Raw genomic sequence first — 56906 nt, 5'->3', positions numbered from 1 at the left:
GGTGCGCCACAGCTGGTACAGGTGCTTCGCGCCCGGACGCACGAAGCGGGCGAGCATCGTGACGAACGGCAGCGGGTCGTCACCCGCCAGCCAGGCCAGCTCGGTGCCGCTCGGCCGCGCCGGAGCGTGCGGCGTCGTGTAGCCGCTGCGGCGGTAGGCGAGGAGGGCGGGCAGGTCGATGTTCTCCACGACGTACCGGTGGCCGGCGCGCTGTTCCCCCTCCGGAACGCGGCGCCCGGTCAGGTCCAGGTGCATGGCGCGGACGACGTCCACCCCCGACTCGCTCTCGAAGAGCCGGAACTGGGCGCCCATGCGCGGGTTGAAGTCGAGCAGCTTGTAGCGGCCGTCGCGCCGGTCGAAGCGCAGGTCGAGGTCGATGACGCCGGTGAAGCCGATCTGTTTGATGAAACGCGCGGCGAGGTCGGCGAGTTCCGGGTTGTCGACGACGTAGGCGTTCGCGGTCATTCCGGCGTGCGGCGGCCAGGAGCGGACCTTGACGCCGGTGAACAGGGCGCGCGGGACGGAGTCGGCGTCGAAGTAGGCGTGCACGATCCAGTCCTCGGCCTCCTCCCTCGGCAGGTACTCCTGGAGGATGACACCCGGACGGGTGCCCCAGTCACGGGCGAGCGTGAGCAGTCCCTCCCGGGTGGCGATCCGCGTCGTGCCGTTGACGGCGGGTTGCGCGCGGCGGACGAACGCCTCGCGGTTCTTGGCCACGATCGGGAAGCGGGCCTTCTCCGCGAAGTCGACGATCTCGTCGTACGACTGCGGGAAGGCGGCTGTGGGGCTCGGGATGCCGTGTTCCACGCACAGTTCGTGCAGGCCCTGCTTGCTCGCCAGGCGGCGGGGCAGCGCGGGGTCCACGCGCGGGAAGAGGAAACGGTCGCCGAGCGCGTCCTGGTTCTCGGCGATGAGGACGGCGGCCTCCTCGTCGGTGGGGATCAGCACGGTCGGCCGTCCGATGCGGCGGCCTATCCGCAGCAGTCCCTCGACGAGACGCTCCGGTTCCTCGGCACCTGTCGTCGGCCACACGAACGCCCGTCTGAGATAACGGGACGAGGCCGCCGGTGTGTACGGATCCTCCGTGATCGCGTACATGGGCACGCCGAGGCGCCCCAGGCTGCGAATGGCGCCGACCCCGCCGTGATGCAGCGGATAGTCGCCGAACTTGACGATCAGGCCGGGCACGTCGCGGTCCGCCTCGAACGGCACGCCGACGGTGTTCCTGGCCACGGGTCCCCCCACGTGTCCCCCTCTACGGACCGGATCCACCCCGTCCGTGTCCCCCAAAGGACGCTAAGCCGGAATTGCCCCCTCCGACAAGGGCTATTAGGACATTGCGAACTCTTTAGACACTGCCACGACAGTCGACTCACCCGTAACGTGTGGCGCGACCACCTGGAATGCCGCGCGACGCCGGAGTGACGTCGTCACATCGGACGACCCCGCGCGGCCGGATGAGAGCGAGGCAGTCACCCCATGCCCCCCTTGCCCCCCTTCGAGGTCCCCGAGGGCGACCCCTTCGGCCCGAACAACCTTCCGTATGGCGTGTTCTCGACCCCCGAGGGCACGGAACGGAGGGTCGGCGTCCGCCTCGGTGACCACGTACTCGACGCCGGCGCCGCGGCCCTCGCGCTCGGCTCCCCGTACGGCTCCCTGCTCGCCCGGCCCACCCTCAACCCGCTGCTGGCCGCGGGCCGCACCACCTGGTCGGACGTACGGCGGGCGCTGACCGCCTGGGTGACCGTGCCCGCGCACCGCGAGGTGCTCGAACCCCTCTTCCACCCGCTGTCCGAGGTGGCCCTGCACCTGCCCTTCGAGGTCGCCGACTACGTCGACTTCTACGCCTCCGAGAACCACGCCCGCAACGCCGGCCGCATCTTCCGCCCCGACGCCGCCGAGCCCCTCACCCCCAACTGGAAGCACCTGCCGATCGGTTACCACGGCCGCGCGGGCACGGTGGTGGTGTCGGGGACGGACGTCGTACGGCCGTCGGGGCAGCGGAAGTCCCCCGCGGACCAGGCGCCGGTGTTCGGACCGTCGGTGCGCCTGGACATCGAGGCCGAGGTCGGCTTCGTCGTCGGCGCCCCGTCCGAGCAGGGAAGGCCCGTGGCCCTGGACGACTTCAGGGACCACGTGTTCGGCCTCTGCCTGCTGAACGACTGGTCCGCGCGGGACATCCAGGCCTGGGAGTACGCCCCGCTCGGCCCGTTCCTCGGCAAGTCGTTCGCCACCTCGGTCTCGGCGTGGATCACCCCGCTGGAGGCGCTCGACGAGGCCCGGGTCGCGCCGCCCCGGCGGACGCATCCGCTGCTGCCGTACCTCGACGACTCCACGGAGGAGCCCGCGGGGTACGACCTGCGGATCTCGATCGCGGTCAACGGGCAGGTGGTGTCCGAGCCGCCGTTCTCCACCATGTACTGGACGGCCGCCCAGCAGCTCGCCCACCTGACCGTCAACGGCGCCTCGCTGCGCACCGGCGACCTGTACGGCTCCGGAACGGTGAGCGGGCCGGAGCCCGGGCAGCTCGGCTCGCTGCTGGAGCTGACGTGGAACGGACGCGATCCGCTCGAACTCGCCGACGGCAAGCGGACGTACCTGGAGGACGGTGACACGGTGACGCTGTCCGCGTGGGCCCCGGGACCGGGCGGCGGCCGGGTGGGGCTCGGGGAGGTCAGCGGGCGGATCGTGGCGGGGTGAGAGGCGGCCGGCGGGACGGCAGGGAGCGGGGGCGGACGCGCCGTACCCGGTGGGCAGGACCGGCGCCCGGATCGCCGCCGGGACCTGCCTCACGGCGTCCGGCACCGTCATACTGGCGTCACACGTACTGTGCGATGCGCCCGCGCGCGCCATGCCGGGCAACGGCGCACGCACTGTGCGGTGCGCCGGCACGAGCGCTTCGTCGCGCACCGGCGCACCGCCTCGCACCACCCGCCCCCGCACGCCTCTCCGATCGGGAAAGGGAGCCCCGGCATGACCGTCTGCCTGCTCCTGCTGAGCGTCGTCGCCCTGACGGCCGCGGTGCCCGTGCCGCGCGCGCTGGTGCGGGCCCTGTGGCCCGAGCGGGAACCGGTGGTCGCGCTGTGGGTGTGGCAGTGCCTGGTCGCCACCGTGCTGCTGTGCTGTCTGGCCGCGCTGACCCTGGGCGCGGCGGCGGTCTTCCACACCGTGCGCGACCGGGTGTTCGCACCCGCCCCGCCGGCGGTCACGGCGGCGTACGACCTCTCCGTCGCGCCCCTGTGGGCGGTCGCCCTCACGGTGCTGCTGGCGTGCGGGGCCGCATGGACGACGGCGATGCTCGCCCGGGAGCTGGTCGAGGCCCGGCGCCGCCGCGACCGCACCCGGGCACACCTGCAGGAGCGGGCGCCGGATCTCCCGGCGGGGCTGCCGGCGGCGCGCGGGCCGATGCTGGTGCTGGAGGACGAGTACCCGGACGCCTGGTGGATGCCGGGCCATCCGCCCCAGCTGGTCGTGACGACGGGCGCGCTGCACCGCCTCACCGACCACCAGCTCGACGCGGTGCTCACCCACGAACGGGGCCATGCCCGCGCCCACCACGACTGGCTGCTCCACCTGTCCACCGCGCTCGCCACGGGCTTCCCGCGTGTGCCGCTCTTCTCCCACTTCTGCGACCAGACCCACCGGCTCGTCGAGCTCGCCGCGGACGACACGGCGTCCCGTCGCTGCGGCCACCTCACGACCGCGCTGGCCCTGATCGAACTGAACCAGCACCGCGGGGTCCTGTCCTGCGCGTCCAGCCGACGCCTCCTGGGCGAGCGGGTCGACCGGCTGCTGGAACCGCCCCCACGACTGCTGCGCAGCCAGCGGGCACTGACGACGACGGCCGCCGCGCTGGTCCCCCTGCTGCCCCTGCTGATCACGTTCGCGCCGGGACTGACGGCGCTCGGCTAGCCGGGTCACCGAGCGGATCCACGGTCCGCGCCCCGGTGGCAGATCTCTCCCCCTCACAGGGCGAAAGCGCAGTTCAAGGGTGTGCGCGGGGGAATCCGAGGTGGCGCAACAATCCCGCAACACCCCATTCCCTACCCCGTGGGTAGGGTTCGAGCCATGCCAGCCACCGACCGCATCCGAGACCACCCCGGTCAGGGAGCCGCCGCCACGGTCGCCGCCCACCGGACGCGTCGCCGGCTGCGCGCGGACCAGGCCCGGCAGCTCGCCGACCTCCTGCGCCACCAGATCCTCGCCGACGCATTCCCGGACGGCGCCCTGCCCCACGAGACCACCCTCGCCACCGACTACGCCGCCACCCGCAACACCGTCCGCCAGGCCCTGGACCTGCTGCGGGCGGAACGGCTGGTGGACCGCCTCCCCGGCGTGGGCACCGTGGTCGTCGCCCGGAAGTACCCCCACGGGCTCGACCGTCTGATGGGCCTCGCGGAAACCCTCCGCGAACACGGCCAGGTCACCAACGAGGTCCGCACCATGGGCCCGGCGGCAGCCCCCGCACCCGTCGCCGAACGGCTCCGTGTCGCGGCCGGCGCCGACGTCCTCTACATCGAACGCCTGCGCCGCCTGAGCGGCCTCCCCCTCTCCCTCGACCTCACCTACGTCCCGCTCGACATCGGCACCGCCCTCCTCGGCGCCGACCTGGAGAACAACGACGTCTTCAGGCTCCTGGAGTCGATCACCGGACAGCCCCTGGGCCATGCCGAGATCACCCTGGAGGCGGTGAACGCGGACGCCCACTCCGCAGCCGTGCTCCAGGCCCCGCGCGGCGCGGCCGTCCTGATGCTGGAACGGCTCACCCACCTCGCCGACGGCCGCCCCGTCGACCTGGAGTTCATCCGCTTCCGCGGCGACCGCATCACCATGAGCGGCCTCCTGCACCGCTCCCGCTAAGCCCCTCCCAGCCCTGTTCCCCGGAGACAGCCATGCCCTTGGCGCCCCAGCGGGCCGACGTGCCCGTGACCATCGACGAGTCGAAGTGCATCGACGGCTGCACGCTCTGCGTGGACATGTGCCCGCTGGACTCCCTCGCCATCGACGAGAGCAACGGCAAGGCCTACATGCACGTCGACGAGTGCTGGTACTGCGGCCCGTGCGCGGCCCGCTGTCCCACCGGAGCCGTCACGGTCAACATGCCCTATCTGCTCCGGTGAGAGGCCCACGACTGCCATGAAACGCACCGCGACCGCCGCGTCCGCGGCCCTCCTCCTGCTGTCCCTGACCGCCTGCGGCGGCACCGCCGAGGCGGGCGACGGCAAAACGGTCACCGTCACCATCGGCTACCAGTCCAAGACCATCAACACGGTGACGGCGGGCACCCTGCTCCGTTCCCTCGGCTACTTCGAGCAGCAGCTCAACGCCCTGCACGACGGCCACACCTACAAGGTCGACTGGCAGGACTACGCCACGGGTGCCCCGATCACCGCCCAGATGACCGCCGGGAAGATCGACATCGGCTCCATGGGCGACTTCCCGCTGCTGCTCAACGCGGCCCGCGGCAAACAGCTGGGCCGGCTCACCCACCTGGTCTCCGTCACCGGCTACAATCTCCGCGGCGGCCTCAACACCGTGGTAACGAGTCCCGATTCCAAGCTCACCTCCTTGACCGACCTGAAGGGCAGGAAGGTCTCGACGAGCATCGGCTCCGCCGCGGACGGCACCCTCGTCCGCGCGCTCCAGCGCGCCGGCATCGACCCGGACAAGGGCATCTCCAAACTCAACCAGCAGCCCGCGGTGGGTGCTTCGGCCCTGTCGGCTGGCAGTGTGGACGCGCTGTCGCAGTTCGTGGCCTGGCCGGGGCTGCTGGCCTACCAGGGCAAGGCGAAGGCGCTGTACGACGGTGCCCAGCTGGATCTCCCCACGTTCCACGGCGTCACCGCCGGCGAAGACTTCGCCAAGCGGCGGCCCGCCGTGCTGGGAGCCTTCCTCAAGGCCCAGGCCGAGGCCACCGACTACCTCAACGCCCACCCGGTGGCTGCCGCCGAGAAGGTCGCCAAGGCGACCGGGCTGCCCGCCGAGGTCGTCTACCTCTACAACGGCGCCCACGGCATCGCCACCTTCGACCCTGCCGTCAAGCCCGCGCTGGTGTCGGCGCTGAAAGAGGACGTGTCAGTCCTGAAGGCCGCCAAGCTGACCGGCGACGTGGACGTGGACTCGTTCGTCGACGACCAGTACGTGAAGAAGGCCCTGGGCAGGTCCGACTACGCCAAGCGGCTCGCCGCCGCCCCGCCGGCCTCGGCGAGCGAGGTGTGGCCCAAGGGCAGCGAGAAGACAGAGGCCTTCGGCTCCCCTGGGGAACTCCTCGCGTATGTCGCCGCGCACAGCGACGGCATCCGCGCCGCCTACGTCCCCGACGCCACCACCGGCACACTCTGGTTCGCCGACAAGGCCGTGTGGGTGGCCGACAGCGAGCGGCTGCTGCCGTTCGTGACCCCGGCGACCGCGCAGTCGTATGTCGACGCCCACGCCGGCGCGCAGGTCGTCAGCTACGCCGACGCGCTGCGGCGGGCGGCGTCGTGAGCCGGCATGTCCTACGGGTGGTGTCGCTGGCCACCGCCCTCGGGGTGTGGCAGCTGCTCACCGGCCTGAAGGTCGACCTCTGGCTGCGTTTCTCGCAGTTCCCCACGGTCACCGACATCGCCCGCACCTTCGCCGAGCGGGTCTCCGGCGCCGACTACTGGACGGATCTGGCCGACAGCCTCACCCGCATCCTCACCGGTTTCGCGCTGGCGGCCGTCCTGGGTGTGGCGACCGGTGTGCTCATCGCGCGCTCTCGTCTCGCCGAGGACCTGCTCGGCCCGGTCCTGGAGGTGGTCCGGCCGATCCCGGCGATCGCTCTCGTGCCCGTCGCGATCCTGCTGTTCCCCTCCAACGAGCAGGGCATCGTCTTCATCACCTGCACCGCCGCCTTCTTCCCCGTACTGGTCTCCACCCGGCACGCCGTACGCGCCCTCACCCCCGTGTGGGAGGAGGCGGTGCGGACCATGGGCGGCGGGCGTTGGCGGGTGCTCGGGTCGGTCGTGCTGCCGGGTGCGCTGCCGGGCATCTTCGGCGGTCTTTCGGTGGGGATCGGGGTGTCGTGGATCTGTGTGATCTCCGCCGAGATGATCTCCGGTCAGTACGGCGTCGGTTACCGCACCTGGCAGGACTACACGGTCGTCGACTACCCGGGGGTGTTCGTCGGGATGGTGACGATCGGGATGCTCGGCTGGGTCACCTCCACGGCCGTCGAGTGGGTCGGCCGGTGGCTGACCCGCTGGCTGCCCCGGACGTCGTACGTCCCCGGCGGACGGCCCCGCACCGCGGTGACCGCCGTCGCCGCCCCGGTCGCTGTGGTGACCGACGGCGAGTCCCAGAAGCAGTCCGATGCCCAGCAGCAGGGCGGCGGCGAGTCCGGTCAGGAGGCGCGCGATGAGCACTTCGTCTGAGGTGGCCGTCCCGGCGGTCGTTCCGGCACCGGGCTCCGGGGCGGTGCGCGGGGCCCGGCTGGTCCTCGGTGCGGCCGTACTGGGCCGGCCGGACGTGCCGGTGCTGCACGAGGTGTCGCTGGAGGTCCGGCCGGGCGAGGTGCTGACGGTCGTCGGCCCGTCGGGCTGCGGCAAGTCGACGCTGCTGAGGACGTTCGCGGGGTTGCTGGCACCGCTGGCCGGGACGGTGGAGCAGGACGGGAGCCCCGTGGCGGGACCGTCGGCCGACAGGGCGCTGGTCTTCCAGGAGGACGCGCTGCTGCCCTGGCGCACGCTGCGCGGCAACGTCGAGCTGCCGCTCGCCATCAAGGGCATAGGACGATCCGAGCGGCGGGCCCAGGCAGAGTCCTGGCTGACCCGGGTCGGACTGGCCGCGCAGGCGGGGCAGTTGCCGCACCGGGTGTCCGGCGGGCAGCGCCAGCGGGCGCAGTTGGCCCGGGCGCTGGCCGGCTCGCCACGGGCCGTGCTGATGGACGAGCCGTTCGGCGCGCTCGACGCCCAGACCCGTTCCGGCATGCAGGACCTACTGGTGGAGGTGTTGCGCGGCTCGGGAGCGACCGTCGTCTTCGTCACCCATGACGTGAACGAGGCACTCTTCCTCGGCGAACGGGTCGCCCTGCTCGCGTCCGGCCGGGTGGCTTCCGTGCGGGACATGCCGCGTCCGCGTGACCGCGGAGCCCTCGACGACCCCGCCCGCGTGGCCCTGCGCCGCACCGTCCTCTCCTCGCTCGGCATCTGAAAGGCAGCCCGGTGACCAGCCCCGCGAACGCCCTCGTCCAGGCCCCTCTGGAGATTCCCGCCGTCATCGACGCCGAGGAGCTGAGCTGCGACGTCCTTGTCGTCGGCGGCGGCACCGCCGGCACGATGGCCGCCCTGACCGCCGCCGAGCGCGGTGCGAACGTGCTGCTCCTGGAGAAGGCCCACGTCCGTCACTCCGGCGCGCTCGCCATGGGTATGGACGGCGTCAACAACGCGGTCGTCCCGGGCCGCGCCGAGCCCGACGACTACGTCGCCGAGATCACCCGCGCCAACGACGGGATCGTCGACCAGTCCACGGTCCGGCAGACGGCGACGCGCGGCTTCGCCATGGTCCAGCGCCTGGAGTCGTACGGGGTCAAGTTCGAGAAGGACGAGCATGGCGCGTACGCGGTCCGCCAGGTGCATCGCTCCGGTTCGTACGTACTGCCGATGCCGGAAGGAAAGGATGTCAAGAAGGTCCTTTACCGGCAGTTGCGGCGTCGTGAGATGCGGGAGCGGATCCGGATCGAGAACCGGGTGATGCCGGTGCGGGTGCTGACGGCGGGCGGACGCGCGGTGGGTGCGGCGGGGTTCAACACCCGCACGGGGGCCTTCGTCGTCGTCCGCGCGGGTGCGGTGGTGCTCGCGACCGGTGCGGCGGGGCGGCTGGGGCTGCCCGCCTCCGGGTACCTGTACGGGACGTACGAGAACCCGACCAACGCCGGTGACGGTTACGCCATGGCCTACCACGCGGGCGCGGAGCTGACGGGGATCGAGTGCTTCCAGATCAACCCCCTGATCAAGGACTACAACGGGCCCGCGTGCGCGTACGTCGCCAACCCGTTCGGGGGTTACCAGGTCAACCGGCACGGTGAGCGGTTCGTCGACTCCGACTACTGGTCCGGGCAGATGATGGCCGAGTTCGCGGCCGAGGTGGCGTCCGACCGCGGCCCCGTCTACCTGAAGCTGAGCCACCTTCCCGAGGAGTCGGTCTCCGCTCTGGAGTCGATCCTGCACTCCACCGAGCGGCCCACCCGCGGCACCTTCCACTCCGGGCGCGGGCACGACTACCGGACCCATGACGTCGAGATGCACATCTCCGAGATCGGCCTGTGCGGCGGGCACTCCGCGTCCGGGGTCAGGGTCGACGACCACGCCCGTACGACCGTCCCCCGGCTGTACGCCGCCGGTGACCTGGCCTGCGTCCCGCACAACTACATGATCGGCGCGTTCGTCTTCGGCGATCTCGCGGGCGCGGACGCCGCCCAGTACACGGCGTACGAAGGGGAGTTGCCGGCCGACCAGGTGCGTGAGGCGCACGAGCTGGTCTACCGTCCGCTGCGCAACCCGGACGGCCCGCCGCAGCCCCAGGTCGAGTACAAGCTGCGCCGCTTCGTGAACGACTACGTGGCGCCGCCCAAGTCCGGGGCGCGGCTCTCCCTCGCCCTGGAGTCCTTCGAGCGGATGCGGGACGACATCGCCGCCATGGGCGCCCGCACCCCGCACGAGCTGATGCGCTGCGCCGAGGTGGGCTTCATCCGCGACTGCGCGGAGATGGCCGCTCGTGCCTCCCTGGCTCGTACGGAGTCCCGCTGGGGTCTCTACCACGACCGGCTCGACCACCCCGAGCGTGACGACGCCGCCTGGTTCCACCATCTCGATCTGCACAAGTCCCCCTCTGGTGCGATGGAGTTCACGGCTCGTCCCGTGGCTCCGTATCTGGTGCCGGTCGAGGAGTTCACCCCGGTCGGCGGTCCGTCCCGGCTGATCGGCGAGGTCCGTCCCCTGGACGTGGCCACGGCGGGCGCCCGTGACGTGCCGCCGGTCGCCAACGGGCCGGTGGCCGCCTCCCCTGCCGTACGTCCCGCCGAGTACGGCCGGGCCGAACCCGCTTCCTCGCGGCTGCTGGAGCTCCTCGCCCTCGCCGAGGAGGAGCCCGGACTCGCCGCCCTTCGGGCCTACTTGACCGACTCCGACCCCTCGGTGCGCCGTACCGCCGTGTCGGTCCTCACGGAGACGGCCCCGGCGGGCACCGGGCAGGTGCTGGCCGGTGCGCTGGCCGATCCCGACGCCGGGGTCCGTGCGGCGGCCGCGGCCTCGCTGCGTGAGCTGGTCGAGACGCTCCCGCCGGAGCCGGCGCTGCGGGACGCCCTGGTGGACGCGCTCGATGTGACCGACCCCGTCGTCCGGGCGGCCGCGCTCGATGTGCTGCGGGCGCTGCGTCTCGGCGACGCCCGGGTTTTCGCGGCCTCCTTGTCCGACACCGATCCGGCGGTACGGATCGAGGCGGTGCGGGCGCTGGTCTCGGTGGACGCCGCCGACGCCCTGGCCGGCGCTGTCGCCGACCCGTCCCGGGAGGTGCGGGTGACGGTGGCGAGGGCACTCGGGACGGTGGGTGCCGCCGGGGCCGGCCGTCTTGAGGCGGAAGGCGTCCTGGGCGCGCTCGCCGTGCTCGTCGGGGACGCCGACGTGCTGGTCCGGGGCGCGGCCTACGAATCCCTCGCCGGGGTCGGCTGTCCGCCGCCGCTCGCGGACCGTGCCGTGGCCGCCTTGGCCGACCCGGCCTGGCAGGTGCGCGTCGGCGCGGCCAGGGCGCTGGGCGCGGTCGCCCCCGCCGTGGCGGTTCCTGCCCTGGCCGGGTCCCTTGCCGACCCGAACGCCGATGTCCGCAAGGCGGCCGTCCTCGCCCTGACCCGGCACTCCGGTGTCGAGGAGGCCCGCGCGGCCCTGGCCACGGCAACGGCGGACCCGGACGCGGACGTGCGGGCGTACGCGGCGAGGGGCCTGTGAGCCGGCCCCTCGCCGACGCCGGCAGGCCTTATATCCAGTCCTCCGGCTCCGGCTCCTCGTCCATCTCGGGCCAGTGGTCGTCGTACCCGGTCCCCGCCGCGGGGGAAGCCGGGGCGGGAGCGTGGGCCGGAGCCTGGGCGGGGGGCTGCGCGGCGGGCTGGGGCGGCGTCCGGGCCGGGGCCTCCAGGCCGGCCAGCACTTCGAGCACGCCCTCGCCGTACGTCATCAGCTTCTTCTCGCCGACGCCGCCGACCGTGCCCAGTTCGGCGATCGACCCGGGCCGGCGGGCGACGATCTCCCGCAGGGTGGCGTCGTGGAAGATGACGTACGCCGGGACACCCTGTTCGCGGGCCTGCTCGGCGCGCCAGGCGCGCAGTGCCTCGAACGCGGGGAGCAGGTCCTCGGGCAGCTCCGCCACTGCCGCCTTGGCCTTGCCCGCGCCCTTCGCCGAGGTGCCGGAGGTCCGTGCGGCCGCCGGCTTCTTCGGTTCCTTGCGGAGGGGTACCTCGCGCTCCCGTCGCAGTACCGCCCCGCTGGCCTCGGTGAGCGTGAGCGTGCCGTACTCGCCCTCGACCGCGAGCAGCCCCTGGGCCAGCAGCTGCCGTACGACGCCGCGCCACTCGCCCTCTTCGAGGTCGGCGCCGATACCGAAGACGGACAGCTGGTCGTGGTCGAACTGGATGACCTTGCCGGTGCGCTTGCCGAGCAGGATGTCGACGATCTGGACGGCGCCGAACTTCTGGCCGCGTTCGCGCTGGAGCCGCACCACCGTGGACAGGACCTTCTGGGCGGCGACGGTGCCGTCCCAGGTCTCGGGCGGGGTGAGGCAGGTGTCGCAGTTGCCGCAGCCCGCCGCGTCGGGGTCCTGGCCGAAGTAGTTCAGCAGCTGTCCGCGCCGGCACCGGGCGGTCTCGCACAGGGCGAGCATCGAGTCGAGGTGGGACTGGGCGCGGCGGCGGAAGGCCTCGTCGCCCTCGCCGGACTGGATGAGCTTGCGCTGCTGTATGACGTCGTTGAGGCCGTAGGCCATCCAGGCGGTGGAGGGCAGTCCGTCGCGGCCGGCGCGGCCGGTCTCCTGGTAGTAGCCCTCGACGGACTTGGGCAGGTCGAGGTGGGCGACGAAGCGGACGTCGGGTTTGTCGATGCCCATGCCGAAGGCGATGGTGGCGACGACGACCAGGCCGTCCTCGCGCAGGAAGCGGGACTGGTGGTCCGCGCGGATGCCCGCGTCGAGACCCGCGTGGTAGGGCACGGCCGTGACGCCGTTGCGGGACAGGAATTCGGCCGTGGACTCGACGGACTTGCGGGAGAGGCAGTAGACGATGCCCGCGTCGCCCTCGTGCTCCTGGCGGAGGAAGGCGAGCAGCTGCTTCTTCGGGTCGGCCTTGGGGATGATCCGGTACTGGATGTTGGGCCGGTCGAAGCTGGCCACGAAGTGCCGGGCCGTCGGCATGTGCAGCCGCTGGACGATCTCCTGGTGGGTCGCGTGGGTGGCGGTGGCGGTGAGCGCGATGCGCGGGACGTCCGGCCAGCGCTCGCCGAGGAGGGAGAGCGCCAGGTAGTCGGGGCGGAAGTCGTGGCCCCACTGGGAGACGCAGTGTGCCTCGTCGATCGCGAAGACGGAGATCTTGCCCCGGGTGAGCAGGTCCAGGGTGGAGTCCAGGCGGAGCCGCTCGGGGGCCAGGTAGAGCAGGTCCAGCTCGCCGGACAGGAACTGCGCCTCGACCACGCGCCGCTCGTCGAAGTCCTGGGTGGAGTTGATGAAGCCCGCGTTGACGCCGAGGGCGCGCAGGGCGTCCACCTGGTCCTGCATGAGGGCGATGAGGGGTGAGACCACGATGCCCGTACCTGGTCTGACCAGGGCGGGGATCTGGTAGCAGAGTGATTTTCCGCCGCCGGTGGGCATGAGCACGACGGCGTCGCCGCCCGCCACCACGTGCTCGATGATCGCTTCCTGTTCGCCCCGGAAGGCGTCGTACCCGAAGACCCGGTGCAGCGTGGCCAGCGCCTCGCTGTCCGCCGGTCCGTGCGCCTGTGGCGCCCCGGGTGTCTCGGTCGTCCCTGGCATCTCGTCGGTCCCGCCCGTCCCGCCCATCGTCGTGCCCCCCGTACGTCGTCCCTCGACCACTGTCACCACGATAGGGGTCCGGACCGACAGCGTCGGAGTTATCCACAGGCTCAGTCCTTCGGCGGTCTCCGCGTGGCGGGGCGGAACCGGCGGGGGCCATGCTGCACAGGCGGGACCGGGGAGGCCCGCTCTGTGCCGAGGCGCCGTCCGTGTGCCTCTTCCGCCCCGAGGAGCACCAGCATGTCTCTCAGGTCCCGCACCGCCGGTGTCGCTCTGGCGCTGGCCGTGCCGGCCGCTCTGGCCGTGGTTCCCGCCGACGCCGCTCCCGTCCCGGACGCCGAGCCGTTCGTCTGGACGGATCTGACCCCGGCGTACACGGCGACGGCGGACTACCGGTACGAGCCGTTCGCGGTCACGGACGGGTACACGCCCACCGGCGCCTGCGACGCCCGGGCCGGCCGGGGAGGCGCGGGCCGTCACTACGTGCGGTCCGCCGCCCTCGGCAGTCTCGACCCGGCGGAGCCCGCCGGTCTCCTCTACGAGACCGCCGGCGGCGGCCGTGCCCTGGTCGCGGCGGAGTGGATCGTGCCCGCCGTCAGCGGCACCGCCGCGCCGACGCTGTTCGGGCAGGAGTTCCAGGGGCCGACGACGCTGCCCGGGGTCACGGGGCCGGTGTACACGCTGCGCGCCTGGATCTGGAAGGACAATCCGAGCGGTCTGTTCGCGCCGTGGAACCCCGCGGTGGCCTGTCCGCGGTCCTGAGCCGCACGCGCGCGTGGGCCCCGGTTCCTCCCTGGGGAGGAACCGGGGCCCACGGCCGTAAGGGAGGGCTCAGCGCACGAAGAGCCCGGCCTGGCCGGCCAGGTCCAGGAAGTACTGCGGTGCCACGCCGAGGACCAGGGTGACAGCCACGCCGAAGCCGATGGCCGCCATGGTCAGCGGTGAGGGCACGGCGACCGTGGGGCCGTCGGGCCTCGGCTCGCTGAAGAACATGAGCACGATCACGCGGATGTAGAAGAACGCGGCGATCGCCGACGAGATCACACCGATCACGACCAGCGGGGCCGCCCCGCCCTCGGCCGCCGCCTTGAAGACGGCGAACTTCCCGGCGAACCCGGAGGTCAGCGGGATGCCCGCGAAGGCGAGCAGGAAGACGGCGAAGACGGCCGCGACCAGCGGCGACCGGCGGCCGAGTCCGGCCCACTTCGACAGGTGGGTGGCCTCGCCGCCCGCGTCGCGCACCAGGGTGACCACGGCGAAGGCGCCGATGGTCACGAAGGAGTACGCGGCCAGGTAGAAGAGGACGGAGGACACGCCGTCCTTCGACGTGGCGATGACACCCGCGAGGATGAATCCGGCGTGCGCGATCGACGAGTAGGCGAGCAGCCGCTTGATGTCGGTCTGGGTGATCGCGACGATCGCGCCGCCCAGCATGGTGATGATCGCGACGCCCCACATGACCGGCCGCCAGTCCCAGCGCAGGCCGGGCAGGACGACGTACAGGACGCGCAGCAGCGCGCCGAAGGCGGCGACCTTGGTGGCGGCGGCCATGAAGCCGGTGACCGGGGTCGGGGCTCCCTGGTAGACGTCGGGGGTCCACATGTGGAAGGGCACCGCGCCGACCTTGAAGAGCAGGCCCATGACGAGGAGCGCGGTGCCGAGCAGCAGCAGCGCGTCGTTGCCCATGGTGCCCGCGAGGGCGGGGTCGACGTTGGTGACGGTGCCGTCGACGACCTGGGCGATGGTGGCGTACGACACCGAGCCGGCGTAGCCGTACAGGAGGGCGATGCCGAACAGGGTGAACGCGGAGGCGAAGGCGCCGAGCAGGAAGTACTTGACGGCGGCTTCCTGCGACATGAGGCGCTTGCGGCGGGCCAGGGCGCACATCAGGTAGAGCGGGAGGGAGAAGACCTCCAGGGCCACGAAGAGCGTCAGCAGGTCGTTGGCCGAGGGGAACACCAGCATTCCGGCGACGGCGAAGAGCAGCAGCGGGAAGACCTCGGTGGTGGTGAACCCGGCCTTGACGGCGGCCTTCTCGGTGTCGCTGCCGGGGACCGCGGCGGCCTGGGCGGCGAAGGAGTCGACGCGGTTGCCGTGGGCTGCGGGGTCGAGGCGGCGTTCGGCGAAGGTGAACAGGCCGACGAGGCCGGCCAGCAGGATCGTGCCCTGGAGGAACAGGGAGGGGCCGTCGACGGCGATCGCGCCCATGGCGGCGATGTGCGCCTTCGTGGTGCCGTATCCGTCCGCGGCGAGCGCGACGACCGCCGCGAAGGCCGCGCACAGGGCGACGGCGGAGACGAAGACCTGCGCGAGGTAGCGGGACCTGCGCGGGACGAACGCCTCGATGAGGACTCCGACGATCGCCGCGCCGACGACGATCAGGGTGGGCGACAATTGCCCGTATTCGATCTTCGGCGCGTCGATCTTCGAGATCGGGTCGGCCGCGGTTGTCCACAGGCTATGGACGGCTGCTGCGCTCATCGGGCGGCCTCCACCTCGGGCTTGGGGTCGGTCTTGTGTACGTCCGACATGGTCTGCTTGACCGCCGGGTTGACGATGTCCGTGACGGGCTTCGGGTAGACGCCCAGGAAGACCAGCAGGACGATCAGCGGGGCGACCACGACGAGTTCGCGTGCCTTCAGGTCGGGCATCGCGGAGACCTCCGGCTTCACCGGGCCCGTCATCGTCCGCTGGTAGAGGACGAGGGTGTAGAGCGCGGCGAGGACGATGCCGAAGGTGGCGATGATCCCGATGACCGGGTAGCGCGTGAAGGTGCCGACCAGGACGAGGAACTCGCTCACGAAGGGCGCGAGACCCGGCAGGGAGAGCGTCGCCAGGCCGCCGATCAGGAAGGTGCCGGCGAGCACCGGGGCGACCTTCTGCACACCGCCGTAGTCGGCGATGAGGCGCGAGCCGCGCCGGGAGATCAGGAAGCCGGCGACCAGCATCAGCGCGGCGGTGGAGATGCCGTGGTTGACCATGTAGAGGGTGGCGCCGGACTGGCCCTGGCTGGTCATCGCGAAGATGCCCAGGACGATGAAGCCGAAGTGCGAGATCGACGCGTAGGCGACCAGGCGCTTGATGTCGCGCTGTCCCACGGCGAGCAGTGCGCCGTAGATGATGCTGATCAGGGCGAGGACCAGGATGACCGGGGTCGCCCACTTGCTCGCCTCCGGGAAGAGCTGGAGGCAGAAGCGGAGCATCGCGAACGTGCCCACCTTGTCGACGACCGCCGTGATGAGGACGGCGACGGGGGCGGTGGACTCCTGCATGGCGTTGGGCAGCCAGGTGTGCAGCGGCCACAGCGGCGCCTTCACCGCGAAGGCGAAGAAGAAGCCGAGGAAGAGCCAGCGTTCGGTGCTGGTCGCCATGTGCAGGGAGCCGTTGGCGCGGGCCTGCGCGATCTCGGCGAGGGAGAAGTTCCCGGCGACCACGTAGAGGCCGATCACGGCGGCCAGCATGATCAGGCCGCCGACCAGGTTGTAGAGGAGGAACTTCACGGCGGCGTACGACCGTTGCGTGGACGCCGCCTCCTCGCCGTGCTCGTGGGCGCGGTCGCCGAAGCCGCCGATGAGGAAGTACATCGGGATGAGCATGGCTTCGAAGAAGATGTAGAAGAGGAAGACGTCGGTGGCCTCGAAGGAGATGATCACCATCGCCTCGACGGCCAGGATCAGGGCGAAGAAGCCCTGGGTGGGCCGCCACCGCTTGCTGCCGGTCTCCAGCGGGTCGGCGTCGTGCCAGCCCGCCAGGACGATGAACGGGATCAGCAGGGCGGTGAGCGCGAGCAGGACGACCGCGATGCCGTCGACGCCGAGTTCGTACCTGACCCCGAAGTCCGCGATCCACGGGTGGGATTCGGTGAGCTGGTAGCGGGCGCCGTCCGGGTCGAAGCGGACCAGGACGACGATCGCCAGCACCAGGGTGGCGAGCGAGACCAGCAGGGCCAGCCATTTGGCCGCGGTGCGCCGCGCGGCCGGTACGGCGGCCGTGGCGATCGCACCGACGGCCGGGAGCGCCGCCGTCGCTGTCAGCAGAGGAAAGGACATCGGTATCAGACCGCCCTCATCAGCAGGGTCGCGGCGACCAGGAGGGCAGCGCCGCCGAACATCGAGACCGCGTACGAGCGCGCGTAGCCGTTCTGGAGCTTGCGCAGCCGGCCGGAGAGTCCGCCGACGCCCGCCGCCGTGCCGTTGACGACGCCGTCGACCAGGGTGTGGTCGACGTACACCAGGGAGCGGGTGAGGTGTTCGCCGCCGCGGACCAGGACGACGTGGTTGAAGTCGTCCTGGAGGAGGTCGCGGCGGGCCGCGCGGGTGAGCAGCGAACCGCGCGGGGCGACGGCCGGGACGGGTCGGCGGCCGTACTGGAGGTAGGCGATGCCGACTCCGACGACCAGGCAGACCATGGTGGCGCCGGTGACGGTGGTCGCGCTGAGCGGGGAGTCGCCCTCGCTGTGGCCGGTGACCGGCTCCAGCCAGTGCAGGAAGCGGTCGCCGATGCTGAAGTACGCGCCGCCGAAGACCGAGCCGATCGCCAGGACGATCATCGGGATGGTCATGACCTTCGGGGACTCGTGCGGGTGCGGCTCGTGGCCGTGCTCGTCCGGGTGCCAGCGCTTCTCGCCGAAGAAGGTCATGAGCATCACGCGCGTCATGTAGAAGGCGGTGATGGCCGCGCCGACCAGGGCGCAGGTGCCGAGGATCCAGCCCTCGGTGCCGCCCTTGGCGAACGCCGCCTCGATGATCTTGTCCTTGGAGAAGAAGCCGGACAGGCCCGGGAAGCCGATGATGGCGAGGTAGCCGAGGCCGAAGGTGACGAAGGTGACCGGCATGTACTTACGGAGGCCGCCGTACCTGCGCATGTCGACCTCGTCGTTCATGCCGTGCATGACGGAGCCGGCGCCGAGGAAGAGACCGGCCTTGAAGAAGCCGTGCGTCACCAGGTGCATGATCGCGAAGACGTAGCCGATCGGGCCGAGGCCGGCGGCAAGGACCATGTAGCCGATCTGCGACATGGTCGAGCCGGCCAGCGCCTTCTTGATGTCGTCCTTGGCGCAACCGACGACCGCACCGAACAGGAGGGTGACGGCGCCGACGACGGTGACGACGAGCTGTGCGTCCGGGGCCGCGTTGAAGATCGCTCCGGAGCGGACGATGAGGTACACGCCCGCGGTCACCATGGTCGCCGCGTGGATGAGGGCCGAGACCGGGGTCGGGCCCTCCATGGCGTCCCCGAGCCAGGACTGCAGCGGCACCTGGGCGGACTTGCCGCAGGCGGCGAGCAGCAGCATCAGGCCGATCGCGGTGAGCTTGCCCTCGGAGGCCTCGGTGGCGTGGCTGAGGACCGGGCCGAAGGCGAACGTGCCGAACGTCGTGAACATCAGCATGATCGCGATCGACAGGCCCATGTCGCCGACGCGGTTGACCAGGAAGGCCTTCTTGGCCGCCGTGGCCGCGCTGGGCTTGTGCTGCCAGAAGCCGATCAGCAGGTAGGAGGCGAGGCCGACGCCTTCCCAGCCGACGTACAGCAGCAGGTAGTTGTCGGCGAGGACGAGCAGCAGCATCGCCGCGAGGAACAGGTTCAGGTAGCCGAAGAAGCGGCGGCGGCGCTCGTCGTGCTCCATGTACCCGACCGAGTACAGGTGGATGAGCGAGCCGACGCCGGTGATCAGCAGGACGAACGTCATGGACAGCTGGTCCAGGCGGAAGGTGACGTCCGCCTGGAAGCTGCCGACGGAGATCCACGTCCACAGGTGCTGGGTGAGCGTGCGGTGTTCGGCGTTCCGGCCCAGCAGGTCGGCGAAGAGGGCCACGCCGATCACGAAGGAGGCCGTCGACAGGAGTGTGCCGACCCAGTGGCCGACGGCGTCCAGCCGGCGGCCGCCGACCAGGAGGACGGCCGCTCCGAGCAGGGGCGCCGCGATCAGCAGCGCAATCAGGTTCTCCACGATTCAGCGACCCCCTACAGCTTCATCAGGCTGGCGTCGTCGACCGAGGCCGAGTGGCGGGTACGGAACAGCGACACGATGATCGCGAGCCCGACCACGACCTCCGCGGCGGCGACGACCATCGTGAAGAAGGCGATGATCTGGCCGTCGAGATTGCCGTGCATGCGGGAGAAGACGACGAACGCGAGGTTGCAGGCATTCAGCATCAGCTCGATGCACATGAAGACGACGATCGCGTTCCGTCTGATGAGCACACCGGTGGCGCCGATGGTGAACAACAGGGCGGCGAGATAGAGGTAGTAGACCGGGTTCACTTGGACGCCTCCTCGGACCGCTTGAGGTTCGCCGGCTCGATCGGGGTCCGCTCCAGCCGGTCCTCGGCGCGCTGTTCCAGGGCCCGCAGGTCGCTCAGCGCTTCCGCGGAGACGTCGCGGATCTGGCCTCGGTCGCGCAGCGTCCTGCTGACCGTGAGCTCGGACGGGGTGCCGTCGGGCAGCAGACCGGCGATGTCCACGGCGTTGTGCCGGGCGTAGACGCCGGGGGCGGGCAGCGGCGGCACGTGCTTGCCTTCGCGGACGCGCTGCTCGGACAGCTCGCGCTGGGTCATGGCGCGCTCGGTGCGCTCGCGGTGGGTGAGCACCATGGCGCCGACGGCGGCCGTGATGAGCAGGGCGCCGGTGATCTCGAAGGCGAAGACGTACTTGGTGAAGATGAGGGCGGCGAGGCCCTCCACGTTGCCGTTGGCGTTGGCCTGGCCGATGCCGTCGAAGTCCTTGAGTGAGGCGTTGGCGATGCCCGCGAGGAGCAGGACGCCGAAGCCGGCCCCGCAGAGAAGGGCCAGCCAGCGCTGGCCCTTGATGGTCTCCTTCAGGGAGTCGGCGGCGGTCACGCCGACCAGCATCACCACGAAGAGGAACAGCATCATGATCGCGCCGGTGTAGACGACGATCTGCACGACACCGAGGAAATAAGCGCCGTTGGCGAGGTAGAACACCGCCAGGACGATCATGGTCCCGGCGAGGCAGAGCGCGCTGTGCACGGCCTTGCGCATGAAGACGGTGCACAGGGCGCCGATCACCGCGACGGTGCCGAGGACCCAGAACTGGAAGGCCTCGCCGGTGGAGGTGGTGTAGGCGGCGAGTTGCGGGCTCATGCCTGCACCTCCTGGTCTTCCGCCGCGCCCGAAGGCTCTGCCGACGGCTGCGGCTCCCCCTTGGAGACGGCGGTCTGCCGTACGGTGCCGGGCGCGGCCTCGGTCACCAGGCCGCGGTAGTAGTCCTGTTCGTCGGTTCCCGGGAAGATCGCGTGCGGGGTGTCGACCATGCCCTCGTCGAGGCCGGCGAGCAGTTGTTCCTTGGTGTAGATGAGGTTGGCGCGGCTGCTGTCGGCCAGTTCGAACTCGTTGGTCATCGTCAGCGCGCGCGTGGGACACGCTTCGATGCACAGGCCGCACAGGATGCAGCGGGCGTAGTTGATCTGGTAGACGCGGCCGTACCGCTCGCCCGGCGAGTAGCGCTCCTCGTCGGTGTTGTCGGCGCCCTCGACGTAGATGGCGTCGGCGGGGCAGGCCCAGGCGCACAGTTCGCAGCCGACGCACTTCTCCAGGCCGTCCGGATGGCGGTTGAGCTGGTGCCGTCCGTGGAACCGCGGGGCCGTGGTCTTCTTCTGCTCCGGGTACTGCTCGGTCAGCCGCTTCTTGAACATGGCCTTGAAGGTCACGCCGAAGCCGGCCACGGGGTTCTGGAAACCGGGTTGGGTCTCCTTGGGCTCCTCAGCCATCGGACGCCTCCTTTCCATCCGTAGATCCGTCACTGACAGTGTCCGGCCCGCCACTGACAATCAGCTCCCGCTCCCGGCGCGAGCCGCGCCTGGGCACCGGCGGCAGTTCCTGTCCGGGCAGCGGTGGTACGGGGAACCCGCCCGCCATGGGGTCGAACCCGGCCGGTTCGGCGGCGGACTGCGCGGCTTCCTTGCCCTTGTCGCGGAAGATGTCGGCGACGAAGGACAGGAGCAGCAGCGCGAGGACTCCGCCGCCGACGTAGAGGGCGATGTCGGCGAAGTCGTAGTTCTCGTTGCGGAGGGTCCTCACGGTCGCGACCAGCATCAGCCAGACGACGGAGACCGGGATGAGGACCTTCCAGCCGAGTTTCATCAGCTGGTCGTAGCGCACGCGCGGGAGCGTGCCGCGCAGCCAGATGAAGAAGAACAGCAGCAACTGGACCTTGATGACGAACCAGAGCAGCGGCCACCAGCCGTGGTTGGCGCCCTCCCAGAAGGCGCTGATCGGCCAGGGGGCGCGCCAGCCGCCCAGGAACAGGGTGGTCGACACGGCGGAGACGGTGACCATGTTGACGTACTCGGCGAGCATGAACATCGCGAACTTGATCGACGAGTACTCGGTGTTGAAGCCGCCGACCAGGTCGCCCTCGGACTCCGGCATGTCGAACGGGGCGCGGTTGGTCTCGCCGACCATGGTGACGACGTAGATGATGAAGGAGACCGGCAGCAGCAGGATGTACCAGCGGCCCTGCTGCTGTTCGACGATCGTCGACGTCGACATGGAGCCGGAGTAGACGAAGACGGAGGCGAACGCGGCGCCCATGGCGATCTCGTAGGAGATCATCTGCGCGCAGGAGCGCAGGCCGCCGAGGAGCGGGTACGTCGATCCCGAGCTCCAGCCCGCGAGGACGATGCCGTAGATGCCGACGGAGGCGACGGCGAGGATGTAGAGCATCGCGATCGGCAGGTCGGTGAGCTGCATCGCGGTGCGGGTGCCGAAGATCGAGACCTCGTTGTCGGCGGGCCCGAACGGGATCACCGCGATCGCCATGAAGGCCGGGATGGCCGCGACGATCGGCGCGAGGACGTAGACGGCCTTGTCCGCGCGTTTGACGATGACGTCTTCCTTGAGCATCAGCTTGATGCCGTCGGCGAGCGACTGGAGCATGCCCCAGGGGCCGTGCCGGTTGGGGCCGATGCGCAGCTGCATCCAGGCGACGACCTTGCGCTCCCAGACGATGGAGAAGAGCACGGTCACCATCAGGAAGGCGAAGCAGAACACCGCCTTGACGACGACCAGCCACCAGGGGTCGCGGCCGAACATGGAGAGGTCTTCAGCGGCGAGGTACGGGGTCATGCCTCCACCTCCTTGGGTGCCTCACCGGCGGTGGCCGCCGGGCCGATGCGGACGAGGGAGCCGGGGGACGTCCCGGTGTCGGAGGCGACACCGCCGCCGACGGAGTTCAGCGGGAGCCAGACCACGCGGTCGGGCATCTCGGTGATCCGGAGCGGGAGTTCGACGGTGCCGGAGGCTCCGGTGACGGCGAGCAGGCCGCCGTTCCCGACGCCCGCCTCGGCGGCCGTCGCGGCCGACACGCGCGCGTGGGCGGCGTGCCGGGTGCCGGCGAGGGCCTCGTCGCCGTCCTGGAGGAGACCCTGGTCGAGGAGGAGCCGGTGTCCGGCGAGCACGGCCTCACCGGCCGCGGGCCTGGGCAGCGACACCGAGCTCTCCATGGGCTCGGACGCCCTCGGACCGCTCCAGGCGCCGAGCCGGTCCAGCTCCGCGCGGGCGGTGCGCAGGTCCGGCAGGCCCAGGTGGACGTCCATGGCGTCGGCGAGCATCTGGAGCACGCGCGCGTCGGTGGGCGGGAGCCTGCGGGTCATCTGGTCGGGCTTGAGGGCGGCCTCGAAGAGGCGTGCCCTGCCCTCCCAGTTGAGGAAGGTGCCGGCCTTCTCGGGAACGGCGGCGACCGGGAGGACGACGTCGGCGTGCTCGGTGACCTCGCTGGGCCGCAGCTCCAGCGAGACCAGGAAGCCGACGCCTTCGAGGGCCGCACGCGCGCGTGCCGGGTCGGGCAGGTCGGCGACCTCGACGCCGGCGACCACCAGGGCGGACAGTTCGCCCCGGGCGGCGGCCTCGACGATCTGGCCGGTGTCGCGGCCGTAGCGGAGCGGGAGTTCGGCCACCCCCCAGACGGCGGCGACCTCCTCACGCGCGCGCGGGTCGGTGGCCGGGCGGCCGCCCGGCAGCAGCGACGGCAGCGCGCCCGCCTCGATCGCGCCGCGCTCGCCGGCCCGCCGCGGGATCCACACCAGCTGGGCTCCGGTGGCGGTGGCGGCCCGTACGGCGGCGGTGAACCCGCCCGCGGCGGACGCCAGCCGCTCTCCGACGACGATCACCGCTCCGTCGGCGCGCAGCGCCTCGGCGGCCAGGGTGCCCGGCTCTTCGAGGCCGACGCCGCTCGCGAGGGCGTCCAGCCACTCGGTCTCGGTGCCGGGGGCGGCCGGCAGCAGGACGCCGCCCGTCTTCTCCAGGCCGCGCGTGGCGTGGGTGGCGAGCGAGAACACCTTCTGCTTGCGCTTGCGCCAGGCCTTGCGCAGCCTCAGGAAGACGCCGGGCGCCTCCTCCTCCGACTCGAACCCGACCAGGAGGACGGCGGGCGCCTTCTCCAGGGCGGTGTAGGTGACGCCCGTACCGTCGAGGTCACGGCCGCGGCCGGCGACCCGGGCGGCGAGGAAGTCGGCCTCCTCGCTGCCGTGCACGCGCGCGCGGAAGTCGATGTCGTTGGTGTCGAGCGCCACGCGCGCGAACTTGCTGTACGCATAGGCGTCCTCGACGGTGAGCCGGCCGCCGGTCAGGACGCCGGCCCGGGAGCGGGCGGCGGCCAGGCCCCGGGCGGCGGCGTCCAGCGCCTCCGGCCAGGAGGCGGGTTCGAGGACGCCCTGGGCGTTTCGGACCAGCGGGGTCTCCAGGCGGTCCTTCTGCTGCGCGTACCGGAACGCGAAGCGCCCCTTGTCGCAGATCCACTCCTCGTTGACCTCGGGGTCGTTGGCGGCGAGCCGCCGCATGACCTTGCCGCGCCGGTGGTCGGTGCGGGTGGCGCAGCCGCCGGAGCAGTGCTCGCACACGGACGGCGAGGAGATCAGGTCGAAGGGCCGGGAGCGGAAGCGGTACGCCGCCGAGGTCAGCGCGCCCACCGGGCAGATCTGGATGGTGTTCCCGGAGAAGTACGACTCGAACGGGTCGCCCTCGCCGGTGCCGACCTGCTGGAGCGCGCCGCGCTCGATCAGCTCGATCATCGGGTCGCCGGCGACCTGGTTGGAGAACCGGGTGCAGCGGGCGCAGAGCACGCACCGCTCGCGGTCGAGGAGTACCTGGGTGGAGATCGGGACGGGCTTGGCGTAGGTGCGCTTCTTGCCGTCGAAGCGGGACTCGGCGTTGCCGTGCGACATCGCCTGGTTCTGCAGTGGGCACTCACCGCCCTTGTCGCAGACCGGGCAGTCCAGCGGGTGGTTGATGAGCAGCAGCTCCATCACCCCGTGCTGGGCCTTCTCGGCGACCGGGGAGGTGAGGTGGGTCTTGACCACCATGCCGTCGGTGCAGGTGATGGTGCAGGACGCCATGGGCTTGCGCTGGCCCTCGACCTCGACGATGCACTGGCGGCAGGCGCCGGCCGGGTCGAGCAGGGGGTGGTCGCAGAACCGGGGGATCTCGATGCCGAGTTCCTCGGCGGCGCGGATGACCAGGGTACCCTTGGGCACGCTGATCTCGGCGCCGTCGATCGTCAGCGTGACGAGGTCCTCCGGCGGGACCGCCGCCGTTCCCCCGGAGGAGGGGGAACTCGTGGTCACGGTCATGCGTTCACCTCCGGGCGGTCCGCCCAGGCCGTCGACTTGGCCGGGTCGAAGGGGCAGCCCCGGCCCGTGATGTGCTGCTCGTACTCCTCGCGGAAGTACTTCAGCGAGGAGAAGATCGGGGATGCCGCGCCGTCGCCGAGGGCGCAGAAGGACTTGCCGTTGATGTTGTCGGCGATGTCGTTCAGCTTGTCGAGGTCGGACATGACGCCCTTGCCGGCCTCGATGTCGCGCAGCAACTGCACGAGCCAGTAGGTGCCCTCGCGGCAGGGAGTGCACTTGCCGCAGGACTCGTGGGCGTAGAACTCGGTCCAGCGGGTGACGGCGCGCACCACGCAGGTGGTCTCGTCGAAGCACTGGAGCGCCTTGGTGCCCAGCATGGAGCCGGCGGCGCCCACGCCCTCGTAGTCGAGGGGGACGTCGAGGTGCTCGTCCGTGAACATCGGTGTCGAGGAGCCGCCGGGCGTCCAGAACTTGAGGCGGTGGCCGGGCCGCATCCCGCCGCTCATGTCGAGGAGCTGGCGCAGGGTGATGCCGAGCGGTGCCTCGTACTGGCCGGGACTGGCGACGTGGCCGCTGAGCGAGTAGAGCGTGAAGCCGGGTGACTTCTCGCTCCCCATCGACCTGAACCATTCCTTGCCGTTGTTGAGGATGGCGGGAACCGAGGCGATGGACTCGACGTTGTTCACAACAGTCGGGCAGGCGTAGAGCCCTTCGACAGCAGGGAAGGGAGGACGGAGCCGCGGTTGACCGCGGCGGCCCTCGAGCGAGTCGAGCAGCGCGGTCTCCTCACCGCAGATGTACGCGCCGGCGCCGGCGTGCACGGTGAGCTGGAGATCGAGTCCGCTGCCCAGGATGTTCTCGCCGAGGTATCCGGCCGCGTGGGCCTCGCGCACGGCCTCGTGCAACCGCCGCAGGACGGGGACGACCTCACCACGCAGATAGATGAAGGCATGCGACGACCGGATGGCGTAGCACGCGATCACGATGCCCTCGATGAGGCTGTGCGGGTTCGCGAAGAGGAGCGGGATGTCCTTGCAGGTCCCGGGCTCCGATTCGTCGGCGTTGACAACCAGATAGTGGGGCTTGCCGTCTCCCTGCGGGATGAACTGCCACTTCATCCCGGTGGGGAATCCCGCGCCGCCGCGGCCGCGCAGTCCGGAGTCCTTCACATAGGCGATCAGGTCGTCCGGCGACATGGCGAGCGCCTTGCGGAGCCCCTCGTACCCCTCGTGCCTCCGGTAGACGTCGAGCGTCCAGGACCGGTCCTCGTCCCAGAAGGCCGACAGCACGGGTGCGAGCAGCTTCTCGGGACTGGTGTCCTTGAGGTCGGGTACCACCGTCATCACTCCCCCTCCTCTGCGGACGGTGCTTCTTGCGGTCCCTGGGCGCGCGGATGGACCACGCGCGGAGGTGCGGTCTCTCCCCTGGCCAGGCGCAGGCCGACCAGTGAGGCGGGTCCGGCGCTGCCGCTCTCCTCGACGGCTCCGGGCCGTTCGTCGGGGAAGCCGGCGAGGATACGCGCGGTCTCCTTGAAGGTGCACACGCGGGCCCCGCGGGTGGGCTCGACGTCCCGGCCGGCCCGCAGGTCGTCGACCAGGCGCTTGGCGCTCGCGGGGCTCTGGTTGTCGAAGAACTCCCAGTTGACCATCACGACGGGGGCGAAGTCGCAGGCCGCGTTGCACTCGATGTGCTCCAGGGTGACCTTGCCGTCGTCGGTGGTGCCGCCGTTGCCGACGCCCAGGTGCTCCTGGAGGGTCTCGAAGATCGCGTCGCCGCCCATCACCGCGCACAGCGTGTTGGTGCAGACGCCCACCTGGTAGTCGCCGGAGGGCCTGCGCCGGTACATGGTGTAGAAGGTGGCGACGGCGGTGACCTCGGCCGTGGTCAGCTTCAGCACGTCCGCGCAGAACTGCATCCCGGTGCGGGTGACGTGGCCATCCTCCGCCTGCACGAGGTGCAGCAGCGGCAGCAGGGCGGACCGGGAGTCGGGGTAGCGGGCGATGATGTCGCGCGCGTCCGTCTCCAGGCGGGCCCGGACGTCGTCGGGATACGCGGGCGCGGGCAGTTCGGGCATGCCCAGGCTGATTCCGCGCTCCGAGGAAGAGGTGGTCACCGGTCGACGCCTCCCATCACGGGGTCGATGGACGCGACGGCGACGATGACGTCGGCGACCTGGCCGCCCTCGCACATCGCCGCCATGGCCTGAAGGTTGGTGAAGGACGGGTCGCGGAAGTGGACCCGGAAGGGGCGGGTGCCGCCGTCGGACACGGCGTGCACGCCGAGTTCGCCCTTGGGGGACTCGACGGCCGCGTAGGCCTGGCCGGGCGGGACCCGGAAGCCCTCGGTGACCAGCTTGAAGTGGTGGATCAGGGCCTCCATGGAGGTGCCCATGATCTTCTTGATGTGGTCGAGGGAGTTGCCGAGACCGTCGGGGCCCAGGGCGAGCTGGGCGGGCCAGGCGATCTTCTTGTCGGCGACCATGACCGGGCCGGGCTGCAGCCGGTCCAGGCACTGCTCGACGATCCTGAGCGACTGGCGCATCTCCTCCAGGCGGATCAGGAAGCGGCCGTAGGAGTCGCAGGTGTCGGCGACGGCGACCTCGAAGTCGTAGGTCTCGTAGTCGCAGTAGGGCTGGGCCTTGCGCAGGTCGTGCGGGAGGCCGGTGGAGCGCAGGATCGGGCCCGTCGCGCCGAGGGCCATGCAGCCGGCCAGGTCGAGGTAGCCGACGTCCTGCATGCGGGCCTTGAAGATGGGGTTCCCGGTGGCGAGCTTGTCGTACTCCGGGAGGTTCTTCCGCATCTTCTTCACGAACTCGCGGATCTGGTCCACCGCGCCGGGCGGCAGGTCCTGGGCGAGTCCGCCGGGCCGGATGTACGCGTGGTTCATGCGCAGGCCCGTGATGAGCTCGTAGAGATCGAGAATCATTTCACGATCGCGGAACCCGTAGATCATGATCGTGGTGGCGCCGAGTTCCATGCCGCCGGTGGCGATGCAGACCAGGTGGGAGGAGAGTCGGTTCAGCTCCATCAGGAGCACCCTGATGATCTTGGCGCGCTCGGTGATCTGGTCCTCGATGCCGAGGAGCTTCTCGACGGCGAGACAGTAGGCGGTCTCGTTGAAGAAGGACGTCAGGTAGTCCATGCGCGTCACGAACGTGGTGCCCTGGGTCCACGTGCGGAACTCGAGGTTCTTCTCGATGCCGGTGTGGAGGTAGCCGATGCCGCAGCGGGCCTCGGTGACCGTCTCGCCGTCGATCTCCAGGATGAGGCGGAGCACTCCGTGGGTGGACGGGTGCTGGGGCCCCATGTTGACGACGATGCGTTCGTCGTCGGCGCGGGCCGCGGACTGGACGATCTCGTCCCAGTCCCCGCCGGTGACCGTGTATACGGTGCCCTCGGTGGTTTCGCGGGCCGAGGCGGCCGCGGCTGCTGACTGTGTACTCACGAGTACGACCTCCGCTGGTCCGGAGCCGGGATCTGGGCGCCCTTGTACTCGACGGCGATGCCGCCGAGGGGGTAGTCCTTGCGCTGCGGGTGGCCCTGCCAGTCGTCCGGCATCATGATCCGCGTGAGGGCCGGGTGGCCGTCGAAGACGATCCCGAAGAAGTCGTAGGTCTCCCGCTCGTGCCAGTCGTTGGTCGGGTAGACCGCGACCAGGGACGGGATGTGCGGGTCGGCGTCCGGGGCGCTGACCTCCAGGCGGATCAGCCTGTTGTGGGTGATGGAGCGCAGGTGGTAGACGGCGTGCAGCTCGCGGCCCTTGTCGTGGAGGTAGTGGACGCCGCTGACGCCGGTGCACAGCTCGAAGCGGAGCGCCGGGTCGTCGCGCAGGGTGCGGGCGACGCGCGGCAGGTGCTCGCGTTCGATGTGGAAGGTCAGCTCGCCGCGGTCGACGACCGTCTTCTCGATCGCGTTGTCCGGGAGGAGTCCTTGTTCCTCCAGTGCGCCCTCCAGCTCGTCGGCGACCTCGTCGAACCAGCCGCCGTAGGGGCGGGTCGCCGGTCCCGGGAGCCTGACCGAGCGGACCAGGCCGCCGTAGCCGGAGGTGTCCCCGCCGTTGTCGGCACCGAACATGCCGCGCTGGACGCGGATCTCCTCGCCGCCCTGGCCGCGCTGGCCCGGGAGGTTGTCGGCGGCGAGGTCCTTCTCGGGGTTGACCCCGTTGTGGCCGTTCGCGTCGCTCACCGCAGCAGCCCCTTCATCTCGATCGTGGGCAGGGCCTTGAGCGCCGCCTCCTCCGCCTCGCGGGCCGCTTCCGCGGCGTTGACGCCGAGCTTGGAGGACTGGATCTTCTGGTGGAGCTTGAGGATCGCGTCCAACAGCATCTCGGGGCGCGGCGGGCAGCCGGGCAGATAGATGTCCACGGGAACGACGTGGTCGACGCCCTGGACGATCGCGTAGTTGTTGAACATGCCGCCCGAGGAGGCGCAGACGCCCATGGAGATCACCCACTTGGGATTGGGCATCTGGTCGTAGACCTGTCGCAGGACGGGCGCCATCTTCTGGCTGACCCGGCCGGCGACGATCATGAGATCCGCCTGGCGGGGTGAGCCGCGGAAGACCTCCATGCCGAAGCGTGCCAGGTCGTAGCGGCCGGCCCCGGTCGTCATCATCTCGATGGCGCAGCAGGCGAGGCCGAAGGTGGCGGGGAAGACGGACGCCTTGCGCACCCAGCCCGCGGCCTGCTCGACGGTGGTCAGCAGGAATCCGCTCGGCAGCTTTTCTTCGAGTCCCATGTCCAAAGACCCCTCAGTCCCATTCCAGGCCGCCGCGCCGCCATACGTACGCGTACGCGACGAAGACGGTGAGCACGAAGAGCAGCATCTCCACGAGCCCGAAAACACCCAGGGCGTCGAAGGTGACGGCCCAGGGGTAGAGGAAGACGATCTCGATGTCGAAGACGATGAAGAGCATCGCCGTCAGGTAGTACTTGATCGGGAAACGCCCGCCGCCGGCCGGCGTGGGGGTCGGCTCGATACCGCACTCGTAGGCTTCGAGTTTGGCGCGGTTGTACCGCTTCGGACCGATCAGCGTGGCCATGACCACGGAGAAGATCGCAAAGCCTGCCCCGAGGGCTCCCAGTACGAGGATGGGCGCATACGCGTTCACCGCTCCTCGCTCCTCTCAGTCGGCACTGACTGGTGGCGGTTCGGTCGGGCCACACCCGCCTCGTCAGTCACACGAACCCCGCGCGTCCCGGGCGAAGATCGCGAACATGTGAAGCAGGTCACAAGCCCAACTGCCTCGCATCTTATGCCCGCCGCTCTGTGATCTGCGACACGGGGTATTACACAAGCTTTGTGATCTCCACCACCTGACGATCGATCATGAAGTCGGATGAGTAGTGATCTTCACACCCGAAGCGTTCAGCTGATCACGAGAAGTGACATTTTTGATTATCACCGCAGGTCGGAGGGGATTTCGAGCGAGCGTCTCTATATCAAGAGGGTTCCCCTGCATGCAAATTGGTGATGGACGGGACGCCCTGATAGTGCGCCGCGTTCACACCCCGGAGGGAGGTGCGGGGCGCGATGTGGACGCGTGCACGCGTTCACGAGCCCGGCCGGACTCGATCTCCGTCCCGGCTTCGCGCGAGACGCCCCGCCCCCGGTGACCGTTCCGTGACCTCCGCCACATTGATGAGAGACCTCTGAGAACCGGGCTTGGCCAACCATCTCAACCGATGGTAGGCGGGGGGCAATTAGGACTTAATAGCGAAAGAGCGTGATCACGGGCGTGATCACCGGCGTCCGCAATGTCCGTTACGGCGTCAATAAGGAAAGACGCGCGCGGGATTCACCGACCGGATTGAGCAACTGTGGCGCAGCACACGTTTCTTGTAGATATGAAGGAGCCCCTGATACCGGTTGTTCCCATGTCCCACACCGCTCACATACGCAGCCACCGGAAGCCCCGCCGCAGCGCGACGACAAACATCGCCGTGCGTGCCGGAGTTGCCAGTGGCGTCCTCGGCATGGCAGCGGCGGGCGCGGCCTCGGCGAGTGCCGCCGAACCCGTGACGCAGACGCTCGAACTGCCCATCCTGACGGCCGACTTGGCCACCCAGGTGGCCCAGTCCGCCGACGCCACGCAGCAGGCCGCGGCGAACTACTCGCTCCAGGCCGAGCGCGACGCGGCCGCCACGAAGGCCGCGAAGCAGGCCAAGGCGGACCTCGCCGACGCGAAGGCCACGGCCAAGAAGAAGGCCGAGGAAGCCCGCAAGGCGGCCGCGGAGCGTGCCTCGCGCAACGCCGAGCGTTCGACCCTCACCGCCACCTCCGCGAGCTCCAGCAGCTCCACGAGCACGTCCACGGCGACCGGTTCCGCGGCCGCGGTGGTCGCCTTCGTGAAGGCGCAGATCGGCGACGCCTACGTCTCCGGCGGCACGGGCCCCAACTCGTGGGACTGCTCGGGTCTGGTCCAGGCCGCCTTCAAGTCGGTCGGCGTCAGCCTGCCGCGCGTCTCCCAGGACCAGTCGACGCAGGGCACCCAGGTCTCGCTGAGCAACCTCCAGCCGGGCGACATCCTGTACTGGGGCAGCGCCGGCAGCGCCTACCACGTGGCGGTGTACGTCGGCGACGGCATGTTCGTCGGCGCCCAGAACCCGTCCAGCGGCGTCGGTGAGCACCCCCTGTCCTACGACCCGCCGACCGGCGCGGTCCGCGTGCTCTGACCAAGGGGCGACGCACCAGCACGGAAGGGCCGCAGCCGCTCGGGGGCAGCGGCCCTTCCGGCTGCCCGCGCACGTTCTCCACAGGCCGTCGCGCGCCTTCTCCACAGGCCGTCGCATACGTCCTCCACAGGCCGTCACGCGCGTTCTCCACAGACGGTCGCGCACGTTTTCCACAGGCCCCGCGCCCACCCGGTGACTCCTGGGATGCTCGACACGGGCCGCTCGCACGGAGCGGCCCCGGATCCGAGAAGGAGACACCGCGATGCCACGCGTCTTCGTCCAGGGAAACCCCGTGGACCACTACCCCCGGCACGCCCCCGAGTCCCTGCGCGGCTCGGTGCGCCGGATCGCCGAGACCGGCGAAGAGGTCCTGCACAGGCCGTGCCGGGACGTCACGGAGTTCGGGCCCGACCTCGCCGCGCTCATCGACGACATGTTCCTCACGATGTACATCGCCGACGGAGCCGGCCTCGCGGCCAACCAAGTGGGGGTCGGTCTGAGCCTGTTCGTGTACGACTGCCCCGACGACGAAGGTGTCCGACATGTCGGACACATCGTCAACCCCGTACTGGAGGAACAGGACCCGGCCGGGCGACGGCTGCTCGACGACGGCGAGGGCTGCCTGTCGGTACCGGGTGCCACGATGGAGGTACCGCGGCCGGACCGGGCGGTCGTGCGCGGGCAGGACAAGGACGGCAATCCGCTCACCGTCGAGGGAACGGGGTATTTCGCCCGCTGTCTGGCGCACGAGACCGACCATGTGAACGGACGCGTGTATCTCGACCGGCTGTCCAAGCGGGAGCGACGGGAAGCGCTGCGGCAGGTGGCGGAGCGGCGGGTGTCCGTCCACGCCCGCCGCTCCGCCAACATCGAGGCCCTCACCTCGTAGCTCACCTCGTAGCTCACCTCATAGCGACGCCGACCTCGTAACGCCGCTCACCGCACTACGCCGCTCACGCCTTCGGGGCCACCTTGCTCAGGCCGTTGATGATGCGGTCCATCGCGTCGCCGCCGGTCGGGTCGGTGAGGTTCGCCAGGAGCTTGAGGGTGAACTTCATCAGCAGCGGGTGGGTCAGGCCGCGCTGGGCCGCGATCTGCATGACCTTCGGGTTGCCGATGAGCTTCACGAAGGCGCGGCCCAGCGTGTAGTAGCCGCCGTAGGTGTCCTTGAGGATGCGCGGGTAGCGCTGGAGGGCCATTTCCCGCCCGCTGGGCGTGGCCCGCGCGTGCGCCTGGACGATGACCTCGGCGGCGGTCGCGCCGGACTCCATGGCGTAGGCGATGCCCTCGCCGTTGAAGGGGTTCACCAGGCCGCCGGCGTCACCGACGAGGAGCAGGCCGCGCGTGTAGTGGGGCTGGCGGTTGAAGGCCATGGGGAGGGCGGCGCCGCGGATGGGGCCGGTCATGTTCTCGGGGGTGTAGCCCCACTCCTCGGGCATGGAGGCACACCAGGCCTTGAGGACCTCGCGCCAGTCCAGTTCCTTGAAGGAGTCGGAGGTGTTCAGGACGCCGAGGCCGACGTTGGAGGTGCCGTCGCCCATGCCGAAGATCCAGCCGTAGCCGGGCAGCAGGCGGTCCTGGGCGCCGCGGCGGTCCCAGAGTTCCAGCCAGGACTCCAGGTAGTCGTCCTCGTGACGGGGGGAGGTGAAGTAGGTCCGGACGGCGACGCCCATCGGGCGGTCCTCGCGGCGGTGCAGGCCCATCGCGAGGGAGAGCCGGGTGGAGTTGCCGTCGGCGGCCACCACGAGGGGCGCGTGGAAGGTGACTTCGCGCTTCTCCTCGCCGAGCTTGGCGTGCACGCCGGTGATCCGGCCGGTGCGGTCGTCGACGATCGGGGCGCCGACGTTGCAGCGCTCGAAGAGGCGGGCGCCGGCCTTCTGGGCCTGGCGGGCGAGCTGTTCGTCGAAGTCGTCCCGTTTGCGGACGAGGCCGTAGTCGGGGAAGGAGGCGAGATCCGGCCAGTCCAGCTGGAGACGGGTGCCGCCGCCGATGATGCGCAGGCCCTTGTTGCGCAGCCAGCCGGCCTCCTCGGAGATGTCGACGCCCATCGCGACCAGCTGTTTCACGGCGCGCGGGGTGAGGCCGTCACCGCACACCTTCTCGCGCGGGAACTCGGTCTTCTCCAGCAGGAGGACGTCGAGGCCGGACTTGGCGAGGTGGTACGCCGTCGTGGAGCCGGCTGGCCCCGCGCCGACGACGATGACATCGGCGGTGTTTTCGGAGAGGGGCTCGGTCACGGCAGGGTCTCCCCAAGGCTCGAAATCTGCGTGCCGACCGGCACTGGACATGGGCAGTCTATTCAGCGGTACTGATCACCCGGCTGAAGGGCTGCCCCTGTGAACCGAGCTCTCCCCGCGGTACGGCTGCGTGTGCCCACGCACGAGGACGCGTTCGCCTGGCACCGGATCTTCGACGACCCGGACGTCATGGAGTTTCACGGCGGCCGGGCCGCGGAGCTGTCCGTCTACGAGGAGCTCACCGCCCGGCAGCGCCGGCACGACGCGGAACTCGGCTTCTGCCTGTGGACGATGACGGAGGAGTCCGGGCGCGTCATCGGCTTCACCGGCGCCCAGCCGTGGCCGCGGGACTGGGGACCCACGGGCGAGATAGAGATCGGCTGGCGGCTCGCCCGGGAGTACTGGGGCCAGGGCTACGCGACGGCGGCGGCGCTGATGACGCTGGAACGGCTGCGGGCGGCGGGCGTGCCGGAGGTGGTGGCGATGGTGCGGCCGGGGAACGAGCGGTCCGTCGCGGTGACCCGGCGCCTCGGGATGCGGCCGGCCGGGAGCTTCCCGCACCCGAGCCTTCCGGAGGACGCCCTCTGCTTCCGGCTCGACCTGCGGCACACCGGGACCGACTACACAGAGTAACGATCTGTTACAGAAAGACACTTGACGCTTCCGGCGGCCGTGTTCCGGGGGTTACCCTTCCAGTACCGCTGGGGGTGACATCTGTGTCCATAACACCCAAAACACCCGACATTCGTGTGCCACGGCTGGTCGGCCTGATGGCCGTGGACGCGCGCGAGACAGCACGGGCGCGGGGTCTGTTCCTGAACGCGCCGGACCGGCCGGACTTCCATCTCACGGTCGTCGATTACGTCGTACGCCAGTTCCCGCAGCCCGGGGCCGAGGTGCCACGGGACTCGATGGTCTACGTGTGGTTCGACTTCGGTGACGGCGAGGGCGGTGGCGGCGTGCGCGAGCCGCGCGTCCCACGGCCGCCCTCGGGCGGGCTGCAACGGGAGCTGGACCGGCCCGGGGACGCCTTCGAGGTGAGCAGCCTGTGAGGCCGCGGCCGCGGCCCCGGCCGGGACCCCTCCCGGGGTTCAGGCCGCCTTGAAGCCGCGGTGCAGGGCGACGACCCCGCCGGTGAGGTTGCGCCAGGCCACCTTGGACCAGCCCGCCTCGCGCAGCCGTCCGGCCAGCGCGGGCTGGTCGGGCCAGGCGCGGATGGACTCGGCGAGATAGACGTAGGCGTCCGGGTTGGAGGAGACCGCGCGGGCCACCGGGGGCAGGGCGCGCATCAGGTACTCGGTGTAGACGGTCCGGAAGGGCGCCCAGGTCGGGTGCGAGAACTCGCAGATCACGACCCGGCCGCCGGGCCGCGTCACCCGGTACATCTCGCGCAGGGCGGCGTCGGTGTCCTGGACGTTGCGCAGCCCGAAGGAGATCGTCACGGCGTCGAAGGTGTCGTCCTTGAACGGCAGCTTGGTGGCGTCGCCGGCGGTGAAGGGCATCCAGGAGGTGCGGCGCTTGCCGACCTGGAGCATCCCGAGGGAGAAGTCGCAGGGCACGACGAAGGCGCCGGCCCGGGCGAACGGCTGGGAGGAGGTGCCCGTGCCGGCCGCCAGGTCCAGGATCTTCTGCGCGGGGCGCGCGTCGACCGCCCTGGCGACCTCCTTCCGCCACTGCCGGTCCTGGCCCAGCGACAGCACGTCGTTGGTCAGGTCGTACCGTTCCGCCACGTCGTCGAACATCGAGGCGACTTCGTGCGGCTGCTTGTTCAGGGAGGCGCGGGTCACGCCAGCCATTCTTGCAGCACCTCCTCAGGGAAGAAGCCTGGGCTTCTTCTTCCCGGCCACGTCCTCCACCCAGCCGCACAGCAGGACGAAGAGCGCGATCAGGATCCAGCCGACGCCGAACATGAACCACTGGCTCTCCAGCGGGAGCCACTTCTCGAAGGCGGGCACGTTCCACATCTGGTCGATCAGCGGGACCGCGAGGACCAGCGCGATCTCGTGCCAGAGGTAGATCGTCACGGCGCGGGCGTTGAAGACCGTGACGGTCCGGTCGAGCCGCCGGAAGCGGGTCAGCCAGGCGAAGTCGATCTTGAAATAGGCCTTCGCCCACATCAGCAGCATCACGAACCCGGCCGACCAGAAGGCCTGTGCGAGGGGGTTCTCGTCCAGGTCGTAGGTGCCGAAGTCGGCCTGGTGCGAGAGGGCGTACCAGCCGCCGTAGCCGAGCGCGGCGAGCGAGGCGACGACCACCAGGGCCGGCTTCATCCGCTGGAGCACGCCGTCGCGGTGGGCGAAGCCGAGGATCCAGCAGAAGAGGTACGTCGACAGGTCCCACAGGGCGCTGCCGAAGCGGTTGTCCGGGCCCGACCAGACGAAGTTCAGCACCAGGATCGGGGCCAGGGACGCCAGCAGCACCGGGACCGGGGCCTTGCGGAAGATCCACAGCAGGCCCGGGGAGAGCAGCACGAACCAGAGGTAGGTCCGCAGGTACCAGAGGATCTCCCAGGCCTGCTCGCCCCAGGCGTTGCCCGGCGGGTCGCCGAGCGGCACGACCCAGTAGACGATCTCCCAGCCGGGCATCCAGTCGTGGATCAGCATCGCCAGGACCACGAAGAAGCCCCAGAACCAGAACGGCGGCAGGAGCCGCCGCATGCGGCTCCTGACCACCTTCAGCGCGGGCCGCTCCAGGGACTTCGCCATCAGCGTGCCGGCCAGGCCGAACATGATGCCCATGGAGGGGAAGACCAGGCCGCACCAGGCCCACCCGAAGGTGTGGTAGGTCACGACCCGGACCAGGGCGACCGCGCGGAGGGTGTCGAAGTAGCGGTCCCGGCCGGTGCCCCCGGGCCGCTGGGCGGCGGCCGGCCCGGACCGGGGCTCCTCGGCGACGGGCGCCGGCTCCGGTACGGGCTCGGGTGCGGGTGCGGGCCCCGATGCCGGCCCCGATGCCGGCTCCGGTTCCGGCTCCGCCACCGGCGGGAGCGGAGCCGTCTGCTCCGCCGCCGGGGCGTAGCCGTAGTCGGTGTACTGCTGTTGCTGCGGATACGGCTGTTGCTGCTGATACGGCTGCTGCTGCTGATACGGCTGCTGCTGCGCGTACGGCTGCTGGCCGCCGCCGTAGGGGTCGTAGCCGTAGCCCTGCTGGTACGGCTGCTGCTGCTCCCAGGTCATCAGCCGCTCACCCCCGCCGGGGTGCCGACCTCGCCCGTGCGCTTGAGCTTCTGCCAGCGCAGGCGGCCGCCGGTGAGGGCGGTGATGCAGGAGTGGATGAGGACCAGGTACATCATCTGACGGTAGGCCAGCTGCTGGAGCGGCATCATCAGGAGGTAGCGGTACTTCTCCTTGTCCAGGCGGAACGCGTAGGCCGCGCAGGCCAGCTGGATGCCGAGGACGGCGAACCAGGCCAGCAGGGCCGCCTGGAAGTCGACGAAGATCATGGAGTAGACCGTGAAGACGTCGATGAGGGGCGCGAAGACCGGTGTGACGATCTGGAAGAGCACCACCAGGGGCATGCCGACGCGGCCGAATCGGCCCGAGGGCCCCTTGTCCGTGAGGGACTTGCGGTGCTTCCAGAGGGCCTGCATGGTGCCGTAGGACCAGCGGTAGCGCTGGGACCACAGCTGCTTGAGCGAACCGGGCGCCTCCGTCCAGGCCTTGGCGTGCTCCTGGTAGACGACCCGCCAGCCCGCGCGGTGCATGGCGATGGTGATGTCGGTGTCCTCGGCGAGGGTGTCCTCGCTCATGCCGCCGACCTGGAGGACCGCGTCGCGGCGGAAGGCGCCGATCGCGCCGGGGATGGTCGGCATGCAGCGCAGCAGGTCGTACATGCGGCGGTCCAGGTTGAAGCCCATCACGTACTCGATGTGCTGCCAGGCGCCGATGATCGTGTTGCGGTTGCCGACCTTGGCGTTGCCCGCGACCGCGCCGACCTCGGGGTCGGCGAACGGCTGCACCAACTGGTGCACCGCGTCCGGCTCGAAGACGGTGTCGCCGTCCATCATGATGACGATGTCGTACGTGGCGTTGCGGACACCGTTGTTGAGGGCGGCCGGCTTGCCCGCGTTCTCCTGCCGGATGACCCGGACGTTGGCCATGCCGAGCTTGTCGGCGGCGGCGCGGGCGATCTCCGAGGTGCCGTCCGTGGAGCCGTCGTCGACGACGATGACCTCGATCGGGTGGGTGCTCTGCGCCAGCGACTCCAGGGTGTTGGCGATGCACTCCTTCTCGTTGTACGCCGGGACGATCACGCTCACCGGCCCGGTGACCGTCGGCCCCCAGCTGAACCGGCGTTTGTTGCGCTGTCTGTAGTGGCGGCGGGCGATGAGCAGCATCATCCCGAACCGGCCCATCACCGCGATGCCGACGACCAGCAGCAGATAGGAGAGGACCGGCAGGGCCCACTCGGCTATCGCGACCGCCGCGATGAGCCCCTTGCCCTCGTAGAGGGTCATGCCGGAGGCCGTGCGGTGCGCGGCCTGGAGCAGGTTGACGGTGGTGCCGCTCCCGCCGTCGGGGACCGTGCCCGTCCCGCCGGTCGGGGCGCTCTCGCCGTTCGGAGTGGTCCCGCCGGACTGCGAGCCCGAGCCGCTGCCACTGCCGCTGGCGCCCGTGCCGGCGAGGGCACCGGCCTCGGTGACCCCGGTGGCGGTGTCGCCGCTCGCGCTCTGCGAGCCGGTGCCCGCGGAGGAGGCCTGCCCGCCGGCGCCGCCGTTCTTCTCGATGACGCCGCTGATGGTGGTGAAGGTGTAGCCCTTCGCCTTCATCTTCTTGATGTACTGCGGCAGCGCCTTGATCGTCTGCGAGCGCTCGCCGCCGGCGTCGTGGAAGAGGACCGAGGCGCCCTTGTTCTTCTTCGGCGTGGCCCACTTGATGATCTTCGAGACGCCCGGCTTCTTCCAGTCGTCGCTGTCGGTGTCGACGAAGACGCTGGTGTAGCCCTCCTTGCCGAGCTTCTGGTAGACGGGCCAGCTGTAGTTGTCGATGGCGTCCGTCTCCGAGGAGTACGGGGCGCGGAAGAGCGTCGTCGTGATCCCGGCCGCGCCGGCGAGGGCGAGCTGGGTCTGCTGCATCTCACGGTTGACGCGGGCGTCGCTCTGGTACGACAGGTCGACGTGCGTGAAGGTGTGGATGCCGACCTCGTTGCCCTGCTGCACCATCGACTTCACGATGCTCGGGTAGCGCGAGACCATCGAGCCGACCAGGAAGAACGTGCCGGGCACGTCGTACTCTTCGAGGATCTTGAGGACCTGCGGTGTCCAGGTCGGGTTCGGGCCGTCGTCGAAGGTGAGCGCGATGGTCTTGGAGGGGACGGAGACGGTCGTCGCCTGGCCGCCCCGGAAGGTGAGGATCGGCCCGCCGTCGATGATCTTGTCGGGCACCTTGCTGGAGCTGGCGCCGGTGCGGATGCGCTCGTCGCCGCCGACCTCTGCGCGCAGATAGCCGTCGAGCAGCATCACGCAGGTCAGCGCCAGCAGGAGGAGCAGCGCGAGGATGACACGTGGTTTCTGCAGCGCCGCGGCCCGGCCCGCCGCCCGCTCGATGCGGGAGGGGGCACGCCTGCGGCGGCGTGCGGACGTCGGTGTAGTCATGGGGAGAGGCCTGCGTTTCCGGTCAGTCGGCGGTGGCGGATGCGGAGGCGGACGGGGTGGCGGTGGCCGAGGGCGGTGCGGAGGGGACGCCGCTGGGCAGGCCGGCCTGCCGGCCGATGCCGCCCTGGGGGCGCTCGCCGCCGGGAACGCTGCCGCTGCGCGCGAAGTCGGGGATCAGGGAGTCCGGGGTCAGCGAGGTGCCCCAGCCCATGAAGGCGGCGCCGAGCACTCCCGTGTAGGCGAGGCAGACGACACCGAGGAGGATGCCGACGCGGCGCAGCACCTTGGACCGGCGTCCGGAGGAGTCGACGAACACGGGCCCCTCGGCAGACCCGTTGCCTTGTTTGCGGCGGCGACCGCGCCCGGTGGCGCGGCTTTCGATGGCAGGCTCGGATTGCATTCCGCAGATATTAGGGAGTCTTTATGTGACCGCCTGCGGGGTTCTTGTGAGGCGCCCATGAGAAACGCCTTAACCTGTCTTTTCACTGAGAGATTCTATGAACACCTGCGAGTGTGATAGGGGAGGGGTAACAGCCCGAACACCCCTTTTGAGCTGACCCAATCAGCCCGATTCACACCTTTCATTCCATGAGTTTTCTATGTATCGATCGGACCGTTGAACACCATGAGCGTGTGAGACGTTTTCCTTTCGAATCAGGCTTTGTTTCGAGCCTGAGACGCAAATCACGAGAGCGGGTGCATCTTAATGCGGAGTTTCCTGAGGCCGGCGGCTGGGCTTACCTGCCTGTTTGCCATGGCAGTCACGGGGTGCTCCTCGGCCTCCGACAGCACGTCGGACGCGGCTCCCGCGCCCTCGAAGGGGAGTTCGGCGTCGCCGGACGAGACCGGCGGATCGAACACGTCGAGCACCTCGTACGCGCCCTACGTGAGCGCGACGGAGGCCGCCGACACGGACGCCTCCGGCTCCCCGTCGACGTACAACCTCGCCTTCGTGATCTCCAGCGGCAGCAGCTGTACGCCGGCCTGGAACGGGACGACGGCGATCGGGAACTCGGCCGTGAAGTCCCGGATATCGAAGCTGAAGCAGGACGGCGCGACCGTCCGGGTGTCCTTCGGCGGTGCCTCGGGCAAGGAGCTGGCGACGACCTGCTCCAGCGTGTCGGAGCTCGCCGCCGCGTACGGCGCCGCGCTGGACGCCGCGGGCTCCAGCCAGGCCGACTTCGACATCGAGGGCGACACCCTCACCGACTCCGACTCGGTCGCCCTGCGCTCCGAGGCGATCGCGCGGCTCCAGGAGGAACGCCCCGGCCTGAAGGTCTCCTTCACCCTGCCCGTGATGCCGTCCGGGCTCGACTCCGACGGCCTCGCGCTGCTGGAGTCCGCGAACACGTACGACGTGCAGGTCTCCACGGTCAACATCATGACCATGAACTACGGCGAGTCGTACGGCGGCGACATGGGCGACTACGCGGTCACCTCGGCCAAGGCCACGCACACGCAGCTGAAGAAGGTGTTCGGGCTGTCGGACGCGGCGGCCTGGCAGGGGATGGCGCTGACCTCGATGATCGGGGTGAACGACGTGGACGGGGAGACGTTCACTCTCTCGGACGCGGCGGACGTGCGGTCGTTCGCCGAGGAGAAGGAGATCGCCTGGGTCTCGATGTGGTCGACGTTCCGCGATGTGCAGTGCGAGGACGGGCAGTCCAACCAGGACGACGCGGCCACCAACTGCAGTGGTGTGAAGCAGAGTTCGGGGGCGTTCGCGGAGGCCTTCGCGGGATGAGCCGGGCGGCGGCCGGGACCGTGCGCGGGGCTGGGACGATGTGCCGGTGAGCTACTTCTCCTACGAGCGGGTCGGTCCCGGTGACGGCGACCGGTGGCGGACGCCCGAGCCGAGGCGGGCCGAGCCCGGCGAGTGGCCGAGGGCCCAGGCCGCGCTCGCCGTGGTCAACCGCGACCTGACCGCGACCCTGCCGGACCAGGACCCGCTGGTCCTGATGGTCACCCCCGCCCGGGAGCCCTCGGCACCGGAGGGAACCGACCGGGACCAGGTCTACGTGGCGCTGTCCGACGGCCGCTGGCACGGGAACCCGGTGTACGACTGCACCATGGAGGAGGACGCCCCGCCGGAGCCGGACGACACGGCGGTGGTCCTCGGGTGCGTCGCCGACGCGGCACAGTCGACCGTCATGGAACTGCTCTGGCAGGCCTGGCCGGTCTGCCGGGAACACGGGCTCGGAACGCACACGGGACCTCCGGAGCCCGCCGACGGCCCGCCGGTGTGGTGGTGCAGCGGCCGGGAGGACGGCGGCCACGACGTCGCCCCGGTGGGCGAGCTGGCCGGCACCCTGCCGGGAAAGGAACGCCGCGCGCTCCGGCGGCGGCAGCGGAAGGGCTGAGCGGCGGTCCGGCAGCGCCCGAAGTGGCGCGGGGAACTGCGCCGACCGGCCACGACGGCACCGCAGCCGGCCGACGGCACCGCAGCCGGCCGACGACGCCACGGCTACGACGCCGCAGCCGGCCGACGACGTCACGGCTCGTCAGGACGACGTCACGGCGCGTCGAGCGGAGCGCTCAGCGTCGTCGGTGCACCAGGCGGCCCGCGCACACCGTGGCGACGCACTCCCCCGTCTCGACGAAGACGGCCAGGTCGGCGCGGCCGGCCGGGACGAGCGCGGGCGGCCCGTAAGGGTCCGGGAGGACGGCGACGTCGTTGCGGCCGGCCGCCGCCCGCAGCGCGGGGTCGGCGGTGTGCCGTTCCAGCACCGCCGTCGCGCCCAGCTTCAGCACCGCGTGGACGCGCTCGCGCGGGCTCGGGGCGTCCGGGAGCGGGCCCTCGTGCACCCGGCCGGGACCGAGGGCGCCCGGCCAGGTGCGGACCCGCGCCTGCGGGAAACGGGCGCGCAGTTCGTCGTACGGCCCCACCGCGTCGATCCGGTCCCCTCCGACCACCACCGCGCCGTTCTCGATCGGCTCGGCGTCCCAGGTGACGTGCACCCGGTCCGCCGTGTGAATCGTCTCCACCGCCGCCTCAGTTGGACGAGAGGAGCTTCAGTTCGGGGTGCGCGGTGCCGCCCTCGATCGCCGTCGAGGAGATGTGGGACATCACGCGCTCGTCGACCGGGTCGTTCGCCGGGTCGTCGTGGACGACGAGGTGCTCGTACGTCGTGGCGCGCTGCGCCGGGACGCGGCCCGCCTTGCGGATCAGGTCGATGATCTCCAGCCGGTTGGAGCGGTGCCTGGCGCCGGCCGAGGAGACGACGTTCTCCTCCAGCATGATCGAGCCGAGGTCGTCCGCGCCGTAGTGGAGGGAGAGCTGGCCGACCTCCTTGCCGGTGGTGAGCCAGGAGCCCTGGATGTGCTGGACGTTGTCGAGGAAGACCCGGGCGATCGCGATCATCCGCAGGTACTCGAAGAGCGTGGCCTGCGTACGGCCCTTCAGGTGGTTGTTCTCGGGCTGGTAGGTGTACGGGATGAAGGCCCGGAAGCCGCCCGTGCGGTCCTGGACGTCACGGATCATCCGCAGGTGCTCGATGCGCTCGGCGTTGGTCTCGCCGGTGCCCATCAGCATCGTCGAGGTGGACTCGACGCCCAGCTTGTGCGCCGTCTCCATGATCTCCAGCCAGCGCTCGCCGGACTCCTTGAGGGGCGCGATGGCCTTGCGGGGGCGCGCGGGGAGCAGCTCCGCGCCGGCGCCCGCGAAGGAGTCCAGGCCGGCCTCGTGGATCCGGGTGATGGCCTCCTCGACGGAGACGCCGGAGATCCGGGCCATGTGCTCGACCTCGGAGGCGCCCAGGCTGTGGATCACCAGCTGCGGGAACGCGTCCTTGATCGCCTTGAAGTTCTTCTCGTAGTACTCGACGCCGAAGTCGGGGTGGTGGCCGCCCTGGAACATGATCTGGGTGCCGCCCAGCTCGACCGTCTCCGCGCAGCGGCGCAGGATGTCGTCGAGCTCGCGGGTCCAGCCCTTGTCCCGGTCCTTGGGTGCCGCGTAGAAGGCGCAGAACTTGCACGCCGTGACGCACACGTTCGTGTAGTTGATGTTCCGCTCGATGATGTACGTCGCGATGTGCTCGGTACCGGCGTACTTGCGGCGGCGTACGGCATCGGCGGCGGCCCCCAGCGCGTGCAGCGGGGCGTCGCGGTAGAGGTCCAGCGCCTCTTCCGGAGTGATCCGCCCACCGGCTGCGGCACGGTCGAGGACGGACTGAGGGTCGGCCTTCTCGGTCACCAGGCGCGTCCCTTTCGTAATGGCTCGTGGACGGACCGAACCAGCCTACGCCAGGGCCGTGACCGCCTTTCGGACGGCCCGGCCTCAGGCCGTGTAGGCGCCCACCAGCAGTCCCGCGAACGCGCCCGCGATCAGGAACGGCCCGAACGCGATCGCCGTCTTGCGCCCGGCCCGGCCTACGGCGACCAGCGCGCCGCCGTAGAGCGCGCCCAGCAGGAAGCCGGCGAAGGTGCCGAGGAGCACGGTGGGCCAGCCGTACCAGCCGAGGACGGCGCCGGCGCCGAGGGCGAGCTTCACGTCGCCGAAGCCCATGCCACCGGGGTTGACGAGGAAGAGCAGGAAGTAGCCGGCGCCGAGGGCGAGGGCCGCGTAGAGGGAGGTGGGCCAGTGGCCGGCGTGCTCGGGGAGCAGGGCGGCGGCGCCCAGGAGCGCGAGGGCCGCCGCGGCGAAGGGGAGGGTGAGGGGGTCGGGCAGCCGCTGCACCCGGAAGTCGACGACGGCGAGGAGTACGCCGACGGGGGCCAGGAGCAGCCAGACGGCGAGCTCCGGTCGGGTGCCGGTGGCGAGGGCGAGGACCGCGCAGACGAGGGCGGTGGCGAGAGCGAGGGGGAGGGCGAGGGGGAGGGTGGCCGGGGTGCGGACGGGGGCGGGTGCGGGTGCGGCGGGTGCGGGTGCGGGTCCGTGGGTGGTTGCGGATCCGTGGGTGGTTGCGGCTTCGGGTTTCCCGCCCGTACCACCCGTGCGGCTTTCGTCGTCGGGTGCGGGTGGCCCCGGTGGGGCGGCCTCGCCGTCGGCGGCCACCGGTTCAGCGCCTTCGCCGTCTTCGCCGTCTTCGCCGTCCTCGCCGTCCTCGCCGTCCTCGCCGTCCTCGCCGTCCTCGCCGTCCGTGCCGTCGGAGGCGGTCGGGCAGGCGGTGCAGGGGGTGGTGCCCAGCCAGCCGACGAGGGGGTGGCCCGCCGGGCAGGTCGTACGCCAGTCCTCGCCCGCCGGTACCGAGAAGCGGTACGCGGCCCGGGGCAGCAGGGCGCCGGCCGCCGCGCCCCAGAGGGCGGCGACGGCCGGGAGGGCCACGTCCAGGGCGGTCGTCATCCCGTCGCGGTGGCGCCGTCGCGCCAGGTCGGGAGGAGTTCGTCGAGGAGGGCCTCGGTACGCGGCGGCAGGCCGCGCGCCCCGCTGCGGGTGACGAGGTCGGCGGCGAGGGCGCGGACCCGGTCCGGGTCGCCGGTGGCGTGGGTGGCGCGCAGCAGCTCGTTCCACAGGCGCTCGTCCGCCGGAGCGGTCCGCAGGGCCGCGCCGAGCGCCTCGATCGCCCTCTCCGCGCGGTCCTTCTCCAGGTGGAACGCGGACAGCGCGAGACCGATGTCGGCGACGAGCAGCGGCAGCTGGGCGTCGATGATCTCGTGGGTGAGCCAGCGGTAGCGGCCCTCCGCGCGGTCGGCGAGCAGCGGGCCGCGCACCAGCACGAGCGCGTCGGTGAGGAGCCGCCCGCGGACCGCGCGGCTGTCGACGCCCTTGCCCTGCGTGGCCTCGTGGTAGAGGGAGCGCAGCACGTCCAGGTCGGACACGACGGACTTGGCGAGCGTGAGCCGCCCGGCGGAGTCGGCGCGCAGCCGCTGGCCGCCGTCCGGGTCGGTGCCCAGCCAGGTCCGCAGCCGGTCCAGGAGGGCGTCGCGGACGTCCTCCGTCACCCCGCGCGGCCACAGCGCGGACGACAGCACGCGCGGGTGCACGCCCTCCCGGTGCAGCAGGAGCAGCGCGAGCGCCTCGTGGAGCAGGGCGCTGCGCTCGCCGTCGGGATGGTCCAGGCCGATGATCTCGTACGGTCCGACCAGCCGCGCGTACACCGCGGGACGGCCCTGCTCGCTGATGTCGACGAGGAACGGCGGGGCGTTGGTCGGCCCGTCCGGGTCCCGCTCGGGGTCGGCCTCGACGAAGAGTTCGACGACCGCGCGCTGCTGCACGACGGGCAGCTGCTGGGCCTGGAGTTCGAGGCCGAGGAGCGGGGCGAGGAGCCTGCCGTCCGGGGTGATCTCCATCGCCCAGGCGGCGCCGGGCAGGTCCGTGCTCTCGGTGCCGACCAGGTAGCCGATGCCCAGCCGGCCCGCGTCGGCGGCGAGTTCGGCGAGCCGCACCGCGTCCTCGGCGGACGGCTGGGCGGCGAGCAGCACCAGGTTCGGCGCCCAGCGGGTGTGCTGGGCCGGACCGGTGCGGCCGGTGAGGACGGAGTCGTGCCCGGCGGCGCCCAGGGCACCGCGCCGCTGCCGGGTCTCGGCCTCCATCGTCTCGAACAGCGCGTCCACGTCGTCGAGGTGGCGCAGCCGGTTGGGGGCGAGCGCGGTGAGGTCGGCGCCGAACCCGACGAGGGTGATGGTCATACGGTCCGACCAGCCGTTGGTGGCGAGTTCGGCGGCGACGGAGGCGAACACGGCGGCCCGGTCGGCCTCGCGGCCGCTCAGCGAGACGATGCCGGGCACGGCCTCCAGGTTGAGCAGCAGCCGGGAGTCGTCCATGGTGCCGAGGCTGACCAGGCCGGGGTACGGGGCGGCGGCGTCGGTGTCCTCGCAGCGCTCGGCGTCCGCGCGGGACAGGGTCCAGAACGTCTGGTCCTGGCCGAGCTGCCAGGGCGCCGGGGGCTTGCCGGCCGGCTGGGCGAGCTGGAGGTGCAGATCGCCGTGGCCGAGCCAGGCCGCGTAGACGACGGGCAGCGAACGGGACTCGGCGGTGAGCGACGCGGCCAGGGCGCGCAGCGACCGGTCGAGCTGCCGTACGCCCTCCGGGTCCGCGCCGACCAGCAGCGCGTCCTGGACGTCCTGGGCGTCGCCGGTCGGGGTCGGGGGTTCCATGCCGCGCCGGCCGCCGACGGCGCCGAGCGCCGACTGCCACAGGGCCTGGCGGCGCCGGCGGCCGAGGGCGGCGAGCAGGCCGGCGGCGAGGAGCGGCGCGCCGAGCAGGGACTCGGGGAGGCCGAAGGAGTGGCCGGCGGAGTGGGCGGCCGACCGGCCGGTGGAGCCGGCGGACTCCTGCGGCTGTGCCGCGGGGGTGCCCAGGTCACCGGCGGGGCGCTGGGCGGGCACGGTGATCCGGGCCGTGGCGCCGTCCTGGTCCGCGTGCTGCCCGCCGCCCTGCTGCTGGTTCTGGTGCTGGGCGTGGTCGCCGGTCCGGGCGTAGTCGCCGATCTGCTCCCGGACCTCCGGGGAGACGTGCGCGTCGGGGTTCTCGACGAGTTCGCCGCCGTGCGCGTCGCCGGGCATCTCCATGATCCAGCCGGGGCGGATGAGGCTGGCCTCGGAGAGGCGGGAGCCGTCGGGCTGGACACGGTCCTTGTTGAGCTCGTAGATCTCCTTGTACCGGCGGCCGTCGCCGAGGTGGCGCTGCGCTATCTCCCACAGGGAGTCGTGGTGGCGGCCCTCGGGCGGCTGGATCCGGTAGTACTTCGTGGTGCCGTGGGCGGCGGTGGAGCCGTGCTCGGCCCGGGCCGCGACATGGCCGGCCTGTTCGGCGAGGGCGGCGGCGGTGCTCCTGGCCTGCTCCTGCTGCTGGGCGAGGATGCCGGGGGTCGCCTGGGCGGTGGCGACCGTGCCCCTCTGGTTGCCCTCCAGGCTGTGGCCGAGCTGCGAGAGCCCCGGGGTGAAGCTGGCGGCGGTGGCGCCGACGAGCAGCAGCGCGGCGACGAGCTGGCGGGCGAGCAGCTGGCTGGGGCCGGCGCCGGGGACGCGGCTGGGCAGGCCGACGCCGGAGACGGCGGCCTTGACCTCCACGAGCACGCAGGCGGTGAACTGGGCCCAGGCCAGCCAGACGACGACCGTCAGCGCGTTCAGGAACGTCTCGACGCCGATCGGCTGCGACAGCCAGTCCATGGTGGGCGCGCTGTGCGGCAGCGGCCAGCCGACGGTCACGGCGAGGGCGCCGGGGACGCCGACCACGAGCACGAGCAGCGCCACGAAGGCGAGGAACGCCTTGACGACGTCCCCGAACGAACGCCGCCGCATCCGCACCGGCTGCGGGGTCCGGTTGCGCGGACCCGACGGAGTGCCCGTCGGTCTTCCCGTCGAGCCTGATGTGCTGCGTCGCGCCATGGCGGGTGTCCCGGGGTCGTGTGCGGAAGGAGTGGGCCGGGGGCACGTCGAGCCAGCCGAGGTCCCCCTCACGATCCTATTGACTGGCACCGACAGCGTCGAAGGGGAAGAACGACCAACAGCCGCCCGTTTCCTCCCGTTTCACCAAGACCCGCACCATAGGCCGGAGTTACCGCGCACCGACCCTCCACACACCCCGCACAACCGGCCCCGGCCCGTCAGCCGCCGACCCGCAGCGAGGACAGCAGGAAGCGGGTGAGGGCGGAGGTCGGGAAGGTGATCGCCGCCACGCCCTCCGCCGCGCGGAGTTCGACGACCGTGCGGGCGGTGCCGTAGGGGCGCACGTGGACGTTGCCGAGCGCGGCCGGGCCCGCCAGGCCCTCCTCCAGCAGGGTCCGCGCGAAGGACCAGGTGACCTCCTCGCCGTCCAGCGAGATCCACGGCGGGAAGACGAAGTGCACGGCCTGCGGGTCGGCCGAGGTGTACCGGAGGGTCGCGGGGACCGCCACCTCCTGCTCGTCGGCGGTGAGCAGGCGGGCACCGGTGGGCTGTTCGAGGGTGATGGGCACGGTTCGTCTCCGGGGTGCGCTGGTGGGCCGTCGACAGTGAGAGCCGCGGGCGGCGGTTTGATTACGCGGGAAACACAAGTGAGTTGAGTGACTTGTGTCACCTTCGAGCTCTCCTGAACCTGTGCTTGAAAGTTTCGCCATCTAGCCTGGCACCCCTTCCCCCGCCGCAAGGCCGGCAACTGGAGCGTTCCGCCATGCCCGACGGTTCCTCTGCAGCGATCAGCACCAGCGACTACGCCCGGATCTACGAGGAACAGCAGCCGCGGCTCGTCGCGTACGCGCGTTCGCTCACCCGGAACGCCTGGCTGGCCGAGGACCTCGTGGCCGAGGCGCACTTCCGGGTGTGGCGCCGGCTGGCCGAGGGGCACGGGATCGACAACGTGTCGGCGTACCTGACGACGACCGTCCGGCATCTCGCCTACGCCGCGAGCGGCGCCGTCCGCGAGCTGCCCCGGGACCCGCATGCCGCCGACCCCGCCGAGGCCGGCCGGCACGGCGACGACCCCGCCGAACACGTCTCCTCCGTCGACCTGTTGGTGCGGGTGCTGGCCCAGCTGCCCGAGCGCTGGGTGAAGGCCCTCTGGCTGGCCGAGGCCGAGGGGCAGCCGCTGGCGCAGATCGGGCCGCAGCTCGGCACCAAGGAGGGCGCCACCGCCGTACTGCTGCACCGTGCCCGCGAAGGCATGCGGCAGGCCTTTCTGAACACTCAGACCGGCGCCCCGGACGACCCCGCCTGCCAGGTCCACTGGGGCCGGATGCCCGCGTACGTGCGCGGCGGCGCGACGGAACGCCAGTCCGACCGGCTGCTCGCCCACGTGGACGGCTGCGACGACTGCCGGAGCCGGCTCACCGCCCTGATGAGCGCCAACGACCGGCTCCCCGCACTCGTCGGGCCGGCCCTGCTGGTGTTCGCGGTGGGCGGTGCGGCGGGCCGCTTCCTGCTGACACTGACGGCGGCCACCGGCGCCGGGGCCGGGGCCGGGGCCGCAGGGGCCGGGGCCGGGGCAGCGGCGGGTCAGTCGGGCGGGGGGCTGCTGCACGGCCTGCGGCACGCCGTCACCGCCGGGGGCGCCAAAACCCCGGTCGTGGTCGCCGCCGGGGCGCTGGTGGCGGGGACGACCGCCCTGGTGCTCGTCCTCGGCACGGGCCAGACCCCGTCGGCACCGGCCCGGCGGACGCCCGTGGCCGACGCGCCGGGGGCGCGCATACCGGTGGGCGGGACACCGACGGCGGCGGTGAGCCCGACGGACCTGCCCTCCGCCCGGCCGGTGGCCGTGACGGCGGGAGGCGGCGAGGAGCCGCCCCCGGGAACGGCGACAGGGCCGTCCGGGGACGGGGACACGGCCGCATCTCCGTCGCCGTCGCCGTCGTCCGTGCCAGGCGGTCCGGGCGGGACGGACGGGACGGGCTCGGGGAGCGGTGGGGAGACCTCGGCCCCGCCCGCGACGCCCGAGCCGTCGGCGCCCGCCGGGTCCACTCCCCCGGCACAGCCGACCGCACCGGCTCCCCCGGCGGGGTCGCAGGACCCGACCCCGCCCACGGAGCCGACGGACCCGCCCGTCACCGAGGACCCGACGCCCGTGGAAAGCCCGCCCGCGGGGGAACCCACCCCGCCCACGGACGACTGCCCGCCGCAGCACGACCACGGCCACGGCCACGGGAACCCCGGTGGCCACGGACACGGCGGGGGTCGCGAGCACCGCCCCTGAGCGGGTCCGGCGAAGTCCACCACGGTCCGGCAGCGCCCGAGGCCGCCCGGACAACCGCGCGACCGACGACGACGGCACCCCAGCCGGCCAAAAGCAGTCGCACAGCCGACCGACACCAGCCCCGGCCCTTCCGACGGTGGTCCCGGCCTTCCCCAGTGGGGGTCCCAACCCTTGCCTGCCGCAGCCCCGCCCCGCCCCGCCCCGCCCCGCCCCGGCGACGATCCCGGCCTGCCCCGGCCGCAGCCCCGACCGACCTGGCGGCGATCCCGGCCTCCCCCAGCATCAGCCTGTTCCTGCCGCAGTCCCGGCCCACCCCAGCGGAGCGCCTAGCCGACCTCGTTGACCGCGGTCGCCTCGCCGTGGACGACGATGGCGCCGCCGTAGAACATCCCGGTGAAGACCGGCTGGTACGTCAGCTGGACCTCGACCTGGACCTGCTGGGCGTCGGCGGCGGTGCAGTGCGTGCCGGCGATGTCGGCCGCCGACATGTCCATCTCACGGGCGAAGGTCTTCACCCGGGCGTCGCAGTCCTGGTAGTTGATGGGCGCGGCGCCCTGGTTCTCGTAGAGCTTGTCCACGTCGATGTCCTGCGCCGCGTAACGGGCCGCCTGTTCCGCGATGTCGGCGGCGCGTTCGCGCTTGGAGATGGACAGCCCGCCGTCGATGACGAAGGCGGACAGCGACAGGAACACCAGGGCGAAGATGATGACCGCGCCGGCGCCCGAGCCGCGGTCGTCCAGGCGGAGCCGCCGTGCGGTCCACCAGGTGCGCAGCACGGCGATGCTCATGCCGCCCTCCGGAAGGGGTCGAGCGGTGAGGAGAAGCTCGCGGTGAGCGTCGTCGGGATGTCCAGGCCCAGCATGGCCAGGCCCCGCACCTCGCAGCTGACCTCGACCGTGAAGATGGTGTCGGGCTCGAAGCCCTGGCTGGTCTGGACGACGGAGACCGGGCCGGAGCAGACGTCCGACAGGTCGGCGTCCGCGGCCTTCTGGGCCTCCGACATGGCCGTGGCGTGGTCCTTCTGGATGGAGCCGGCGCGGGCCGCGTCGCGCGCGGCGCCGTCGATCGCGCCGCGTCCGTCGACGAGTTGGCCGAAGGCGACCAGGACCAGGATGAAGAGGATCATGACCGGCGCGAGGATGACGACCTCGACGGTCGACAACCCCCGGTCGTCCGAAGCCCCTTCACGGGCTCTCTTACGGGAGGCGTCACGGGAGGCGTCACGGGCCGCTCCGGGGCGGGCGGGCATCTAGTTGTCCTCCACGAAGCGTTCCACCGGTCCCGACGACTGCGCGTGCACCGTCAGGCCCAGGCCCGGGAAGACGGTCGGGATGCGCGCGGTGATCTCGACGCCGACCGTGTTCTGCTCCGGCTGGAGCGTCTTCACGTCGGGCGCCAGCACCAGTTGCGGCCCGAGCTGGCTGATGTAGGAGTCGACCACGTCGCGGGCCTCGCCGCGCCAGGCGCCGGGCTGCGCGTCGGCGGTGGCACGGGCCTTGCGGGCGCCGGCCTGGGCCGCCGCCTGGGCCACGTGGTCGGCGAAGAAGTACAGCGCGAACTGCACCGTCGCGAAGATCATGAAGAAGAGGACGGGGGTGAGCAGCACGAACTCGATGGCCGTCATGCCCGAGTCGCCCGAGTCCCCGCGCGCGGCGGCCGCCCGGCGGCGTATCCAGCCGCGCGGACCCCTGCCCACGCCCACAGACATCCCCGTCACCCCGTCACCCCGTTGTCGTACGTCCGCCCGTTCAGCAGGTCTTGCTCGCGCTGGCGCCCTTGATGCAGTCGCCGACCTTGTTGGCGCCGTCGCTGAGGGCGGCGTTGATGATGGCGGCCACGACGCCCACGATCGCCACGACGACCGCGGAGATGATGACCCACTCGACGGCGGAGGCGCCGCGGTCCAGCTCGCCGGAGCGGGCCCGCTCCACACGCGCCCGCAGGAAGGTGACCAGGAAGTCCATCGCCGGGATACCGGTGCTGAAGTTCCGTCCGTTCATGATGACTTGTCCTCTCGATACAGCAGTTGGCGAAGGTTCTCGAATCAGCTCATCCCGAAGCACAGAACATCAGCTCACCTGGAACACCCGCATCGCCGCCGGGAAGATCAGGAAAACCAGGAAGCCGGCGCACAGCAGCAGCTGGGCGACGAGCATCGACTGGGACTTCTCGCCCGCGCTGCCCTCGATCTCGGCCAGTTCGCGGTGGCGCATGGTCTCCGCGCGGGAGGCGAGGGACTCGCGGACCTTGGCGCCGTCGTCCGCGACCAGGGCCAGCGAGGCCGACAGGTCCTTCAGCTCCTCGACGCCCAGTTCCTCGCCGAGCGCGCCGAGCGCCTGCCACTGGCTGACGCCGGTGATCCGGGCGTCGGACAGGGCGTTGCGGATGCGCTGGTTGGCCCAGCCGTCGGAGACCTCGGCCGCCGCCATCAGGGCCTCGGGCAGGCCGCGGCCGCCGGCGAGGCTCATCGACACCAGGTCGAGGTAGGCGCCGATGACCCGCCTGAGGTCCCGGCGCTTGTCGGCCGCGTCCCGGCGTACCTCCAGGTCGGGCAGGAAGAAGAACAGGGCCGCGCAGGACAGGGCCAGCCAGACCGGGACGACCGGGCTGCGGCCGACGCCCAGCGTCCAGACCACGGCGAACAGGAACGGGCCGAAGATCAGGCCCGCGGCCGCCAGCAGCACCTTGGTCGCCAGGAACTTCTCCCAGCTGCGGTCCAGCACGGCGAGGTCGGCGCGGAGCGAGCGCTGCTCCCAGCCCTGCTGCCGGTAGAACTCGGCGACGCGCTCGCCGACTTCGGCGCGCAGCGTGCCGATCCGGCCGGCGTCCCGCGTCTGCCGCGCCGACTCGTACGCGGCACCGCGGGCCCGCATCGCGTCGATCCGGGCGACCTGGGCGACCGCGCTGCGCCTGGACGGCATCAGGGCGCGGATCAGGGCGTAGACGCCCAGGCCCAGGACCACACCGACGATGATCGGCATCGTGAGGCTCATCGGCGTACCCCTTCGTCAGCGGGAAGCTGTTGCTGACCCGGCTGGCCTGGCTGCCCGGGCTGGCCCGGTGCGTTGCGCGGCGGCCGGACGAACTGCACGGAGGACTGGTCGCGGATCAGGAACCGCTGCGGGGTCTCGATGGTGGACAGCTTGCGCAGCCACCAGAAGCCGAGCGCGAACAGGCCGCAGACCAGGGCGAGTACGAGCTGCCCGACCGCCGTGCCGTACGGCGACACGAAGTCGCGGTTGAAGACGGACAGACCGAGCACGAACGCGACCGACACGGCGACGACGATCTGCACCGACCGCCGGGTGGAGGCGCGTTGGGCCATCACGCGCTGGCGCATGTCGACCTCCTCGCGCGAGGACTTGGCGAGCGCGCCGAGCACCTGGCGCAGACCGGGGCCGCGCAGCCGGGCGTTGAGGATGAGCGCGGCCACGATGATGTCGGCGGACGCGTCGTCGATCTCGTCGGCGAGGTGCTGGAGCGCGTCGGGCAGCGGGGTGCGGGCGCGCAGCCGGTCGACGAGGGCGTCGAGGTGCGGCCGCAGGACCGGGGCCGCGGCCCGCGCCGACGCGGGGATGGCCTGCTCCAGGCCGACCGCGCCGGCGATCGTGTCGCGCAGCGACTCGGTCCAGGAGGCGAGCGCCTCCACGCGCTTCATCGCGGCCCGCTCCTCGGCGGCACCACCGAACAGCTTGTCCCAGAAGAAGACGAGGACACCGGCGGCGATGCCGGCCACCGCCCAGCGGGTCAGCAGCAGCACGACGAGGCCGACGATCGCGGCGAGCGAGCCGCGCTGACCGGCGAACCGGACCAGTTCGGCGGCCCGTTCGTTGGCGCGCTGCTTCTCGTGGTCGGGCTTGGCGGGCAGGCCGCGGACCGCCAGGATCAGCAGCGCGAGTCCGCCGCCGACGGCGATTCCGCAGCCGAGGGCGACGAGGACCGAGGTGGAGAAGAGCCCGCCCATGGAGCCCAGGGAGTCCAGGTTCATGTCACCTCACCCCCAGGCGCCTTGCGGCTGGTAGCCGTAGGCCATCAGGTCCTCCAGGCAGGATATGGGCGCGTGCGGGACGACCCGGCCGTCGGGCGTCTCCGCGAACACCTCGCTGGAGAGCACCCGGCCGTCGACGCCGTTGACCTCGCGGACCGAGGTGACCATGCGCTGGAGCCGGCCGCCGGTCTGGAAGTCGTTGCGCCGCTGGATGAAGACGACGAAGTTCACCGCGCCCGCGATCAGCATCTGGCTGGCCTCGATGGGCAGCCGTTCGGAGGCCTGGAGCGCGTAGGTCGAGATGCGGTTGAAGACCTCGCTGGAGCTGTTGGCGTGGATCGTGGACAGCGATCCGTCGTTGCCCTGCGACATCGCGTTGAGCATGGTGACGATCTCGTCGCCGAGAACCTCGCCGACGATGACCCGGGACGGGTTCATGCGCAGGGAGCGCCGGACGAGTTCGGCCATGGAGATGGCGCCCTGCCCCTCGGAGTTGGGCAGGCGTTCCTCGAACGCCACCACGTTGGGGTGCAGGTCGTGGAAGGTGTCGAGGCCCAGTTCCAGGGCCCGTTCGACGGTGATGAGCCGTTCGTAGGGCGGGATCTCGTTGGCGAGGGCGCGCAGCAGGGTGGTCTTGCCGGCGTTGGTGGCCCCCGCGATCATGATGTTCTTGCGGGCGCGGACGGCGCAGGCCATGAAGTGCGCGACCTCGGGCGACATGGTGCCGTTGCCGACGAGGTCGGAGATGAACACCTTGCCCATGCGGGCGCGCCGGATGGACAGCGCGGGCCGCCGGGCGACGTCCATGACGGCCGAGAGCCGGGAGCCGTCCGGCAGCCGCAGGTCGAGCTGCGGGTTCGCGGAGTCGAACGGCCGGGACGACAGGCCCGAGTACGCGCCGAGCACCTGGATCAGCTCGATGAGCTCCTCGTCCGTCTCCGCGACGGAATCGCCCTTGACCTCGCGCCCGTCGCTGTATCCGACGAACACCTGGTCGCAGCCGTTGATGTCGATGTTCTCGACGTCGGGGTCGTCGAGCAGCGGCTGGAGCCGGCCCACGCCGAACAGCGCGGCGTGCACGGCCGCCGCGTACTGCTCCTCGGTCTCCGCGTCCAGCGGGGTGCGCCCGGCGTTGATCTCCGCGCGGGCGTACTCCTCCAGGATCTGGGCTATGACCGCGCGGGCGTACTGCCGTTCGTCCTCGGTGGACATCGGCGTCACACCGGACGTCTGGTCCTGGCGCCGCTGCTCGGCGATCCGGTCGCCGGCGTCCTGCCGGAACCGCTTGACCAACTGGTGGTCGACAGCGGTCATCGGCCGGCCCCCGTGTGGGGCGCCTGCGTCGGTACGGCCCAGGAGGCGCCGTACTGCTGGTGGAGGTCGGCGGTGACCTTGCGGGCGGAGCGGATCAGCAGGGACTTGTCGAGGCGCCCGCGCCTGCGGCCGGCCAACTGGTCGGCGCCGGCCGGGTCGTCGGCGATGGTGCCGACCACACGGGCGCCGGTCTGGGCGTGCACGAGCATGTCGTTGACCTGGTTGACCAGCTTGCCTGCGCCGGCCGGGTCGGCGACCAGCACGACCCCGATCAGCGGGGTGGCGAGGGAGGCGGCGCCGCGCGGGCCGCCGTGCAGCCTCTGCGCGAGCGCGGCGGCACGGTCCCGGACCCGGGCGAGCGCCTCCGGCTCGGTGCGCGAGACGAGCAGCACCAGGGCGGCGTGCGGGAACAGCTCCACGGCCGGGGTGTCGCCGCTGATCCGGCCGCAGTCGGCGATGACGTCGGCCGGGGCGTTCGGGGAGTCGGCGAGGGAGGCGAAGGCGTGCCCGAGGGTGGGCCAGAGCCCGGCGAGGCCGGCGGCGTGCTCGGCGATCCCGAGCCCGACGAGCACCTCAAGGCCGCCGCTCAACGGCTGCACGTGGTCCCAGAGTTGGTCGGGCACCAGGCCGCGCCGCGCGGTGGCGGCTATGGACAGCATGCCGGTGTTCGGGTTCAGCGGTCCGCCGTGCGCGGCGGCGCTGCGGTAGACGAGGTCGCCGCCGGCCGGGTCGGCCTCGGCGAGCAGGACGCGGCGCGGCCAGACCGCGGCCAGCGCGACGGCCGCGGTGGTGACGCCGGGGGAACCCTTGTCGGCGGCGATTGCGATGAGCGCCATGGGTGTCGGCCGCCTTCTAGTTGCCGTTGCCGGGTACGAGGACCAGGGCGACCGAGCTCGACGCGGCGGCCTGGGCCAGCGCGGCGGCGTCGCCGCTGTCCACGGTGAGCGTCACGGCCAGGTTGGTGCTGCTGACGAACTCGCCGTCGCTCTTGCCGTCCGGCACGTAGCTGACCTTGGCGTCGCTGACGATCGGGGAGTCGCCGCCGGAGGACGAGGAGCTGTCGCCGGAGGAACCGCTGCCGGAGGAGCCGTTGGTGCTCACGCGGTAGGCGGCGACGACGTCACCGATCTTGAGGCCGGCCGGGTACTGGCCCTCCTTGAGGGAGAGTCCGACGGTGGCCTTGCCGGAGGGCAGGGTGCTCTCCTTGCCGAACATCTGCCCCATGACGACCGTGCCCTTGTAGATGGTCGTCTTGGCCTTGAAGGTCTTCAGGGTGCTGAGCTGGGACCACTTGACGTAGTTGATGCTGTCGTCGGCCGCGACCAGCACGGACGTCACGTTGCTGTCGGTCACCGCCTCGCCGGGCTGGATGTCGGCGGTCGCCTTGATGACCTCGATGCGGTTGCCGGCCTGCAGCACGAGCGTCGTCGCGCCCAGCGCGCCGAGCAGGATCAGCAGCACCGCGAGCGCGGCCAGCGCGGGCTTGCGCTCCCTGGGGGCCGTGGGAAGCCGGTCACCGACCGAAGGCTGAGCCGGACCGGCCGAACGACCGGCGCCCGCCCCCGTACGCTCCTGGATCTTCACGCAACCGCTCCCCGTTACAACCAGACTCTGTCTGTCAAGAACTCTGAAACTCTGTCAACGCCTCGAAAGCGGACACTCGACACCAACCGCCCGGACCCGGCCAAATACTCGGCAGCAGGGCGAGTGTCAAGCGATCGCACCGTATCAGCCGTACATAAGCCCCTCAAGGCACGCCCGGACACCTTGACCTCACCGAAATCGACGTTGCGATCTGCAACGACGGTGCCGCGTAAGCCGCTTGCCGAGACGGGGCCCCGACGACCCCCGTTATGTTCTTCGCGGCTCCGCAATGGGGCCGCTGGCCTCCGGGCCCGGCATGACTGTGTCCCCCTGTCGAACGGATGACCTGGGGGGTG

The 56906-nt window shown here is 71.3% G+C and carries 51 protein-coding genes (1 of these 51 running past the window's edge); 16 read left to right on the top strand and 35 right to left on the bottom strand.

Translation table 11 applies throughout. From position 1 onward, the window contains the following. Positions 1 to 1212, bottom strand: the 5' portion of a protein-coding gene (locus tag ACZ619_RS40930; RefSeq protein WP_469610617.1) for a carboxylate--amine ligase. Its footprint begins 33 nt before the window's first position; 1212 of the gene's 1245 nt are visible here — the first part of the coding sequence; it begins with the start codon at positions 1210 to 1212; its stop codon lies beyond the left edge, outside the window. Positions 1213 to 1488: 276 nt separating this feature from the next. Between ACZ619_RS40930 and fahA the strand changes: the two genes are divergently transcribed. The 8 genes from fahA (at position 1489) to ACZ619_RS40890 (ending at position 10961) form a co-directional block, all read left to right on the top strand. Then, the gene (fahA, locus tag ACZ619_RS40925; protein WP_469610615.1) at positions 1489 to 2700 is read left to right on the top strand and encodes a fumarylacetoacetase; all 1212 of its coding nucleotides are present in this window, start codon (positions 1489 to 1491) and stop codon (positions 2698 to 2700) included. A gap of 273 nt (positions 2701 to 2973) precedes the next feature. Continuing rightward, positions 2974 to 3912 carry a M56 family metallopeptidase gene (locus tag ACZ619_RS40920; RefSeq protein WP_469610577.1) on the top strand — a complete coding sequence of 313 codons (939 nt, stop codon included), beginning with the start codon at positions 2974 to 2976 and terminating at the stop codon, positions 3910 to 3912. Positions 3913 to 4068: 156 nt separating this feature from the next. Then, positions 4069 to 4860, top strand: a complete 792-nt coding sequence (locus ACZ619_RS40915; protein WP_469610575.1) for a GntR family transcriptional regulator — start codon at positions 4069 to 4071, stop codon at positions 4858 to 4860. A gap of 32 nt (positions 4861 to 4892) precedes the next feature. After that, the gene (locus ACZ619_RS40910) at positions 4893 to 5120 is read left to right on the top strand and encodes a 4Fe-4S dicluster domain-containing protein (protein WP_010986276.1); all 228 of its coding nucleotides are present in this window, start codon (positions 4893 to 4895) and stop codon (positions 5118 to 5120) included. A gap of 16 nt (positions 5121 to 5136) precedes the next feature. Then, a complete protein-coding gene (locus tag ACZ619_RS40905) occupies positions 5137 to 6486 on the top strand; it encodes an ABC transporter substrate-binding protein (RefSeq protein WP_469610573.1) in 1350 nt (449 codons plus the stop codon). Next, positions 6483 to 7394 carry an ABC transporter permease gene (locus ACZ619_RS40900; protein ID WP_469610571.1) on the top strand — a complete coding sequence of 304 codons (912 nt, stop codon included), beginning with the start codon at positions 6483 to 6485 and terminating at the stop codon, positions 7392 to 7394. The genes ACZ619_RS40905 and ACZ619_RS40900 overlap by 4 nt, the downstream gene beginning before the upstream one ends. Then, entirely contained in the window at positions 7378 to 8172 is a 795-nt protein-coding gene (locus tag ACZ619_RS40895) for an ABC transporter ATP-binding protein (RefSeq protein ID WP_469610569.1), read from the top strand. The genes ACZ619_RS40900 and ACZ619_RS40895 overlap by 17 nt, the downstream gene beginning before the upstream one ends. A gap of 11 nt (positions 8173 to 8183) precedes the next feature. Continuing rightward, the gene (locus ACZ619_RS40890) at positions 8184 to 10961 is read left to right on the top strand and encodes a fumarate reductase/succinate dehydrogenase flavoprotein subunit (protein ID WP_469610565.1); all 2778 of its coding nucleotides are present in this window, start codon (positions 8184 to 8186) and stop codon (positions 10959 to 10961) included. Between the two features lie 28 nt (positions 10962 to 10989). On the opposite strand, the gene recQ is transcribed toward ACZ619_RS40890, so the two are convergent. Next, positions 10990 to 13056: a DNA helicase RecQ gene (gene recQ / locus ACZ619_RS40885; protein WP_469610613.1), complete on the bottom strand. Its 2067-nt coding sequence runs from the start codon at positions 13054 to 13056 to the stop codon at positions 10990 to 10992. Positions 13057 to 13269: 213 nt separating this feature from the next. On the opposite strand from recQ, the gene ACZ619_RS40880 reads away from it, so the two are divergent. After that, positions 13270 to 13791, top strand: coding sequence for a hypothetical protein (locus ACZ619_RS40880; protein ID WP_469610563.1), 522 nt, complete (start codon positions 13270 to 13272; stop codon positions 13789 to 13791). A gap of 69 nt (positions 13792 to 13860) precedes the next feature. Here ACZ619_RS40880 and nuoN read toward each other — a convergent pair whose 3' ends face one another. The 14 genes from nuoN to ACZ619_RS40810 are packed head-to-tail and all read right to left on the bottom strand — an operon-like array spanning position 13861 to position 29724. Then, a complete protein-coding gene (nuoN, locus tag ACZ619_RS40875) occupies positions 13861 to 15510 on the bottom strand; it encodes an NADH-quinone oxidoreductase subunit NuoN (RefSeq protein ID WP_469610560.1) in 1650 nt (549 codons plus the stop codon). Beyond that, positions 15507 to 17078 (bottom strand): NADH-quinone oxidoreductase subunit M, encoded by a 1572-nt coding sequence (locus tag ACZ619_RS40870; RefSeq protein WP_469610559.1) that lies wholly within the window; start codon positions 17076 to 17078, stop codon positions 15507 to 15509. Before ACZ619_RS40870 ends, nuoN begins: the two co-directional genes overlap by 4 nt. 5 nt (positions 17079 to 17083) lie before the next feature. Then, a complete protein-coding gene (gene nuoL, locus ACZ619_RS40865; RefSeq protein WP_469610556.1) occupies positions 17084 to 18979 on the bottom strand; it encodes an NADH-quinone oxidoreductase subunit L in 1896 nt (631 codons plus the stop codon). Between the two features lie 14 nt (positions 18980 to 18993). Beyond that, entirely contained in the window at positions 18994 to 19293 is a 300-nt protein-coding gene (gene nuoK / locus ACZ619_RS40860) for an NADH-quinone oxidoreductase subunit NuoK (protein WP_046726439.1), read from the bottom strand. Next, positions 19290 to 20132 carry an NADH-quinone oxidoreductase subunit J gene (locus ACZ619_RS40855; protein WP_469610554.1) on the bottom strand — a complete coding sequence of 281 codons (843 nt, stop codon included), beginning with the start codon at positions 20130 to 20132 and terminating at the stop codon, positions 19290 to 19292. Before ACZ619_RS40855 ends, nuoK begins: the two co-directional genes overlap by 4 nt. Beyond that, positions 20129 to 20758: an NADH-quinone oxidoreductase subunit NuoI gene (gene nuoI / locus ACZ619_RS40850; protein WP_469610551.1), complete on the bottom strand. Its 630-nt coding sequence runs from the start codon at positions 20756 to 20758 to the stop codon at positions 20129 to 20131. Before nuoI ends, ACZ619_RS40855 begins: the two co-directional genes overlap by 4 nt. Then, positions 20751 to 22115, bottom strand: a complete 1365-nt coding sequence (nuoH, locus tag ACZ619_RS40845) for an NADH-quinone oxidoreductase subunit NuoH (RefSeq protein ID WP_469610549.1) — start codon at positions 22113 to 22115, stop codon at positions 20751 to 20753. The genes nuoI and nuoH overlap by 8 nt, the downstream gene beginning before the upstream one ends. Then, a complete protein-coding gene (locus tag ACZ619_RS40840) occupies positions 22112 to 24616 on the bottom strand; it encodes an NADH-quinone oxidoreductase subunit G (RefSeq protein WP_469610547.1) in 2505 nt (834 codons plus the stop codon). Before ACZ619_RS40840 ends, nuoH begins: the two co-directional genes overlap by 4 nt. Next, a complete protein-coding gene (gene nuoF / locus ACZ619_RS40835; protein WP_469610545.1) occupies positions 24613 to 25959 on the bottom strand; it encodes an NADH-quinone oxidoreductase subunit NuoF in 1347 nt (448 codons plus the stop codon). Before nuoF ends, ACZ619_RS40840 begins: the two co-directional genes overlap by 4 nt. Then, positions 25959 to 26729, bottom strand: coding sequence for an NADH-quinone oxidoreductase subunit NuoE (gene nuoE, locus ACZ619_RS40830; RefSeq protein WP_469610542.1), 771 nt, complete (start codon positions 26727 to 26729; stop codon positions 25959 to 25961). The genes nuoF and nuoE overlap by 1 nt, the downstream gene beginning before the upstream one ends. After that, entirely contained in the window at positions 26726 to 28060 is a 1335-nt protein-coding gene (locus ACZ619_RS40825; protein ID WP_469610540.1) for an NADH-quinone oxidoreductase subunit D, read from the bottom strand. Before ACZ619_RS40825 ends, nuoE begins: the two co-directional genes overlap by 4 nt. Then, positions 28057 to 28800, bottom strand: coding sequence for an NADH-quinone oxidoreductase subunit C (locus tag ACZ619_RS40820; RefSeq protein ID WP_469610538.1), 744 nt, complete (start codon positions 28798 to 28800; stop codon positions 28057 to 28059). Before ACZ619_RS40820 ends, ACZ619_RS40825 begins: the two co-directional genes overlap by 4 nt. Beyond that, positions 28797 to 29351: a NuoB/complex I 20 kDa subunit family protein gene (locus ACZ619_RS40815; RefSeq protein ID WP_469610536.1), complete on the bottom strand. Its 555-nt coding sequence runs from the start codon at positions 29349 to 29351 to the stop codon at positions 28797 to 28799. The genes ACZ619_RS40820 and ACZ619_RS40815 overlap by 4 nt, the downstream gene beginning before the upstream one ends. A 13-nt stretch (positions 29352 to 29364) precedes the next feature. Further along, on the bottom strand, positions 29365 to 29724 hold the full coding sequence (locus ACZ619_RS40810) for an NADH-quinone oxidoreductase subunit A (protein WP_007383963.1): 360 nt from the start codon (positions 29722 to 29724) through the stop codon (positions 29365 to 29367). Positions 29725 to 30490: 766 nt separating this feature from the next. On the opposite strand from ACZ619_RS40810, the gene ACZ619_RS40805 reads away from it, so the two are divergent. Further along, positions 30491 to 31288, top strand: a complete 798-nt coding sequence (locus tag ACZ619_RS40805) for a C40 family peptidase (RefSeq protein ID WP_469610534.1) — start codon at positions 30491 to 30493, stop codon at positions 31286 to 31288. Between the two features lie 262 nt (positions 31289 to 31550). After that, positions 31551 to 32177 carry a peptide deformylase gene (gene def / locus ACZ619_RS40800; protein ID WP_469610533.1) on the top strand — a complete coding sequence of 209 codons (627 nt, stop codon included), beginning with the start codon at positions 31551 to 31553 and terminating at the stop codon, positions 32175 to 32177. Positions 32178 to 32241: 64 nt separating this feature from the next. On the opposite strand, the gene ACZ619_RS40795 is transcribed toward def, so the two are convergent. Next, on the bottom strand, positions 32242 to 33576 hold the full coding sequence (locus ACZ619_RS40795) for a geranylgeranyl reductase family protein (RefSeq protein WP_469610530.1): 1335 nt from the start codon (positions 33574 to 33576) through the stop codon (positions 32242 to 32244). 48 nt (positions 33577 to 33624) lie between these two features. On the opposite strand from ACZ619_RS40795, the gene ACZ619_RS40790 reads away from it, so the two are divergent. After that, positions 33625 to 34158, top strand: a complete 534-nt coding sequence (locus ACZ619_RS40790) for a GNAT family N-acetyltransferase (RefSeq protein ID WP_469610527.1) — start codon at positions 33625 to 33627, stop codon at positions 34156 to 34158. Between the two features lie 110 nt (positions 34159 to 34268). Further along, positions 34269 to 34577 carry a PASTA domain-containing protein gene (locus ACZ619_RS40785; RefSeq protein ID WP_469610611.1) on the top strand — a complete coding sequence of 103 codons (309 nt, stop codon included), beginning with the start codon at positions 34269 to 34271 and terminating at the stop codon, positions 34575 to 34577. Positions 34578 to 34616: 39 nt separating this feature from the next. On the opposite strand, the gene ACZ619_RS40780 is transcribed toward ACZ619_RS40785, so the two are convergent. From ACZ619_RS40780 to ACZ619_RS40765, 4 genes are read right to left on the bottom strand one after another with little or no spacing between them, the layout of a single operon-like run. Beyond that, positions 34617 to 35312 (bottom strand): demethylmenaquinone methyltransferase, encoded by a 696-nt coding sequence (locus tag ACZ619_RS40780; RefSeq protein WP_469610609.1) that lies wholly within the window; start codon positions 35310 to 35312, stop codon positions 34617 to 34619. 24 nt (positions 35313 to 35336) lie between these two features. Further along, positions 35337 to 36701 (bottom strand): acyltransferase family protein, encoded by a 1365-nt coding sequence (locus ACZ619_RS40775; protein WP_469610524.1) that lies wholly within the window; start codon positions 36699 to 36701, stop codon positions 35337 to 35339. Beyond that, positions 36701 to 39118, bottom strand: a complete 2418-nt coding sequence (locus ACZ619_RS40770) for a bifunctional polysaccharide deacetylase/glycosyltransferase family 2 protein (RefSeq protein ID WP_469610521.1) — start codon at positions 39116 to 39118, stop codon at positions 36701 to 36703. The genes ACZ619_RS40775 and ACZ619_RS40770 overlap by 1 nt, the downstream gene beginning before the upstream one ends. A 22-nt stretch (positions 39119 to 39140) precedes the next feature. Beyond that, positions 39141 to 39518, bottom strand: coding sequence for a hypothetical protein (locus ACZ619_RS40765; protein ID WP_469610518.1), 378 nt, complete (start codon positions 39516 to 39518; stop codon positions 39141 to 39143). 306 nt (positions 39519 to 39824) lie between these two features. On the opposite strand from ACZ619_RS40765, the gene ACZ619_RS40760 reads away from it, so the two are divergent. Both ACZ619_RS40760 and ACZ619_RS40755 read left to right on the top strand, forming a co-directional pair. Then, positions 39825 to 40862: a chitinase gene (locus ACZ619_RS40760; protein ID WP_469610515.1), complete on the top strand. Its 1038-nt coding sequence runs from the start codon at positions 39825 to 39827 to the stop codon at positions 40860 to 40862. 46 nt (positions 40863 to 40908) lie between these two features. Then, positions 40909 to 41478, top strand: coding sequence for a hypothetical protein (locus ACZ619_RS40755; RefSeq protein WP_469610513.1), 570 nt, complete (start codon positions 40909 to 40911; stop codon positions 41476 to 41478). Between the two features lie 175 nt (positions 41479 to 41653). Here the strand turns inward: ACZ619_RS40755 and ACZ619_RS40750 are convergent, their stop codons facing one another. The 5 genes from ACZ619_RS40750 to ACZ619_RS40730 form a co-directional block, all read right to left on the bottom strand. After that, a complete protein-coding gene (locus ACZ619_RS40750; RefSeq protein WP_469610510.1) occupies positions 41654 to 42103 on the bottom strand; it encodes an imidazolonepropionase-like domain-containing protein in 450 nt (149 codons plus the stop codon). 7 nt (positions 42104 to 42110) lie between these two features. Beyond that, entirely contained in the window at positions 42111 to 43310 is a 1200-nt protein-coding gene (mqnC, locus tag ACZ619_RS40745; RefSeq protein WP_469610507.1) for a cyclic dehypoxanthinyl futalosine synthase, read from the bottom strand. An 84-nt stretch (positions 43311 to 43394) separates the two neighbouring features. After that, a complete protein-coding gene (locus ACZ619_RS40740) occupies positions 43395 to 44399 on the bottom strand; it encodes a prepilin peptidase (protein ID WP_469610504.1) in 1005 nt (334 codons plus the stop codon). Continuing rightward, complete coding sequence (locus ACZ619_RS40735) at positions 44396 to 47386, bottom strand: BTAD domain-containing putative transcriptional regulator (RefSeq protein WP_469610501.1); 2991 nt, start codon at positions 47384 to 47386, stop codon at positions 44396 to 44398. The genes ACZ619_RS40740 and ACZ619_RS40735 overlap by 4 nt, the downstream gene beginning before the upstream one ends. A 218-nt stretch (positions 47387 to 47604) precedes the next feature. Next, positions 47605 to 47955, bottom strand: a complete 351-nt coding sequence (locus ACZ619_RS40730; RefSeq protein WP_469610499.1) for an SsgA family sporulation/cell division regulator — start codon at positions 47953 to 47955, stop codon at positions 47605 to 47607. Between the two features lie 194 nt (positions 47956 to 48149). On the opposite strand from ACZ619_RS40730, the gene ACZ619_RS40725 reads away from it, so the two are divergent. Beyond that, the gene (locus ACZ619_RS40725; RefSeq protein WP_469610498.1) at positions 48150 to 49664 is read left to right on the top strand and encodes a sigma-70 family RNA polymerase sigma factor; all 1515 of its coding nucleotides are present in this window, start codon (positions 48150 to 48152) and stop codon (positions 49662 to 49664) included. A gap of 326 nt (positions 49665 to 49990) precedes the next feature. Here ACZ619_RS40725 and ACZ619_RS40720 read toward each other — a convergent pair whose 3' ends face one another. The 9 genes from ACZ619_RS40720 to ACZ619_RS40680 all read right to left on the bottom strand — a co-directional run bounded on the left by ACZ619_RS40720 (position 49991) and on the right by ACZ619_RS40680 (position 56550). Then, a complete protein-coding gene (locus ACZ619_RS40720; RefSeq protein ID WP_469610496.1) occupies positions 49991 to 50452 on the bottom strand; it encodes a TadE/TadG family type IV pilus assembly protein in 462 nt (153 codons plus the stop codon). Beyond that, complete coding sequence (locus ACZ619_RS40715) at positions 50449 to 50913, bottom strand: TadE/TadG family type IV pilus assembly protein (RefSeq protein ID WP_469610493.1); 465 nt, start codon at positions 50911 to 50913, stop codon at positions 50449 to 50451. Before ACZ619_RS40715 ends, ACZ619_RS40720 begins: the two co-directional genes overlap by 4 nt. Next, the gene (locus ACZ619_RS40710) at positions 50914 to 51372 is read right to left on the bottom strand and encodes a TadE family protein (RefSeq protein WP_469610490.1); all 459 of its coding nucleotides are present in this window, start codon (positions 51370 to 51372) and stop codon (positions 50914 to 50916) included. It abuts the gene before it with no gap. 40 nt (positions 51373 to 51412) lie between these two features. Continuing rightward, positions 51413 to 51664 (bottom strand): hypothetical protein, encoded by a 252-nt coding sequence (locus ACZ619_RS40705; RefSeq protein ID WP_469610488.1) that lies wholly within the window; start codon positions 51662 to 51664, stop codon positions 51413 to 51415. Positions 51665 to 51733: 69 nt separating this feature from the next. After that, a complete protein-coding gene (locus ACZ619_RS40700) occupies positions 51734 to 52657 on the bottom strand; it encodes a type II secretion system F family protein (RefSeq protein WP_469610485.1) in 924 nt (307 codons plus the stop codon). Then, positions 52654 to 53628, bottom strand: coding sequence for a type II secretion system F family protein (locus tag ACZ619_RS40695; RefSeq protein WP_469610607.1), 975 nt, complete (start codon positions 53626 to 53628; stop codon positions 52654 to 52656). Before ACZ619_RS40695 ends, ACZ619_RS40700 begins: the two co-directional genes overlap by 4 nt. Positions 53629 to 53658: 30 nt before the next feature. Beyond that, on the bottom strand, positions 53659 to 54966 hold the full coding sequence (locus tag ACZ619_RS40690; RefSeq protein WP_469610482.1) for a CpaF family protein: 1308 nt from the start codon (positions 54964 to 54966) through the stop codon (positions 53659 to 53661). Then, positions 54963 to 55802 (bottom strand): hypothetical protein, encoded by an 840-nt coding sequence (locus ACZ619_RS40685; protein WP_469610480.1) that lies wholly within the window; start codon positions 55800 to 55802, stop codon positions 54963 to 54965. Before ACZ619_RS40685 ends, ACZ619_RS40690 begins: the two co-directional genes overlap by 4 nt. A 16-nt stretch (positions 55803 to 55818) precedes the next feature. Beyond that, complete coding sequence (locus ACZ619_RS40680; protein ID WP_469610477.1) at positions 55819 to 56550, bottom strand: SAF domain-containing protein; 732 nt, start codon at positions 56548 to 56550, stop codon at positions 55819 to 55821. Between the last annotated feature and the right edge of the window lie 356 nt (positions 56551 to 56906).

Source organism: Streptomyces sp. NPDC104367 (genome assembly GCF_055583825.1).
Note: the sequence above shows the minus strand (reverse complement) of the source record. Positions and strands in the feature narration are given on the sequence as shown.

Excerpts from the sequence above, each read along its gene's own strand:
- ACZ619_RS40920 (WP_469610577.1), top strand. The coding sequence starts at position 2,974 with ATGACCGTCTGCCTGCTCCTGCTGAGCGTCGTCGCCCTGACGGCCGCG.
- ACZ619_RS40915 (WP_469610575.1), top strand. The coding sequence starts at position 4,069 with ATGCCAGCCACCGACCGCATCCGAGACCACCCCGGTCAGGGAGCCGCC.
- ACZ619_RS40910 (WP_010986276.1), top strand. The coding sequence starts at position 4,893 with ATGCCCTTGGCGCCCCAGCGGGCCGACGTGCCCGTGACCATCGACGAG.
- ACZ619_RS40905 (WP_469610573.1), top strand. The coding sequence starts at position 5,137 with ATGAAACGCACCGCGACCGCCGCGTCCGCGGCCCTCCTCCTGCTGTCC.
- ACZ619_RS40895 (WP_469610569.1), top strand. The coding sequence starts at position 7,378 with ATGAGCACTTCGTCTGAGGTGGCCGTCCCGGCGGTCGTTCCGGCACCG.
- recQ (WP_469610613.1), bottom strand. The coding sequence starts at position 13,056 with ATGGGCGGGACGGGCGGGACCGACGAGATGCCAGGGACGACCGAGACA.
- ACZ619_RS40880 (WP_469610563.1), top strand. The coding sequence starts at position 13,270 with ATGTCTCTCAGGTCCCGCACCGCCGGTGTCGCTCTGGCGCTGGCCGTG.
- nuoN (WP_469610560.1), bottom strand. The coding sequence starts at position 15,510 with ATGAGCGCAGCAGCCGTCCATAGCCTGTGGACAACCGCGGCCGACCCG.
- ACZ619_RS40870 (WP_469610559.1), bottom strand. The coding sequence starts at position 17,078 with ATGTCCTTTCCTCTGCTGACAGCGACGGCGGCGCTCCCGGCCGTCGGT.
- ACZ619_RS40855 (WP_469610554.1), bottom strand. The coding sequence starts at position 20,132 with ATGAGCCCGCAACTCGCCGCCTACACCACCTCCACCGGCGAGGCCTTC.
- nuoI (WP_469610551.1), bottom strand. The coding sequence starts at position 20,758 with ATGGCTGAGGAGCCCAAGGAGACCCAACCCGGTTTCCAGAACCCCGTG.
- nuoH (WP_469610549.1), bottom strand. The coding sequence starts at position 22,115 with ATGACCCCGTACCTCGCCGCTGAAGACCTCTCCATGTTCGGCCGCGAC.
- ACZ619_RS40840 (WP_469610547.1), bottom strand. The coding sequence starts at position 24,616 with ATGACCGTGACCACGAGTTCCCCCTCCTCCGGGGGAACGGCGGCGGTC.
- nuoF (WP_469610545.1), bottom strand. The coding sequence starts at position 25,959 with ATGACGGTGGTACCCGACCTCAAGGACACCAGTCCCGAGAAGCTGCTC.
- ACZ619_RS40815 (WP_469610536.1), bottom strand. The coding sequence starts at position 29,351 with ATGGGACTCGAAGAAAAGCTGCCGAGCGGATTCCTGCTGACCACCGTC.
- ACZ619_RS40805 (WP_469610534.1), top strand. The coding sequence starts at position 30,491 with ATGTCCCACACCGCTCACATACGCAGCCACCGGAAGCCCCGCCGCAGC.
- def (WP_469610533.1), top strand. The coding sequence starts at position 31,551 with ATGCCACGCGTCTTCGTCCAGGGAAACCCCGTGGACCACTACCCCCGG.
- ACZ619_RS40795 (WP_469610530.1), bottom strand. The coding sequence starts at position 33,576 with ATGTCCAGTGCCGGTCGGCACGCAGATTTCGAGCCTTGGGGAGACCCT.
- ACZ619_RS40775 (WP_469610524.1), bottom strand. The coding sequence starts at position 36,701 with ATGACCTGGGAGCAGCAGCAGCCGTACCAGCAGGGCTACGGCTACGAC.
- ACZ619_RS40770 (WP_469610521.1), bottom strand. The coding sequence starts at position 39,118 with ATGACTACACCGACGTCCGCACGCCGCCGCAGGCGTGCCCCCTCCCGC.
- ACZ619_RS40765 (WP_469610518.1), bottom strand. The coding sequence starts at position 39,518 with ATGCAATCCGAGCCTGCCATCGAAAGCCGCGCCACCGGGCGCGGTCGC.
- ACZ619_RS40760 (WP_469610515.1), top strand. The coding sequence starts at position 39,825 with ATGCGGAGTTTCCTGAGGCCGGCGGCTGGGCTTACCTGCCTGTTTGCC.
- ACZ619_RS40740 (WP_469610504.1), bottom strand. The coding sequence starts at position 44,399 with ATGACGACCGCCCTGGACGTGGCCCTCCCGGCCGTCGCCGCCCTCTGG.
- ACZ619_RS40735 (WP_469610501.1), bottom strand. The coding sequence starts at position 47,386 with ATGGCGCGACGCAGCACATCAGGCTCGACGGGAAGACCGACGGGCACT.
- ACZ619_RS40725 (WP_469610498.1), top strand. The coding sequence starts at position 48,150 with ATGCCCGACGGTTCCTCTGCAGCGATCAGCACCAGCGACTACGCCCGG.
- ACZ619_RS40720 (WP_469610496.1), bottom strand. The coding sequence starts at position 50,452 with ATGAGCATCGCCGTGCTGCGCACCTGGTGGACCGCACGGCGGCTCCGC.
- ACZ619_RS40715 (WP_469610493.1), bottom strand. The coding sequence starts at position 50,913 with ATGCCCGCCCGCCCCGGAGCGGCCCGTGACGCCTCCCGTGACGCCTCC.
- ACZ619_RS40710 (WP_469610490.1), bottom strand. The coding sequence starts at position 51,372 with ATGTCTGTGGGCGTGGGCAGGGGTCCGCGCGGCTGGATACGCCGCCGG.
- ACZ619_RS40705 (WP_469610488.1), bottom strand. The coding sequence starts at position 51,664 with ATGAACGGACGGAACTTCAGCACCGGTATCCCGGCGATGGACTTCCTG.
- ACZ619_RS40700 (WP_469610485.1), bottom strand. The coding sequence starts at position 52,657 with ATGAGCCTCACGATGCCGATCATCGTCGGTGTGGTCCTGGGCCTGGGC.
- ACZ619_RS40695 (WP_469610607.1), bottom strand. The coding sequence starts at position 53,628 with ATGGGCGGGCTCTTCTCCACCTCGGTCCTCGTCGCCCTCGGCTGCGGA.
- ACZ619_RS40690 (WP_469610482.1), bottom strand. The coding sequence starts at position 54,966 with ATGACCGCTGTCGACCACCAGTTGGTCAAGCGGTTCCGGCAGGACGCC.
- ACZ619_RS40685 (WP_469610480.1), bottom strand. The coding sequence starts at position 55,802 with ATGGCGCTCATCGCAATCGCCGCCGACAAGGGTTCCCCCGGCGTCACC.